A 57,671-nucleotide genomic window follows, 5' to 3' on the forward strand; every position below is an offset into this window, starting at 1 on the left:
TCTTTACAAGTAATTGTACTGCCACTTCTGGTAACAGTAGCCTGAACATAGTTTAATACATTACCTGTATCGTCTTTAATAAATCTAAATACTTCGGTATACGCTCCTGCAGCATTTTTTGAGTAAGTTGGTTCTATAAATGCAGCTCTGGCATCCACTATTTTGTATTTTTCTGGTCGCCAATCATTTCTTCCAGTTTCATTTAACAAACTGATATATTTAGCGCTTGCATACATTTCTCCCCAACCTTGTCCGCCAATATTTGCATACATGCCGCCAATGCCATAATAATGATCAAAACCAGAAAATTCAGTTGCCACACGTTTAATAGCAAAAATTGTTTCCTTGTTATTTTCAGGTGTAAAAGTGTTGTATTTCATGAAGTCAGCTCTTGGCAATAGACTAAATTTTGAGGATCCGGTAATCACTTTATTCGCATAATCTACCGCAAGTTGAGCAAAAGGCTGATTAGGGTTTTCGTAAGTTCCGCTCATGTACAAATAAACCCTCGAAAGCATAGCTTGTGCAGCTTCTTTAGAAGCAAAAGAAGCTCCTTTATTTGCGGTGATCATTTCTTCGGCCTTTTTTAAATCTGCAATCACTTGTTCGTAAGTTGCTTTAACTGTTGCTCTATCAGGTAAATTAGCATTGATTACATCATCAGGAGTGCCATTTACAATAGGTACGCCTAAATTAGTTTCTGGGCTTTGGTAATACGGACGCCCATAAGCACGAACCAAGTAAAAATACATCATGCCTCGTACGTAATAACATTCGCCAAGTTTACTATCCAATGCAGCATTTTTGCCTTGTGGTATCAACTTAATGATATTTGAAGCTTGAGCAATAGCCTTGTATCCACTGTCCCAAAATGTAGAAAGTCTACCGTTGTTTGGGGTTCTAGCAAAGGAAATGAACTCATAAAAAGCATCAGTAGAAGATCCTCTAATCATGATATTGTCTCCAGCATATTCGCCCAAACGGTGCATTGGATCAGACCAAGCCTTAAGCTGCGCATAAACACCATTTAATAAACCATCTATAGATTCTTCTGGATTTTGGTTAATTCTCTCAGATTCCATTGATCCGAAAGGAGCTCTATCAATCTCGCAAGATGATAATGCAATTGTAGCTATGATAATAGTTAATATCTTTTTCATTATTTATTTTCTTTAGAATGAAACATTAAGTCCTAACATAAATTTTCTGTTCATAGGATAAATAGATGGCCCTGTTGAGAATAAGATAGATTCTCCATTTGCAGGTAATTCTGGATCTACACCTGAATACTTTGTAATTACAAATAAATTCTCGCCAGCTACATAAACTCTTAAATTTCTAACTTTATATTTTTTCAAATCGATATTATAACCTAAAGCTAATGAGCGCATTCTAAAAAAGTCATTGTTCTCTATAAAACGTGATGAAGTGGAATTTCCCTTATCTTGGTTGTTATATCTTGCAACAGGGTGGGTTGCAATGTCGCCTGGTTTTTGCCATCTATTCCAATTATCCATTAATACCATTTGGTTTCTGTCGGTATAAGTTCCATCAGAATCGTATTCTTGACGAGAGTAATTATATACTCTACCGCCAATAGAATAACCAAAAACTGCATTCATATCTAGGTTTTTCCATCTTAGGGAAGTAGTAATACCACCGAATAAATCAGGAGAAGCTTTACCTAGTTTTTCTTGCGTAGCTTGTGCATAATTTGAAGTAGTTGTTCTTGCAGTTTCATTTCCGTTGGCATCTCTAGTTACCCTGTACCACAGTGGTAAGCCATTTTCTGGGTTAACGCCTGCCCATTCTGGTAAATAATAGGTGTCAACAGGTAAGCCAATTTGTAAGATGCGTTGAGCCGATCCTGCAATACCTAAACCATCACCAATAATGATAGGTTTAGCGGTGTAGGTACCATCAAGGTTTCTAGTTTTGTAAATATCAGTAAGCTTATTTACGTTAGTACCTAAATTCACATCTAAGCTCCATGTTAGGTTATCATTGCGGACAATATCACCTCCTAACGCAACTTCTAAACCTTTGTTTTGCATTTTACCAACATTTTGCCAAATACTTGTAACACCTGTTAAGCCAGAAATTGGTACATTGTATAAAATGTTATCCGTGTTTTTAATATAATAATCAATTGTTAATCTCAATCTATTGTTAAATGCAGCAACATCTAAACCTACCCCACTTGTATAAGTTTCTTCCCAGGTAAGGTCTTTATTGCCAATTTGACTAATTAAAAGACCTGGAATGCCGTTGTAACCTGCAGCTGGATTTACAGAATATAAATCGTATTGCGGATATAATGAACTTGGGCGGTTACCTACTGTACCATAAGAAGCACGAAGTTTTAAGTTATTGATCAAGTTTGTTTTAAACCAGCTTTCGCGATTGATATTCCATCCGCCACTAACAGAGAAGAAGTTACCGTATTTTTTACCAAAATTCGAAGCACCATCTCTACGGAAAGATACTTGTGCTAAATATTTGCCATCGTAAGCGTAATTAGAATTAACAAATAAAGATTGAACAGCCCATTCACTTATTCCTCCTCTGGTTCTTTCTGGTTTAGAAACCACATCTAGCACTTCAAAACCTGGCAATAAACCTGTTCCATATACATCTAATGTTTTGCCTACATAATCATTAAACTCATAAGCTGCTAAAGCATTTAAACTGTGTTTCCCCCAGTTATTGTTGTAACGCAACATTTGGTTGGTGTAGCGACGCGTGTACTCAGATCTATACTCCGTGATACGGCCATTTACGCTTTGTCCATCATTTGAGCGAGGATCTGTGTAACCACTAGCGCTGTAGGTATTGAATCTGTAGTTATTAACAGAAGAGAAAGTAAGATTTTTAGTGATATTGATATCAAAATCTAAATTACCCATTAACTCATAATTGTTGTTTTTTGACTTGTTCCACTGTAAGTCGTACAAATAATTTGTTGATACACTATTTACCCATGAGCTTGAACGATGCCCCACTAAGTTTCCATTTTCATCGAATGGACTATCCCAAGGAAGGTTCGAATACATCGAAGTTACCGAGTATTGACGATCGGCTACAGAACGACGAGAGCCTACAATAGCTGGCTTAACTGTTAACCAACTTAAAGGTTTGTAAGTAGTATTTAATCTAAAGTTATAACGTTCATAGTCGTATCCTTTAATTGCACCTGATTCGTCATAATAACCTACAGATAGAAAAGATTGCAATTTTTCAGTTCCTCCTTGTATAGAAACATTATGATTTTGGTTAAAGCCTTCTGTGGTAGCCAAATCCCACCAGCTAAAGTTACTGTTGCGCAACTCTGGTTTCCAACGTGGAAAACTGATGGTGTTTGCATTGGCAAAAGAGCTAAAATAATCATATAACTGTGCACCATCCATTACCTGCAAGTTACCATTGGTTAAAGTGGTAAAACCAGCTTTCGATGAAACATCGATTGTCATTTGTCCTGATTTGGCTCTTTTAGTAGTAGCGATGATAACTCCATTTGCACCTTGCGAGCCATAAATTGCAGTTGATGCCGCATCTTTTAATACCGTTAGGCTTTCGATATCATCAGGGTTTAAATCTCCAGGATTAGAACCAATAATTACCCCATCAATTACCCAAAGCGGACTAGTTGTTCCGCTTAAAGTAGCTTGTCCCCTAATAATTACCGCACCTGCAGCGCCTGGTCTTCCAGAACCTGGTGCAACAAATAAGCCTGGCGCTTTACCAGCTAACATGTTTTGCACATTTGGTGAGGTAACAGTGGTTAAGTCAGTACCTTTTATCGTACTTAAAGCACCCGTAAGGCTTTCTTTTTTCTGAACGCTGTAGCCTACAACTACTAGCTCATTTAATGACTCTACTGATTCGGCAAGTGCAATGCTACCTAAAGTAGATCCAGTTACAGTAACTTCTTTTGTGGTAAAACCAATTGAACTGATGATTAGAATGTCGCCTGTTTTTGCATCAATAGTAAATTTTCCTTCTGCATCAGTAGATGCAGCTTTAGTTGTGCCTTTAACTTTTACCACTGCACCTGGAATTAGACCACCCTTTTGATCTTGAATTGTACCAGAAATAGGATCCCAAAGAGGGGCGGTTGTTGTGGATGCTAATTTGTCATTAACATCATTTTTATTAAAAGAATAAATGTTTGCGTTTGCAAACGTTGGGATACATATAGTCAATAAAGAAATCATCTTTATTGTAGCCGAAAAGATGCTAAAAGGTTTTTTCCCTTCTATATGCAGTAGCTTAATGTTGTTTTTTTGGTTAATTTTTTTCATTTGGACTAAAAAATTAGATTTAAATAGTTGTTGGTAAAGCATTTAAATTGCCTTTTAGAATTGTTGGTTGTGCTGTAAAAGTTTAATTCATACATAAGTTATTTAGTATTTGGATTAAACTAATGTAGCCATAACCATAACAGAGTTTACCAGCTAACACTACGCAAACGTTTGTTAAATACGATTTAATTTTATCATAAATAACAAGGTTTAGGATAGATATAGACCTGAATTTTGAAGAAAATAAGGAGGGGAAGAATAGAAATACTTTTTTAAACTTTAATAGGTTCAATTACTAAGCGCAAACGTTTGATAATTGTTAACCCTATCTTAAGAAAATATTAAAAACTTGTTTTTATGTTAGCTTACAGCATTTTTGTTGTGAAATGTGTAATTATTATTTTTAGGTTTTAAGAAAGTAGAATGCATAAAAAAACGACCAAGTTTATTAAACATTGGTCGTTTTTAAAGAATTTTAATTTTTTTAATCTTGGAAAGACTCAATTAAAACAATCTTTACTCGAGTTCTTGATGTGGGTCTATCAGGAATGGCTTCTTGAAAATCGGATGATTGTATATCTATATCAATTCTACCTTGGCTCACTGAATAACTATAGGCTTGAACATCATAAACAAATGGCAATTGTTCGTAAAAATTTCCATCACCTCTAGAGATATAAACTAAAATTGCATCATTTTCGAAAGTTCTAGGGTCAATGCGACTTTCACTTAATGATGCAGTTAAAGTAAATCCATCGCTACTTGATTGCCATGCACTTGGCTCAATATATTTTATAATTGTGAGGTTGTTAGCACCATTTTGTACAATAGTGTCTTTTTTGCAAGACGCCAGACCTAGTGTGGCAATGCAAAGTAGGATTAAGGTTAGCTTTTTCATGTTTGTGTGTGTTTTGCAAATTGTAATGCAAAACTATTGCCAATATTTAATAAGCTAAAATTCAATATTGGTAAAACTACTTTGTCAATCTTTTTACAGATTAACAAAGTTTATTTTCTTTGGTCTTTCAGCTTTAGTCTTTTAGCTTTATTAAACCAAATATTCAAACAAAGTTTGATCCTGATTTAATTCAATAATTTCAAATTTAAATTCCTTCATCCTTTGCAATAAACTTGCATAATCATTCTTGTTGGTCAGCTCAATACCCACCAAAGCAGGACCATTTTCTTTGTTAGTCTTCTTGATAAATTCAAAACGCGTAATATCATCTTGCGGACCTAAAACTTCGTTTACAAATAACTTTAAAGCTCCCGGACGCTGAGGAAAGCGAACGATGAAATAATGTTTCAATCCCTCAAAAAGTAAAGATTTCTCTTTAATTTCTTGCATTCGCTCTATGTCGTTGTTCCCGCCACTAATCACGCAAACAATATTTTTACCTACAATTTGATCTTTTACTTGGTCTAACGCAGCAACAGATAAAGCACCAGCAGGTTCTACTACAATGGCATCTTCATTATAAAGCTTTAAAATAGTGGTGCAAATTTGCCCTTCAGGTATTAAATAAGTAGAGCTTAGTAGTTCCTTGCAATACTTGTAAGTAATCCAGCCCATTCTTTTTACAGCCGCACCATCTACAAATCGTTCAATATTTTCAACGGTAATTGGTCCGCCATTTTTTAACGCTTCGCTTAATGAGGGTGCACCCATTGGCTCAACACCAAAAATTTTAACCTCAGGTTTTACAGTTTGCAAATAGGCACTAACACCAGATGCCAAACCACCACCACCAACCGGTACAACAATAGCATCTAATTCAGGTAAATCCTGAAAAATTTCCATTGCAACGGTGGCCTGTCCTTCAATTATTTTTTCATCATCAAAAGGAGGGATAAATGTCGATGACTTTTCTTCGCAATAAACTAAAGCTTCTTTTAAGCAATCATCAAAGTTATCACCAACTAAAATAATTTCAATATTGTCGCCACCAAACATATTTACTTGTTTGATTTTTTGCTTTGGGGTAATTTCGGGCATAAAAATTACACCTTTAATATTTAATTTTTTGCAAGAAAATGCTACACCCTGAGCGTGATTACCAGCGCTTGCACATACAATCCCATTTTTTAAGGCAGATGGATCTAGCGTACTGATTTTATTATAAGCACCACGCAATTTATACGAACGTACAATTTGTAAATCTTCTCTTTTGAGATAAATATTGGCATTGTATTTTAACGACAATCCTTCATTATACTCTAACGGGGTGCGTTTTACAACCCCTTCTAAAGTTTTAAATGCGCCTTCAAAATCGAATGTATTTTTTATGGTATTGTTCATTTTCTTAGTTTCAAGTAGTTAGAATCAAGTATCGAGACTAGATTTTAATCATATTAATTTGAAAAGCAGGTTCCTGAGCTTTTCGGTTAGGGTTGTCCCGCCTGCCTGCCGGCAGGCAGGCTTTTCGTTTCAATCTTTTTGCGATTGTCAGTCTGAGCTTGTCGAAGACCTGCATCAAAAAGTATTTCCACTTCAATCGGGTTTAGAAAACTAAAGGCAGTGCAATAAAATAAAATCCTCCCCCTAACCCCCTCCAAAGGGGGACACCCCTCACAGTTTTTTATGCGTATCGCAATTTTTAATCTTTGCTATTTCTCCTTAACAAGTTGTTCGCTAGGGTTTAAACCACCAAACTTTGTTTTCCTCTCCTTTGGGGAGGAACGTGCAGGAAATTAGCCCAAGTAAAACCTTTCAAAAGGTGGGGCTTTACAAAAACTTATTAATCGCATCTAAATACGCATTTGCCGATGCTTTTACAATATCTGTACTAAAACCATACCCTTGATAAGATTTTCCTTCAAAACTTACACGCATATTTACCTTGCTCACGTCATCACTTCCGCCATGCATTGCTTGTATAGTAAATTCTTTAAGCTCAATGTTTTTTCCAATAACACTGGTTATAGCTTTTACAGTCGCGTTAACAGGTCCATTTCCGGTTGCCGTAGCTTCTTTTTCTTCGCCGTTGTATTGCAATTTTATATTAGCCGTCGGACTTTCATTATCGCCACAAATTACATGTAACAAGCTTAATTTGTAACCATTTTTGTAAGCACTTTCATCGCCATCACTCATTAAAAATAACAAATCATCATCAGAGATTTCTTTTTTCTCATCAGCCAAAACCAAAAAACGTTGGTAAACATCATCTAAGTTTAATTTCTCATTATCATAACCCAATCGCTCTAAGTGATGTTTTAAAGCGTGTCTTCCACTACGTGCGGTTAAAATAATGCCAGCTTCTATTAAACCCACATCTTCAGGGTTCATAATTTCGTAGTTTTCACGGTGTTTCAAAAATCCATCTTGGTGAATGCCAGAACTATGTGCAAATGCATTTTTACCAATAATCGCTTTGTTTGGCTGTACAGGCATCCGCATCATGCGGCTCACCATGTTGCTAATTTCCGTAAAATGTTTGCTATTGATGTTAGTGTGCAAATTTAAAGCTTTGTGCGTTTTTAAAATCATCGCCACTTCTTCTAAAGCTGTATTACCAGCTCTTTCGCCAATACCGTTTATGGTACATTCAATTTGGCGAGCACCATTTACAATTCCGGCTACAGTATTTGCGGTTGCTAAACCTAAATCGTTATGGCAATGCACAGAAATAATGGCTTGATCAATGTTTTTTACATTTTCTTTCAAGTATAAAATTTTCGCACCATATTGTTCTGGCAAACAATAACCGTTGGTATCTGGAATGTTTACTACCGTTGCGCCAGCTGCAATTACAGCTTCAACCATTTGCGCCAAAAACTCATTATCGGCCCTGCCAGCATCTTCTGCGTAAAACTCAATATCTTCTACAAATTTTTTGGCATACTTAACTGCATCAACAGCACGCTCTAAAATTTGCTCACGGGTACTATTAAATTTATACTTAATGTGCATATCAGAAGCACCAATACCAGTGTGGATACGAGGATGTTTCGCATATTTTAAAGCAGCAGCAGCCGAATCGATATCACCTTTGTTAGCTCTAGTTAATGCACAAATAATAGGGTTGGTAACCGCTTTTGATAGTTCTACTACGCTCTGAAAATCTCCCGGACTAGAAATAGGAAAACCGGCTTCAATTACATCTACGCCGAGTAATTCTAAGGCTTTTGCAATTTCTATCTTCTCTGGCGTAGACAATTGGCAACCAGGAACTTGCTCGCCATCGCGTAAAGTGGTATCAAAAACGAAAACTCTATTTGGATCGTGTAACATGCTTTTATGAATTAGTGGTAACGGTTTGTGTTAAAAATTTAATGACTAGTTTACCCATTTCTTGGGTGCCTAATACTTTGTATCTATTGGTGGTGGTGTCTGCAATGTCGTTGGTTCTAAAACCTTCTTTTAAAACTTTATCAACTGCATCAACCAATGTTTTTGCTTCTTCTTTAAGTCCGAAACTAATTTCGAGCATTAGCGCTGCAGATAGGATTGAAGCCAATGGATTTGCCAAATCTTTGCCCGTAATATCATGTGCAGATCCGTGAATTGGCTCGAAAAATCCAGTGCCATCACCTACAGAAGCAGAGGCTAACATCCCCATAGAACCTGCAATTTGCGAAGCTTCATCTGTTAAAATATCCCCAAATAAGTTCGCTGTTAAAACCACATCAAATTGTTTTGGGTCTTTAATCAGTTGCATGGCTGCATTGTCGATAAACATGTGCGAAGTTTCTACATCTGGGTATTGTTTCGCAATTTCTTGTACGGTTTCTCTCCATAAACGAGAGCTTTCCAATACATTTGCCTTATCAACCGAGCATAATTTACCTCTACGTTGACGAGCTGCGGCATAAGCCTTATGCGCAATTCTTTCAACTTCATATTTATGGTAAATCATCAAGTCTGAAGCTGTATTTCTATCCTCAGAACGTGTTTTCTCACCGAAATAAACATCGCCAGTTAATTCTCTAAAGAACAAAATATCAGTTCCTTTTAAAATGGTTGGTTTAATGCTCGATGCCTGTAAAAGTTCATCAAATAATAAAATAGGGCGGAGGTTAGCATACAAACCCAGTTCTTTTCTAATTTTTAATAAACCTTGTTCTGGTCTTACTTTTAACGAAGGGTCGTTATCATATTTAGCATGACCAATAGCGCCGAATAAAATAGCATCGCTTTTTCTCGCTTTTTCTAAAGTTTCATCAGGCAACGGTGTTCCTGTAACTTCAATTGCCGCATGGCCCATCAGTGCTTCATCAAAAGTAAATTCATGGCCAAAAATTTCGGCGATTTTCTCTAATGCTGCTTTCCCCCATTGGGTAACTTCTGGTCCAATTCCGTCTCCAGGAATAACTAAAATGTGCTTATTCATGCTAATTCTTTTTGTATGGTGTATGCTTTTGTATTTTCTATAGCTTCTCCTTGGCTCAAAACTAATTTGTGCGTAAGGCTTTTTGGTAATTGCGATTCAAAGTGGCCAACATAGATTACGGTCATGCCATTTGCGCATAACGCATCAACCAGTTGGTTAAAATGTTGTGTTTGTTGTTGGTCTAAACCTTGGCAAGGTTCATCTAAAATCAATAATTCAGGATTTTTAATAATAGTTCTAGCCAATAAAACCATTCTTTGTTTTCCCAACGGGAGATGATTTAATAACTCGTTTTTGCTTTCAGTTAAGGCGAAATATTCAATCAGTTCATCAACTTGAGCCGCTTTGCTGTAAGGTAATTGTTGAAACAAACCTACCGAATCATAAAAGCCAGAGGCGATGCTTTGCCAAACTGTAGCAGAGGCATCAAAATACCAGTGAAATTCTGGCGATATTAAACCGATGCGTTTTTTAATATCCCAAATGCTTTCTCCACTACCTCTCTTATTGCCAAAAAGATAAAGTTCGTTAGCATAAGATTGCGGATGATCACCATTAATTAAACTTAACAAAGTTGATTTGCCGGACCCGTTGTGGCCTTGTAACAACCATTTTTCGCCTGCTTTTACTTCCCAATTGATGTTTTTTAAAACTTGTTTTTCTCCATAGCTGATATTTACATCAACCATTTTGACAATATTTTGCGAAGAATATAAAGGGGATTGCTTTAAAAAATCAGGTATTTCTTTTAAACGATTTTCAGTATGGGATGAGCGTTCAAAAGAATCAACTGCAACCAATTTACCATCTTTTATTTCTGCAAAGCGATTAATGGATGTTGGTAATGCTGTATCGTTACAGATCAAAATCAATTGAACTCCAGCAGCTGCTGCTTTATCCAATAAAATATTTAGGCTTTTACGTGATGCCACATCTAAACCTGTATATGGTTGGTCTATAATTAGCAATTGCGGTTTTAACCACAATGCTTTTACCAATTGTAACTTTTTATGTTCTCCGCTTGATAATTCAATCAATTGCGAACTGGCAAAAGTTGAGAAGTTTAAAGCTTCTAAAATTGGTTCAACCTGATCTAGATGTAAGTTGTTTTCTTTGCCATAACTCACCAATTCTGCATGTACAGTTAAGGAATTTTTAGCCTGCTGACTGGTATACCTTTGCTGATAGTAAAAATTGGCAACGCCTTCTACATTTTTAAACTGATACCAACTTTCTACAAATAAAACTTCGGCAGGCAACTCGCTAGCTGTATTGAAGTTGATTTTTACATCTCCAATTGCGGTTTGCTTTCTTGCAATAATTTTAGCTAACGAAGTTTTTCCACTTCCACTAACACCACCCAATTGCCAGTTTTCACCATGTTGGATAGTCCAATTCAAATCCACTAACACCTGCTTTTGCTGGTATTTTAGGTTTAGGTTTTGAATGTTGACTAATGGTTGCATTTTTCTGTTTAAATTTTATGTTGTCGTCATTGCGAGGAACGAAGCAATCTTAAAGCGATGGGTTGAATAACCTAGCGATAGTTGTAGGATTGCTTCGTGCCTCGCAATGACTGGTGGGTTAGCTTTGGTATTTAAGCTTTGGTCTTTCAGCTTTTCTCAAATTCTTCAACCAATTCCTTTTGCGCTAAAATAAAATCGATATCATCATAACCATTTATTAAACAAGATTTTTTGTAAGCATTGATTTCAAAACTTTCAGCCCCACCTAAATCCTCCCCAGAAGGGAGGACTTGCCCCTCAATTTTGATAGTTTGATTTTCTAAATCAATTGTAATTTGTGTATTGTGGTCTTTTGCCACTGCTTCGAACATTTTAAACAAAAATTCATCACTTACTTGAACTGGTAAAAGTCCGTTGTTTAAGGCATTACCTTTAAAAATATCAGCAAAAAAACTACTTACTACGGCATCAAAACCAGCATCTTGTATAGCCCAAGCGGCGTGTTCTCTGCTACTGCCACAACCAAAGTTTTTACCAGCCAAAAGAATTTTTCCGCTATAAGTTTTATCATTTAAAACAAAATCTGGTTTTGGTTGGCGGTCTGCGTCATAACGCCAATCGCAAAATAAATTTTCGCCAAAACCCTCTCTTGTGGTTGCTTTTAAAAACCTAGCCGGAATAATCTGGTCTGTATCTATGTTTTCTATATTTAACGGCACAACAGCCGATGTTAATTTTGTGAATTTTTTCATTTCAAATAGTATCAAGTAGCGAGTATCAAGTATCAAGACTTGTATTCACGTTATTTTTGTACACTTTATTCTTTGGTCTTTCAGCTTTGGTCTTTCAGCTTTTCAAACCTTCCACCTTCAAACCTCAGCCTTCTATCTTTTATAGGCTTTAATTCTTAATCTTCTATAATCTGCGGTCCATTCGCCATTTCTTAAATAATTTGGTTTCAATATTTCTATAGCCAAACTTTTAATTGCCTCAGCTTCGTCTGCTGATAAGTTTTTAAAGACATGGGTTGCAAATTGATTGATCCATTTTAGCATCCCATCTTCGCCTATTAATTTTGTAGGTCTGTCGAATAACCAAGCTTGTTCAACTTCAAAACCTTGTTTTTCTAACAATGTGGTATATGTAGCCGCAGAAGGGAAAAACCAAAAATTAGTAGTTAATTTTTCTAGTAAACCTAAATTTTTAGCCGAAACTGTTAAAGCATCAGTAATGCTTTTTACATTTCCTTTTCCACCAAATTCAGCCACTAATCTTCCGTTAGGTTTTAAGCTATTGTAAACTCCTTTAAGTAAGGCTTCTTGGTCTTCAATCCAATGGAAAGTCGCATTGCTAAAAATTGCATCAAATAATTCTTTGTAAGGCAATTTTGTAGCATCAACCACTTCAAAACCTACGTTAAGGTAATTTGCTTTTGCTTCGGCAATCATTTCTGCCGATGCATCAACACCAAAAACTTCAGCGCCACTTTCTACAATTTGTGCAGCTAACTGTCCCGTACCACAGCCTAGATCTAAAATATCTTCGCCGGGTTTTGGAGCAAGCCATTGCACTACATCCATACCATAAGCAGATACAAAATGATGTTGTTTATCGTATAATTTACTATCCCAAAGTATTTCTGGCATTTCGTTTTTTTTTACTTTTTCACCACTTAAGAAACCAAAGGGCACCTAAGTTTTTGTTTTTTATTGTTTCTGCTTTTAAAACCACCCCGTCCCGATGAAAAATCGGTCCACCCCTCAAGAGGGGAATTGCAGGGCGCTTATTGTTGGTCGCTTTGGTCTTTGTTCCTTGGTTGGTGTCCTCACCAACCATTTGTTAATTCCTAGCACTTTAAGATTGCTTTCCCGAACAATCGGGACAGGCTGTACCTCGCAATGACGAATTACTAATGTGTTTACAATCTTTGTTCTTTTATCCTTGTTCCTCTAACAAGAACTCCCTCACATCTGTAATTTTTCCAGTTACCGCTGCTGCCGCCGCCGTTAACGGACTAGCCAACAAAGTCCTAGCATTTTGTCCTTGCCTGCCTTCGAAATTTCTGTTAGATGTAGAAACACAATACTTCCCTGCCGGGATTTTATCTTCATTCATCCCTAAACAAGCACTGCAACCAGGTTCACGTAATTGGAAACCAGCAGCTTCAAATATAATATCTAAGCCTTCATTTATGGCTTGTTGTTCAACTTGTTTAGATCCCGGAACTATCCAAGCAATTACGCTATCCGCTTTGCGTTTACCTTTAACAAAATCAGCTACTTCACGTAAATCTTCGATGCGGGAATTGGTACAACTTCCGATGAAAACGTAATCAACTGGCTTGCCGATTAACGATGCATCATCATCAAAACCCATATAATCCAATGCTTTTTGATAAGACAGTTGCTCTTTCTCTGGTTGCGCATTGGTAGCTGGAATGTTCTCTTGAATACCCATTCCCATACCCGGATTGGTTCCATAGGTAATCATTGGCGCAATTGCAGCCGCATCGAAAGTTAAAACGCTATCAAATTTTGCATCCACATCGCTGTATAGAGTTTTCCAATAAGCTAATGCTTTATCCCATTCGGCACCTGCTGGAGCAAATTCTCTTCCTTTAATGTAATCGAAAGTAGTCTGATCTGGAGCAATTAATCCGCCTCTGGCACCCATTTCAATGCTCATATTACAAATCGTCATACGGGCTTCCATACTTAAAGCCTCAATTGCCGAACCTGCATATTCAATAAAATAGCCTGTTCCGCCAGCGGCAGAAATCTGTGCAATAATGTATAAAATGATATCTTTTGCACCAACGCCTTTTCCTAACTCGCCGTTTACCTCAATTTTCATTGTTTTAGGTTTCTGTTGCAATAAACATTGCGTTGCAAAAACCTGCTCAACTTGAGAAGTGCCAATACCAAACGCAATTGCACCAAAAGCACCGTGAGTAGAGGTGTGGCTATCACCACAAACCATTGTTTTTCCCGGTAGGGTAATACCTAGTTCTGGGCCTATTACGTGAACAATCCCTTGAAAAGGATGTCCCAAGCCGTAAAGCTCAATCCCAAACTCTGCACAGTTTTTAGTCAACATATCTACCTGATAACGAGAAAGTTCTTCTTTAATCGGCTGTAACTGATTTAAAGTTGGTACGTTATGATCGGCAGTTGCCACCGTTTGTTTCGGTCGAAAAACAGGTAATCCTCTTTTGCGCATACCATCAAAGGCTTGCGGAGAAGTTACCTCGTGTATTAAGTGTGTATCAATGTATAAAATATCAGGAAATCCCTCTTCGCTTTTTACAACGTGAGCATCCCAAATTTTTTCTACTAATGTCCTCCCCATCCCATCCTTCCCCAAAGGGGAAGGGCTTGCGTGGCTTTCCGTTGATTGTGTTAACATTTTACCCCCCTATCCCCCTAAAGGGGGAATTTAAAGTTTATAATTATATTCTTTTCCGTCCAAAAGCCCCCTTTGGTGGTTTGGGGGATTTTTATGCTGTCTTAATCGCCTTCATTGCAGTCATCGCCTTGCGCAAAGTGGCACCAATTTGTTCAACTTGGTGTGTACGGATGGCTTCATTAACAGCAATCAAAGTTCTATTGTCAACTCCACCATCTTTACCTTCATTAAAGTTTTTACCCACTAAATCGGTGTCCACTTTTTTCATAAAATCAGCCAATAAAGGTTTACAAGCCTGATCAAATAAGTAACAACCATATTCTGCAGTATCAGAAATAACACGGTTCATTTCGAACAATTTTTTACGAGCAATGGTATTGGCAATTAAAGGAGTTTCGTGCAAGCTTTCGTAGTAAGCACTTTCTGGTTTAATACCAGCTTGTACCATTGTTTCAAAAGCTAACTCAACACCAGCACGTACAAAAGCAACCATTAAAGTGTAATTGTCGAAATACTCTTGCTCACCAATTTTAACATCGCCTGCTGGCGTTTTTTCGAAAGCAGTTTCGCCAGTTTCAGCTCTCCACGCTAATAGGTTTTTATCGCCATTAGCCCAATCTTCCATCATAATACGACTAAATTCGCCACTCATAATATCATCTTGGTGTTTTTGGAACAACGGACGCATAATATCTTTTAACTCTTCCGAAATTTCGAAAGCTTTGATTTTAGCAACATTACTTAAACGGTCCATCATTGCCGTAATTCCACCTTGTTTTAAGGCTTCGGTAATTACCTCAACACCATACTGAACCAATTTAGAGGCATAACCAGCATCAATCCCTTTTTCTACCATTTTATCGAAAGATAGGATAGAACCAGTTTGCAATAAACCACAAAGAATGGTTTGCTCGCCCATTAAATCAGATTTTACCTCGGCAACAAAAGAAGATTTTAATACACCAGCTTTGTGGCCGCCTGTACCAACTGCATAAGCTTTTGCCTGTGCCAACCCTTTTCCTTGTGGGTCATTTTCTGGGTGTACAGCAATTAAAGTTGGCACACCAAAACCTCTCACATATTCAGCTCTAACTTCGCTGCCCGGACATTTCGGCGCAACCATAATTACCGTTAAATCTTTACGAATTTGCGTACCTTCTTCTACAATGTTAAAACCGTGCGAGTAAGATAAAGTAGCTCCCTCTTTCATTAAAGGCATAATCGCACTAACTACAGCAGTATGTTGTTTATCTGGCGTTAAATTAATTACCACATCAGCAGTCGGAATTAATTCTTCATAAGTACCAACTTTGAAATTGTTTTCAGTCGCATTTTTCCAGCTATCTCTTTTGCCTTCAATTGCTTCAGCACGCAAAGTGTAGCTTACATCTAAACCACTATCTCTTAAGTTTAAACCTTGGTTTAAGCCCTGTGCGCCACAACCTACAATCACTAATTTTTTGCCTTTTAATGCGTTTACGCCGTCCAAAAATTCAGAACTGTCCATAAAGTCGCAAACACCTAATTGGTTTAATTTTTCTCTTAGAGGTAATGTGTTAAAATAATTTGCCATTGTTTTTTTATGTTATTTTGGTTGATTGATTTTCTATTTTTTCTTTTCGTTTGTCATCCTGATGTGTGCCGATTTTACATCGGTAGCTTGTCGAAGGATCTCTTTATTTTATTTTTATTCTTTGGTGTTTCTGCTTTAGTCTTTCAGCTTTCTCTTTTTAGAAAATGAGTGTCAGTAGTTCTTCGCTTTTTCAGTCCTGCTATTCGTTTCAAATTTTTTGGGCTTCGACTACGCTCAGCCTGACAAAAAAATTTTTCACTGCTATCAGGTTTAAATAACTGAGGTCTGTAGTTCTTAGGAAATCCTCCCCCTGACCCCCTCCAAAGGGGGACACCCCTCATAGTTTTTAAAGCATCTTCAAAAACCTTCCGCCTTCTACCTTCCAGCCCTCTACCTTATTTTACATTGTAAATATCTTATCTCCTTTTTCTAAAAACTCATTTTCTACTAGTTCATCTCCAGGTTCAAAAGCTTCAAACTCTTTTAGCTTATCGTGGAAACTAGCACTATCTTTAATAATTGCAACCCTTGCCGAACGTACAAATTCAATTAATTCATAAGGCTCTAGCGCTTTTACTAAAGCGTCGGTTTCTTCTCTGTGGCCAGTTACCGCAAAAACTGTATAATCTTTACGGATGACCACAGCACTTGCACCATATTGTCTGAGCAATCTTTCTACCGTTACTTTTTCTGTAATTTCTTCAGTTGGTACTTTGTAAAGTGCCAATTCTTGCCAAATAATCTCATCGTTGGTATTAAAATAAACTTTCAAAACTTCAACCTGTTTTTCAATTTGTCGAGCCAATTTCCGTACAACTTCATAACTTTCTGTAATTACAATGTTGAAACGATGTATGCCTTCAATTTCAGAAGGAGAAGTGTTTAAACTTTCGATATTGATCTTCCTTTTAGAGAAAATAATAGCAATACGGTTAAGCAAACCAATGCGGTTTTCTGCATAAACGATAATGTTGTATTCTTGCTTGCCCTCGTAATCGGCTTTCGCTGGCTGGTATTTTATAGTATCTTCAGTATTCATAATCAATTATATTACTCCCCTTTAGGGGTTGGGGGGTTATTTCAATCTAATTTCACTTACGCTACATCCCTGTGGCACCATCGGAAAAACGTTGTTTTCTCTGCCAACCATCACTTCCAATAGATATGAGCCTTCATGGTTAATCATCGTTTCTAAAGCTGTTCTCAGGTTTGCTCGTTCATTAACCATTTGTCCTTCTATATAATAAGCTTTAGCCAAAGCCACAAAATCAGGACTGGTAATGTTTACAAAAGAGTAGCGCTTTTCATGAAATAATTGTTGCCATTGGCGAACCATACCTAAGAAACGGTTGTTTAAAATCAAGATTTTTACGGCTGCTCCAAATTGCATAATGGTGCCTAATTCTTGTGGTGTCATTTGGAAACCGCCATCGCCAATAATGGCAATAACAGTTTTATTTGGAGCACCATATTTAGCGCCTATTGCTGCTGGTAAACCAAACCCCATCGTTCCTAATCCTCCAGAAGTTACATTGCTACGGGTGTTGTTAAATTTGGCATATCGGCAAGCTACCATTTGGTGCTGACCAACATCGGTTACAATAATCGCATCGCCATCACAAATTTCGTTGATGTTGCGTAATACTTCGCCCATGGTCATTTCATCACCATCTGGGTAAAGCTCTGGCGTTATTACCTGATCAATTTCTTGTTGATTGTAATCTCTAAATTTCGCTAACCAATCTTCATGTTTATTTTCATTAACCAAATTGGTTAATAAGGGTAGCGTTTCTTTACAATCGCCCCAAACACCCACTTCTGCCTTAACATTTTTATCAATTTCGGCTGGGTCAATATCTAAATGAATAACTTTTGCTTGTTTAGCATATTTATCTAAACGACCAGTTACACGATCATCGAAACGCATACCAATCGCAATCAAAACATCACATTCGTTAGTTAAAACATTTGGCCCATAATTGCCATGCATACCCAACATACCAACATTTAAAGGATGATCGGTAGGAATTGCACCTTCGCCCATAATTGTCCATGCTGCAGGAATGCCAGATTTTTCTATAAAAGCTTTAAATTCAGCTTCAGCACTACCTAAAATTACACCTTGACCAAATAAAACGAATGGTTTTTTTGCTTCATTAATTAAAACTGCTGCTTGCTCAATGTATTCGACCCTAACTTTTGGTTTTGGGCGATAAGAGCGAATATGGTTGCACTTTACATATTCAGGAAACTCTTCAATTTGTAATTGTGCATTTTTTGTAATATCAATTAAAACGGGCCCTGGTCGGCCACTTTTAGCAATGTAAAATGCTTTTGCCAACACTTCAGGTATTTCTTTAGCATCTGTAATTTGATAATTCCATTTGGTAACTGGTGTTGTAATGTTAATTACATCAGTTTCTTGGAAAGCATCAGTGCCTAACAAATGAGCAAAAACTTGTCCGGTGATACAAACTAATGGAGTACTGTCAATTTGTGCATCAGCCAAACCTGTTACTAAGTTGGTAGCTCCGGGTCCGCTGGTAGCAAAACAAACACCAACTTTACCACTGGTACGGGCAAAACCTTGTGCAGCATGTATACCACCTTGCTCATGGCGGACCAAAATATGCGTTAATTTATCTGCATAATCATAAAGCGCATCGTAAATTGGCATAATCGCTCCACCGGGATAACCGAAAATGGTATGTACACCTTCTTCAATTAAGCCATTAAGCAACATTTGCGAACCAGTTCCTTTAAAACCCCCAACCCCTTGAATGGGACTGGATTTAATTTCGTTTTGTTGTATTGTATCTTGCGCAGTTTCCATAATTATATTTTTGTGGTTCTGTTATTCTTTTATTTTAAACCCAATTCGCTCTCTGTCTTTCCATTTCAATTGGGCAATCTTTTCATCTAGCATATTGTCCATTGCATCGTAGAGTTCGTTTAGTTGAACATCATGCTCGCCAAGCCGCTCTTTAATTTCTAAGAGCTGCTCGTTTAAGTTATTTTGTTTGAGCAAGATTTTTCTTACGTCAACAAAAGCTCTCATTATGGCAATGTTCATATTAATTGCCTTTTCACTTCTTAAAACGCCACTAAGCATGGCTACACCTTGCTCTGTAAAGGCGTAGGGCGTGATGTTTGTATTTCTTTTATTCTGGCTGATGATCACAATTTCTGATAATAGATCAGGTGTTTCTTGGTATGCGGTCACAATTTGTGACCGCATACTTTCCCATTCATTTAAAGAAAGCCTAAACATAAAATCTTCTGGAAAACGCTCTATATTACGTTTTACCGCCTGGTTTAAAACCTTTGTCTCAACCTCATAAAGTATTGCTAAATCGAAATCTAACATTACTCTTTCACCCCGAATTTCGTAAATTCTACTTTGAATACTTTTGATAATTTGCATAGTAATTCATTTTAATATTTAGTTCATAGTCGGGATGACCATTTTTGCCATGGTTCGTGTCCCCACGAACCATAATTATTGCTTATATTTCATCAGTTACACAGCCACTTGCCGCGTCTGAAACCGTTTTAGCATATTTAAATAAAACACCTTTTGTAACTTTAAGTCCAGGCTGTATATGGTTTTTTCTTCGCTCTGCGATAATTTCTTCACTTACTTGTAAGCTGATAACGTTATTTACTGCATCAATTAATATGATATCATCATCTTTTACCAAGCCAATTAACCCGCCTTTGTAAGCTTCTGGTGTAATGTGCCCAACCACAAAACCGTGTGTGCCACCAGAAAAACGACCATCGGTAATTAACGCTATTGACTTGCCTAAACCAGCACCAACAATAAGCGAAGTGGGTTTTAACATTTCTGGCATACCTGGTGCACCCACAGGGCCTTCATTTTTAATTACTACAACATCGCCTGGTTTAATTCTTCCAGAAGAAATTCCCGCAACTAAATCCTTTTCACCATCAAATACACGAGCTGGCCCTTCAAATTTTTCACCTTCTTTACCAGAGATTTTCGCAACCGAACCTTTTTCGGCTAAGTTTCCATAAAGGATCTGTAAATGTCCAGTAGCCTTTAGTGGATCACTTAATTTATGAATGATTTTCTGATCGTAATCCATAATTGATTTAACATTAGCTAAGTTTTCAGCTACTGTTTTACCAGTAACAGTTAAACAATCGCCATGTAATAACCCTTCGTCTAACAAATATTTCATCACCGCTGGGATACCGCCATATTGATGTAAATCTTGCATCAAATATTTACCGCTTGGTTTAAAGTCGGCCAAAACAGGTGTAATATCACTCATGCGTTGAAAATCATCTTGTGTTATTTCTACCCCAATAGCTTTGCCCATTGCAATAAAATGTAAAACTGCATTGGTACTGCCACCTAAAATAATGATTGAGCGAATGGCATTTTCAAATGCTTTCCTCGTCATAATATCAGATGGTTTAATATCTTTTTCTAATAAAATTTTGATGTATTTACCTGCATCCAAACATTCTTGTTTTTTCTCCTCGCTAATCGCTGGGTTAGATGATGAATAAGGCAAACTCATTCCCAAAGCTTCGATAGCCGATGCCATTGTATTTGCGGTGTACATGCCACCACAAGCACCCGCACCCGGACAAGTATGTTTAATGATACCTTGATAATCTTCTTCAGATAAATTACCGCATATTTTTTGTCCTAAAGCTTCAAAAGCCGAAACAATATTTAATTCTTCTCCTTTATAATGTCCTGGAGCAATTGTGCCGCCGTAAACCATAATAGACGGACGGTCTAAACGAGCCATTGCCATTATCGCCCCTGGCATATTTTTGTCGCAACCTGGGATAGAAATTATGCCATCGTAGTATTGACCACCACAAATAGTTTCAATACTATCTGCAATTACATCTCTACTAACTAACGAATAGCGCATGCCATCTGTACCATTGCTCATGCCATCACTAACGCCAATGGTATTAAAAACCAAACCCACTAAATCATTTTTCCAAACACCAGCTTTAACATCTTTTGCTAAATCGTTAAGATGCATGTTGCAAGTATTGCCATCGTAACCCATACTGGCAATGCCTACTTGCGCTTTAGCCATATCGGCATCGGTTAAACCAATTCCGTAAAGCATAGCTTGCGCTGCAGGTTGTGTAGGGTCTTGTGTAAATGTTTTACTGTATTTATTAATTTCGTTCATGTTTTATGGTTGGAAGGTTGTAATGTTTAAAGGTTGTAATGTTATGTTCGCTGTTTTGATGCTTGATACTCGCTACTTGCTGCTATTGTCTCAAATCTCACATCTAACTTCTCACGTCTCTTAGATAATCACTTCATAATTCACTTTCTCTAGCACTAAATTTTTATAAGCTCTTTGGATCACATAACCGATACTATCACTCCAGCGTTGTCTGTAAACAGTATCATCAATAGTATGTATCCCAATCACTTCGGCAGCAGTACCACAAAAGAATGCGCTATCTGCATTTTTTAATTCTTCCACATTAATTTGTTTTTCAATTACTTCTACATCTAGCATTTTACAAAGTTCAATTACAGTTGCTCTAGTAATACCTGCTAAAATATTACCTAACGAGGGAGTATATAATTTGCCGCCTTTTTCGATAAATATATTTGCACCAGATCCTTCTGCTACATTTTCATTCATATCTAAAAGTAAAGCTTCGTCAAACCCTCTTTTTTTAGCATCGGTTGTAGCTAGAATTGAGTTTACATAATGGCCACTTATTTTTGCTTCAACAAAAGTTGATTTTGGATTTGGGCGTTGAAAAGGAGAGATGCAAACTTTCAATTGTTTATCACCCAAATAAGCTCCCCATTCCCAAGCGCATATCATAATATTTACTTTTTCTGGCGCAACTAAGGTCATTTGTGGTTCGCTGTAAACAATTGGGCGGATGTAAGCATCTTTTAAGTTGTTCTTTTCTAACAAACGATAGGTTTTTTTAATCAAATCCTTATTATCCCATGGATAAGGAATACCAACCAATTCGCAAGATTTTTTTAAGCGCTCAAAATGTTCCTTTATTTTAAAAATACGGGTTGCATTATGAGTTTTATAAGCCCTAATACCTTCAAACGCGGCTAAACCATAATGTAGAGATTGTCCGTACAAATCCGTTTTTGCTTCGGTTGCCTTTACAAAAGCACCGTTTAAATAAATTATCGTGTTCGAATTATAGTATTGCATTTCAATTTGTTTATTTAAAAAAAGCGTCCCGTTTGTATCGGGACGCTTTAGGTAGGTTGAGTATTAATTCATTTTATAGCGACCCTTGCTGCTTACCAAGTAGCAGAATAATGTTAGCAATAAGAATGACTAATAAAGTTGGTGCTAAAACCACTCTATTAGTGCTATCTAAACTAAAATTATTTGGGTTGTACATTGTCATTGTTTTATAAAAACCAATTTAGTTTTTAGTTCATAAACAACCAAGAGATATCTTAAAATAAATTAAAAAATATTATATTCTGAATTTTAAGCTTAATCAAAATATAATATTGATTAAGTTGGTTATTTCGATTTAAATCATTTAAAGCCGTAGACTAAATGCGAAAACGGTATTCGGTCTGTTTATTATGCTTGCATTGTAATTTGGTGTTTTTCTGCCTAAAATTGCAAAAATCTATAAAAAAATGATCAAGATTATATTTTTTTGAAGCGCAAATTCCTGAAATATTTAAGCGGTCTTTCCGCTTTACGTTTCAAGTTTTTCAATTTGGCTTCGGCACCAGCCACTGGAGGCAAGCCCTCAGCCTTACATTGAAAAAGCTTTTCACTTCAATCTGGGCTATAATTAACGGCTGTGCAGGTAAACCGTTCAAAGTTGCTAAAAATGGAGTGTTCTAAACCTGACATTCGCGAAAATCTCTCAAAACTTTGCCGATGCAATCGGTAATCAAAGTTTTGAGAATTGTAGCATTGGCAGGGCTTGCTTAAATAGGAGTACTGAATGGACTTTTCAAAAAATAGGTATAAAAAAACCGTCCAGGTTAATTCTGAACGGTTCTGTTATTTTTAGTGTTTATTACTCTGCTAAAAAAGGATAACGGTAATCTTTTGGTGGATCAAAGGTTTCTTTAATGGTGCGTGGAGAAACCCAACGTAATAAATTAATCATCGAGCCTGCTTTATCATTGGTACCGCTGCCTCTAGCACCGCCAAATGGCTGCTGCCCTACAACTGCTCCTGTACATTTATCGTTGATATAAAAGTTGCCAGCTGCGTTGCGTAATTTGTGAGTTGCTTTTTCTAAAGCGTATCTGTCTTGACCAATTACAGCGCCTGTTAAAGCGTAAATTGATGTGCTATCTATTATATCTAATGTTTTATCAAAATCTTTATCGTCATAAACAAATATGGTTAAAACAGGGCCAAACAATTCTTCGCACATGGTGGTATATTTTGGGTCATCAACCACTAAAACAGTAGGTTCAATAAAATAACCTTTGCTGTTATCATAATTTCCGCCAGCAATAATTTCTACACCTTTATCTTTTTTGGCAGCATCAATATATTTTGCTAAACTGTTAAAGGATTTTCCATCAATCACAGCATTAATAAAGTTGCTAAAATCTTCGGTACCGCCCATTTTAAATGTAGCTAAATCACGCAGCATCAATTTTTTAATTTCTGGCCAAACACTTTTTGCAATGTAAACTCTACTTGCAGCAGAACATTTTTGACCTTGATATTCGAAAGCCCCACGAATAATTGCTGTGCTAGAAACTTCTGGGTTTGCGGAGCCGTGTATTAAAATGAAATCTTTACCACCAGTTTCGCCAACTATGCGAGGATAGGTTTTGTATTTATGAATGTTGTTGCCAATGGTTTTCCAGATATCTTGAAAAACTCCGGTAGAACCTGTAAAGTGAATGCCTGCAAAATCTGGGTGAGCGAAAATTACATCACCAGCATCAGGGCCAGAAACATAAACCAAGTTAATTACGCCATCAGGTAATCCTGCTTCGCGGAAAATTTGCATTAATACATTGGCAGCATAAATTTGTGTGTTTGCTGGTTTCCAAACTACAACGTTGCCCATCATAGCAGCCGAAGTAGGTAAGTTACCTGCAATTGCCGTGAAATTAAATGGAGTTAAAGCGAATACAAAACCTTCTAATGGGCGTTGTTCTAATCTGTTCCAAGTTCCACGTGGCGATACAGGAGGCTGTTGTTTGTAAATTTCTGTCATGTAGCTTACGTTAAAACGCAAGAAATCTATCAATTCACAGGCTGCATCTATTTCTGCTTGGTAAGCATTTTTGCTTTGCCCAAGCATAGTTGCAGCATTTAATTTATAACGGTACGGACCAGCAATTAAATCGGCAGCTCTTAAAAAAATAGCAGCTCTATGTTCCCAAGCTAAGTTTTCCCAATCTGCTTTTGCAGCTAAAGCAGCATCAATAGCCATAGTTACATGGTTTTTACTTCCTTTGCTGTAATTAGCCAACAAATGTTGATGATCATGTGGAGGAGTTACTTTTCCTTTTTCTTCGGTAAAAACTTCTTCGCCACCAATGTACATTGGAATATCAATCACTTTTGAGCGACCATCAGCCAATGCTTCTTTTAATAATTCGCGTTCTTTGCTACCTGGTGCGTAACCTAAAATAGTTTCGTTAACAGGAGCTGGTACGTTAAAAAATCCTTTAAGCATAAATTAAATTCTTGTTTGTACAAAGATAGTTTTTTTGGGTTTAGACCATCTATTTTTATGTAAGATTTAAGGGATAGAAAACGATGAAGTTGTTGAAATAATTATTAAATTTGTTTTATGAGCATATTGGTTAACACACAAAATGAACAAGAAGAAAAGGTTTTATTAGCTTTTTTAGAAAGTTTGAAGTATGAATATCAAGCTAATGTGGATAACGATGAGCAGATCAGTGGCGTTTTTTTAGATCAATATAATAAAGATATTGATGCTGCTGATGCTGAAATTGAAAACGGTAATTTCGTTAGCCAAAGCGATGTAGAAATGCTTTTTGAGCAAAGGAGAAAATCTATTTAATGGAAATTAAATGGAGTAAGGGAGCGGTTAAACAATTACTTGATATCATTCAATTTTTAGAAGACAATGATTCTATTTTTACGCAGAAAAATTAGAAGTAAAAATTCTGTCAAAGATTAATAATTTGCCTCAAACAGTTTCTCTTTATCAAATTGATAGATTAAAAAAATCAAATGACGGAAGCTTTTTTGCTTTTGAGATTAATAGTTACAGGATTTCTTACCGATTACTAGAAAAAGAAATTAGAATTTTGAGGATTCGCCATGTTTATAGGCGTCCATTTCCTCGATAAATCCTACCTATCACTTCGCTCTTCCATATTCAAATCTGTATCAAACGGACTTTTAGTAAATGGATAAACGGATTGTTTAATAAATCCTTTTGGGTAAGCTGCCTCATGTACTCCGGTTCCGGCAGGCCATTTTTTTCCTGGCAAGTAATAGGTGCCAAAAATCATATCAATAAAAGGAAATATAGACGCAAAGTTATGCCCATAATATTTTGGATCTTCGCAATGGTGCCAATGATGGTATTGTGGTGTAGTAAAAATATATTTAATTGGTCCAAAGTTAATTCGGGTATTTGCATGAATTAAAACCGCATGGATGGCAATAAAAATGATATACACATTAAACACAGTTGATGAAAAACCTAAAATATAAAGCGGAATAAAAGTCATCGCTCTGGTAAAAAAGATATCAATAAAATGTGTTCTGCTGCCCGCAAGCCAATCCATGTTTTGGGTAGAATGATGTATTGAATGAAAACGCCATAAATAAACTCTGGTATGAAAAAAGCGATGCGCCCAGTATTGAAATAGATCTGTACTAAAAAATGCCAAAAATAGCGCAACAATAAATGGCAAACCTTGTATCCAAACATGTAGATTTTCTAAACCTACCCAGCCAAAAAATAAAACTGCTGGTTTTTGAGTAATAATGCCAAAAAACTGGATAAACAAATGGCTGATCACAAAATAAGTTAAATCGGTTCTCCATTCTTCATGAAATTTAGTTTGCGATTTGTTTTTAGGGAAGAATAACTCTAAAGGCACAAAAATGGCAACCATTAATAAAAGGTCTAAAATCATCCAATCTAAACCAAAATGCCAACTGCTTTTAGCCACATCTCTACCGTTTAAAGTTAATGCACCCAAAATAATTGCTACTCCAGTTATGGCTGTTCCAATTAAAGCAAACTTGACTTTTTTACTCAGTATTAGACTTAGCAAGGCGAAAAAGAAAGCTGCAATTACGCCAAAAATCATTAAGCCTTCGGCTATGCTTTTGGTATAAACTTCTCTAAACTCGGGTGTGGTTAACTGCTCTGGGTATCTGAAACAAAATACACTAAGTAAAACCAATACAGATAAAAAGATTGATATGTATCCGCTAATTTTTCCTTCGCCAATTTTTAAACGTTTATTTGGAGACATTTGGTTAAAATTTTTGTTCAATGGTAGTAAAATTTTAGCTTAACTCGATAAACTCAAACTAAATTTAACTAAGCGTTAGAATGATGTTCTTTAAACGCACTAAGTTTTAATTATTCGTTAAATGTGAAGGCTTAAAATCTTAATGTTGTTTGTTAAAATTATCCTTATTTTTGAAGGCTAACATGATTAATTTTTTACGCCTTTTTCTATTCCCTCTAGCTATAATTTATGGTTTTATTATCCTGTTAAGGAATAAACTATATGATTGGGGGATTTTTAAATCTACTAAGTTTGATTTGCCGGTTATTTGTATTGGGAACTTGGTGGTTGGTGGTGCAGGCAAAACACCCACAACAGAATATTTGGTTCGCTTGTTAAGCAATTATAAAGTTGCTATTTTAAGTAGGGGTTATGGTCGTAAAACAAAAGGTTTTTTACTGGCGGATGAAAATGCAACCGCAGAAAGTATTGGTGATGAACCAATGCAGTATTTTAAAAAGTTTAAAAATGTAACAGTGGCAGTTTGCGAAGATCGGGTTTTTGGCATCAATCAATTAAAATCAGGTCATGATGTGATTTTATTAGACGATGCTTATCAACACAGGGCTGTTAAAGCTGGCTTTAATTTGTTATTGTTTGATTATGAAAGTGTTAAAAAAGCTCAGTTTTTAATGCCCATGGGTAATTTAAGGGAACCTTGGCGAAATTACAATAGGGCAGAAGCTGTGTTGGTTACAAAAGCACCATTGCCTTTAAACATGGTTGACCAAATCGCTGTGCGAAAAAAAATTGATACAAGAATTGACCAAAGAATATCATTCTCTTCTATTAAATATGGTAATTTGGTAAACCTACATACTAAGGAGATTAAAGAGCTAACTAATGAAGAGCTTGTGTTTTTATTTACAGGTATTGCCAATCCGAAGCCACTTTTTACTCATTTAAAACAGTTTTCTAATTCAATTGAGCAATTTGAATATCCAGATCATCATAATTTTACTGAGGAAGATATCAATAAGTTAATTATTGCGTTTAACAATCATCCTGCTAAGAAAAAGATAATAATAACAACAGAAAAAGACAGCCAACGTTTATTAGGCAACAAGTTAACAGATTTACTGCTAAATTTGCCGATATACTATTTGCCAATTGAAATTGAATTGGCGCCAAAAGATAAATTTACCTTTGATAAAAATATATTAGACTATGTTGCAAGCGCTAAAAGAATCAGTTGAATACCTTAAGAAAAAAATAGGCAATTTTGAGCCAGAAGTTGGTATTGTTTTAGGTACGGGACTTGGTGGTTTAGTTAAAGAGATCGCAATTGAACATAGTATTATGTATTCAAGCATTCCTAATTTCCCAATCTCTACATTAGAATTTCATTCTGGGAAATTAATTTTTGGTACGCTTAAAGGTAAAAAAGTAGTAGCCATGCAAGGTCGTTTGCATTATTACGAGGGTTACTCGATGCAGCAAATCACTTTTCCGATTAGGGTTTTAAAGGCTTTAGGCATTAAACATTTATTTGTATCTAATGCTGCAGGTTCATTAAATGCTGAGTTTAAAAAGGGCGATTTAATGATTATAAGCGATCATATTAATTTACAGCCCGAAAGCCCGTTGCGTGGTTTAAACGATTCTGAATTAGGGCCTCGTTTTCCCGATATGAGCCAGCCCTACCAAAAAAGTTTAATTGAAGCAGGTTTACAAATAGCAAAATCAGAAAATATTACTTGTCATAAGGGTATTTATGTTGCCGTAACCGGACCAAATTTAGAGACAAAGGCAGAATATAAATATTTACGCATCATAGGCGGTGATGCCGTTGGTATGAGTACAGTGCCAGAAGTTATTGTTGCAAACCATATGGGCTTGCCTGTTTTTGCAATTTCGGTTTTAACAGATGAAGGTTTTCCTGAAGATTTGCAGCCATTTAACTTAGAAGAGATTTTAGCAACTGCTGCCATCGCAGAACCAAAAATGACCAGTATTTTAAGTCAGCTTATTTCAAGTTTATAATGCCAAAACTAATTGTATCCCTTCTTTTGTGTTGCCTGCTTTTTGGCTTAAATAATGCCTTTGCACAAGATTTAAAAACTGATGTAACCAAAAATAAAGAATTAGACTCATTAAGAAAGAAAGAAGAATCTGGATCGGATTCGGTTATTTTTAGTTCAAAATATGTGCGTTATACCACACATAAACTCACAAAAGATAGCATACAAACTTTACCAATTGATACTGGTTTAACAGGTATACAGAATTTTAGCGTAATAGCCCAGCCACGTACACCTACTGCAGGTACAGGTGTTTTGGGTTTAGCTGCAAGACCTTTGCTTTTCGAGCCAGTAAAAACCATTGGGTTTAATGCAGGTTTTCATGCATTAGATTATTATGTGCTAAACCACGAAGATGTTAAATTTTACCGTGCCCGCTCTCCGTATACAAACCTATATTATGTAAATGCTGGCGATAAAGAACAAATTCTTAAACTAACCCATTCGCAAAACATTACTAAAAATTGGAATGTTGGGGCCAATTTTAATCGAATTGGGGCAAATGGAGCATACACACGCCAACGCGGAGATGATTTAAACGCCGCAATTTTTACTTGGTATCAATCGCCAAATAAGCGTTACACTTTATGGCTCGATGGAGTTTTTAATACCATGAAAGCTCAAGAAAATGGATCGCCAGTTAATGATAGTATTTTTAATGCGAATGGAAGCTTACTTGTAGATAAACTTGCAGAACCAGTTCGGTTAAATACTTCCAACCAGCTTTGGCGTAAAAACTCGTGGATGTTGAAACAGAGTTATTTTGTGGGCAGAATTGATAGTACAGGGTTAACCTCGCAACAAAGCATTTTACCTACCAATAAAATTACCTATACTTTAGCTTATACCCGAAACGATTATTCATTTAAAAAGGACGAACCAGATACTTTTAATGTTTTGCCAAGAGGAATTGCGGATACGGTTTTTACCAACGATTCTACCAACGTTAGGCATGTAATGAACGAGTTTGTATATAGTTTTTTCCTGAGGGCAAAAGGCAATTCAATTATAAAAAACGAACTAAAAATAGATGCAGGAATTAGGCACGACTTCTATCAGTATGGCCAATATGGAATTTTAAGAGATACCACTAATTATTACTCCTACGAAACCTCTTTTCAAAACATTACACTTTTAGGTAATTTGGGTTATCGTTTTAGCAATAAAATTGATTTTAATTTAGATTTACAACAGATTTTTCAAGGCGAAAACACAGGCGATTTTTTATACGAAGCTAAAAGTAACCTGTTATTAAGCAAAAGCGTAGGCAGAATAGTGTTAGGGGCATACTTGCAAAACAAATCGCCCGAACAACTTTTTAATCGCTATTACGGCAATCATTACAGGTGGGATAATAGATTTGAAAGAACAAAAACAGCTAATTTATCTTTTAGCTTTTTAAACGATAAATATAATTTGGATGCAACAGCCTCTTACTATTTAATTACCAACCACCTATATTTTGCCGCCGATGGCACAAACAGTATTTTGCCCGCTCAAGAAACTGGCGATATCAGTTTGTTAAAAGTTAGCGTAGGTAAAAAGTTTAATTTTGGCTCGTGGCACATTGATGCTTTTGCTGTTTATCAAAAAACAGATAATGCAAATGTTTTAAGAATACCAGAAGTATATTCTTTTAATAGTGTGTATAAAGATCAAACATTTTTTAAAACCCTTAAAACACAAATAGGTTTCGATGTGAGGTATAATACGCCTTATATGGCTACAGCCTACTCTCCAGCTGCCAGTCAGTTTTACAATATCAACGAAAAATTAGATGCTAAACCCGTTGTAGATGTTTGGGTTAAAGCGGGTTTGCGTAGAGCAAACTTGTTTGTAAAGTACGAGTATTTAAATCAAGGCTTGTTCCAAAACGGTTATTATACAGTTAAACAATACCCAATGCCAGACCGACTTTTGCGTTTTGGTGTAAGTTGGAGTTTTTACGATTAGTAATTTAACTTTTTGAAAAGCAAATTAGTGACAAAATTAAGCTCGCTCGGGCTTTCGTTTCAATCTTTTTGTTTTTGAGCTTTGACAACTTTCTATATATCGTGCTATAAAAGTTGTCAAAGCTTAACAAAAAACAAAAAGGATTTACACTTCAATCCCGTTTATTTAACAAAAGCTTGTGCAGCTATTAAAGTTTCATTGCAAAACGCTTAACTAATTGAGAATAAAATACTGGCCAAAAGCTAAATTGAATATTCCCACTAAAAAAAGAGTTTAAAAACCTACAACTACGTTTTTTGAGGTTTCTTTTTAGCTGCCGGAAAAAGTACATTATTTAATATCAATCGGTAACCAGGAGAGTTAGGATGTAAACTCAAATCAGTTGGTGGGTCATTTACTTGATGCTGGTAATCTTCAGGATCATGGCCTCCATAAAAAGTAAACTGCCCTTTGCCAATTTCTCCATGTAAATATCTCACTTCAGCACCGCCTTTATTTTCGCCCAAAACAGTTACACTTGGTTTTACCAAGCTTTTTCTAAAAGCGGTGGTTTGTCCCATAAAACCTTTAATTACCTTATCATGGTTTTGTGTAAGCATAGTTGGTACTAAATCCCATTTGGCAGAAAAATCAAATAGTGTAAAATAATCATTAGAAGCAATAAAACTTCTCGTTTGAGTAACATCAATGTCCGAAAATTCGTAATTATTTGGGTTCATGTCTATTCTAAAATCTTTAAAAGCTACTGCTTTTTCATAATCAATTTTAGCTTGAGCATTGGCGTCTGTGCCATCACCATCAAACATATTTTCGGCAATATCAACGCCTTCTGCAGCAAGTGCAATGTCAAAACTATCTGTTCCAGAACACATCGCAAATAAAAATCCTCCGCCTGCACAAAACTCTTTAATGCGTTTGGCTACTGCGAGTTTCATTTCACTTACCTTTTTAAATCCGTTCCGCTTTGCGGCTTCTTCTTGGTATTTTACATCTTCGCGGTACCAAGTGGCATTTCTAAAAGATGCCCAAAACCTACCATATTGCCCCGTAAAATCTTCGTGGTGCAAGTGTAACCAATCGTATTTGGTGAGTTTGTCCTTTAAAACATCATCATCATAAATCAGTTCATAAGGTATTTCGGCATAAGTTAAAACTAGGGTTACAGCATCATCCCATGGTAGTTTACTTTTTGGCGAGTAAACCGCAATTTTTGGTGTTTTCTCTAGCTTCACCATTTCCATGTTTACCGATGGGTCATTAATTTCATTTAAAATTATATTCACTCGTCCATCGGCAATCACTTCGTATGAAACACCCCGAATTTTGCATTCATCCTCCACTAATTTATTGTACTTTACTAAAAAACTTCCGCCTCGGTAATTCAAAAGCCAATCTACTTCTGCTTGTTTTGCAATGCTCCAATAAGCAATTCCGTAAGCTTTTAGGTGGTTTTTCTGGCCTTCATCCATATAAATTAATATTGATGATGCTTTTACAACAGCAGATAAAAATACGAGTACAAAAAAGAATATATATTTTTTAGAAATCATAATTGATAGCCCAACACGAATGTATATTTTTTGAAACCGAATACGAAATTTATTATCTTTAATAAACGCCAAAAAATCGCTTTTCATATTTATAAAGAGCTAAGATTTATGAGGTATTATTATAGCTAGTTGGTAGATTTTGTTAAATTTGCCTTTTACAAATTTATTTTAAGTTAATTTAGCTAAAGTTATAGTTATAAAACTTTTGATAATTTTTATTAAAGATTAAATTTCTAACGAAAAAACACAATGAGTAAAGCAATAATAAAGACAGAAAAAGGCGAAATGACTGTAGAGTTTTATGATAATGACGCTCCCAAAGCAGTTGCCAATTTTAAAAAGTTAGCAAGCGAAGGCTTTTATGATGGAATTAGATTTCACCGTGTGATACCTAATTTTATGGTTCAAGGTGGTTGCCCAAATTCTAAAGATGGCGCAAGCGGTATGCCAGGTACTGGTGGCCCGGGTTATAAAATTGATTGTGAAACAAGTGGTGCCAACCAATACCATGATCGTGGTGTATTATCAATGGCGCATGCAGGTAAAAACACCGGTGGATCACAATTTTTTATCTGTCACAGTAGAGCAAATACTGCACATTTAGATGGTGTGCATACAGTTTTTGGTAAAGTAGTAGAAAATGTAGACATTGTTGACGACATTAGACAAGGTGATCAAATTTTATCAATCGAGGTTTTAGAAGAAAACGCGTAAAGCGAATAGCGTTTAGCGTCTTGTACGCCTAACGCAAATCGCCCTGCGCTTAACAAAAAATATATGAATTTAAGAGGAATTGTTGCCGTTTCTGGCAGACCAGGGTTATTTAAATTAGTAGGACAGAACAAATCTGGTTATGTACTTGAAAGTTTAGACGAACAAAAATTGAAAATTGTAGCCAACATTGCTAACACAAAATTAGCTTCATTAGAAGATATTACTGTTTATGGCGAAGATGAAGAGTTGAAATTGATTGATGTTTTAGCTAACATTGATGCTAAAAAAGCAACTGCACCAGATGCTAAGGCTGATGGAACTACTTTGAAGAATTTCTTCCTAGAAGTTGCTCCAGGACATGATCAAGAAAAAGTTTATACTTCAGATATGAAGAAAATTTTAACTTGGTATCATATCATAAAAGATATGCCTTTGTTTACTGAAGCTGCTCCAGGTACAGAGGTTGAAGGTGCAAAAGCTGATGACAAAGCAGATTTAAAAGCTAAAGCAGCTACACCAAAAGCAAAACCAACTAATGCAAAAGCGCCAACGGCTAAATCAGCACCTGCTAAAAAAGCAAGTATGACTAGCAAAAAAGGTGTTTAATATATGTTTTTAAACTTTTTAATAAAAGCACTAACCGTGAGGTTGGTGCTTTTTGTTTGAATTATTAGAAGAAAATAGATAGCAGAATTACAATAATAATGCAAGCTATTATTGCAATATTAAAATATTTTCTTTCTCGTGAGGTATCAGTTCTAAACTTATATTTTCTCTTATAGTCTCCTGGTAGCATAATTTCTCCTTTTTGTTTAATGATGTTGGAAAGTGAAAATTTCCATACTGATATTATTTTAACACATTATTTACGATTTCTGTTTTAAATTAGATTTATGCATGATGATAAGGCTCATTTTTTAAAATTGTAAATGCTCGATATAATTGTTCTACAAAAAATAGCCTCACCATTTGATGAGAAAATGTCATGTCTGAAAGTGAAACGCTAGTGTTTGAACGCTTATAAATCGTTTCATCAAAGCCGTAAGGACCACCGATTATAAAAACTAAATTTTGTACACTACCAATCATTTGTTTATTTAGGTATGCAGAAAAAGATATAGAGCTATGCTTTTTTCCTTTTTCATCTAACAATACCACCACATCTGTGGGATTAATTTGTTTACTGATTAATTCTGCTTCTTTTGTTTTCTGTTGAGCTTCAGACAGGCTTTTGGTATTTTTAATATCAGGAATAATAACAATGTTAAAGTTGATATAGTGTTTTAATCTCGAAAGATATTTTTCAATTCCTTCAATCAGATATTTGTCTTCGGTTTTACCTACAGCTATTAGTGTTATTCTCAAAACAGTTGATTTAGATTTTTTAAAATTACCTAATTAAGGTTAATGATCCAGTATATTTAACATCCTGATTGTAGATGTTTTTCCCAAAAATAACATAATAATAAGTGCTAACTGGTACATCTTGATTTTTGTGTTTCCCATTCCAATTGTTAAATATGTTTGAGGTTTGAAACACATTTTCGCCCAGTCTATTATATATGAATAACTCATATTTTTTTAAATTTAGCACAGTTACCACAAATTCGTCGTTTATACCATCCTGATTTGGAGAAAATGTGTTTGGGATAAAAAGAGCGGCATCTAAAATAATCAAATCTCCAACTTGTACGGAGTTTGAGCAACCTTCATCAGCAAATGCGGTAAGTTTTACTTTAAAAGTGCCACTGGTTTTATAAATGTGAGTTGGATTAGCCTCTGTTGAGGTATTTCCATCGCCAAATTCCCATAAATAAGTATCTGCATCTTTTGAGTTGTTCTTAAAAAATAGAGGTAATGGTGTAGTAAATTTAGAGTTAAATAATGGGTCTGTACCAAAAGCAGCAACTGGAATTTTGGCTATCGGTGGAATAATAATTTCAGCCACATCACTTACACAAGCACCAATTTTAATTAAAACTTGGTATTTTCCTGCAACATTAAAATCATTAACAGGGATTTCAATGGCTGCTGTATTTGCTTTAAAGTTATTTGGCCCTATCCATTCATAAGTTACACCTTCTACCTCTTCCACAGCAAATTTCATCGTATCGCCTAAGCAAAATTTGGGTTGATTTGCCGTAATTATTGGTGTTGCTGGTTTTAATTGGACATTAATTGCTTTAGAAAGGGTAGATGTACATCCATTTGGTGAGCTAACAGTAAGGGTAATTGTTTTTAATCCATTCGTGCTAAAAGTAACTCGTTTGTCGCCATTGGCATCAGTAGTTTCTAGGCCACCATCAAAATCCCAAGTAAAGCTAGTATAGTTTAATGATTTATTGATGAAAACGTAATTCTGGTTAGGTAAGCATTGATTATAAATGCTAATATCAAAAAAGGCTTCTGACCTAGTATCAATTAAGGGGATATTTAATGTTGTTAGCTCACTCGTGCAATCGCCAACTTTGGTGTATACCGTATAATCACCAGAGTTTTCAGGTCCCGTTATTCTAATTTCAGGATTTTGCTCAGCAGAGGTAAATCCGTTAGGGCCAGTCCAAAAATAGCTGCCTAAATTTACAGTTGGGGTGCTTAACTTTAAAACATCATCGTAACAAAGTTTAATTGAAGAGGGCGATATAATCGGTTTAGTTGGTTTTGTGGCTACAAAAAAGGTTTGCGTACTTACCACATTACAACCTTTTGTTCCGGTTGCTTCTAAAACAACAGTTTTATCTCCAGAAGTGGTATAAGTAACTGTATATGGTCCAGGTCCGGTTGCGGTAGCAATACTTGCACCTTCTCCAAAAGTCCATTTTAATGCAGTTGCATTGGTTGCTAAACTTGTAAAAGTATAACTTTGTGTAGGTGTGCAAGCATCATTTCTATCTACTTTTATTTCAGAAGTTGGCCCAATAAACTCCGTATCACCTCCAAATTCTAGGCTAAAACCATTATTTCCTCCAGTAAAATTATCAACTAATAAAGCATAAGTGTGTCCTGCAACCATGTCAACAAATCTTACTAATCCATTTTTATTTGGTCCACAACCTAAGCTCTCATTTAGGTCAGTTTCAGTCATACTCAGTCCTGTGATGTAGTATGGAGTTTCGCTAGGAGGGCATTGAACTCCGCTGCCTGCTGCACATCTTATAGCAGTTGCTGCACTTATATTTGCACAAGTTCCCCCAGCTCCTAAATCATATAAAACCCAATCTATATCATTAGTAGTAACAGTTGGCGTAATTAAAAATGTAAAAGCTCCACTTTTAGCTGCGGTCCACATATACCAAGCCGCATTATTTTCGCTTTGCAAGCAAGTGCCAGCAATTTCTCTGTTGTTTGTGCCTGCACCAGTTACATTCAATTGCGTAAATTTATCCATTCCGCATAAAATAGATACCGTTCCACAATCTTGACCGGGTTGTAATGGGGGAAAATAATTATCTACACAAAGTTTAAAAGTGCCTTCATTATTGTTAGCCGCACTTACCCTAATATAATAAACTTGACCTACGGTTAATCCACCTTTGTTAATGCTAGTTACATTACTAGAAGAAACCATAACGTTTGAAAGCTCTACAAAACCTCCAAGTAAAGGATCATTAGTGTAAATAGATACCAAAGGATTGAGCATTGTATTTAAACTAGCCCCATCTACTCGGCCATTTACTGTTATCGCTACATCAAATTTTGTGGCAGTAAATTTAAACCACACATCTTTGCCAATGGCACCATTCCAATTTAAAGGTACGCCAGTGGTACTGGTGGTGGCTTCAATATTACCATAAGCTTGGTCTGTAGAACAACTGCCATCGGTTGCTGAAATATTGATGGCATTAACTAACTCATCATTTGTTGGGGTAGCCTTATGCGCATTAGCTTTAAAAACCACTAATAAAAAGAAGAGAGTTAACAAGCGCATCATGTAGTAAAAATATAAAAAATCATCAATGCTTTACTAAATCAAATAATTAATGTTAAGTTAATGGTAATTTGTAATCTTCGCTAAATTTATTTCACAAATGCTTAACGCTAAAGATTTTGGTAGTGATTTTTTATGGGGGATAGCCGTTGCTGCAACTCAAATAGAGGGTGCAGCAGATAGTTATGGTAAAGGTTTATCTATTTGGGATACATTTTCTAAACGGAACGGAAAAATTAAAAAAGGAGCCAATCCGAAAATTGCATGTGATTTTTATCATCATTATCAATCAGATATCGCATTAGTAAAAACACTAGGATTTAAAGTTTTTAGATTTTCCATTTCATGGGCTCGAGTTTTACCTTTTGGTAGGGGAGAAATTAATCAAGAAGGATTAGATTTTTATCACAGGGTGATAGATGAATGTTTAAAAAATGATTTAATCCCATATATTACGTTGTACCATTGGGATTTACCCGAAGAATTATCAAAAAATGGCGGATGGACATCTTATAGTATCAATACTGATTTTAATGAGTTTGTATCGCTTTGCGCTAAAACTTACGGTAATAAAGTAAAAAATTGGATTGTTATTAATGAACCTTTCGGGTTTACCTCTTTAGGTTATATGTTGGGTATTCATGCACCAGGCGAAACAGGATTGGCTAATTTTTTTGATGCTGCACTACATACTGCTATAGCACAAGCCGATGGTGGCAGGATTTTGAGAGCTGAAGTGCAAAATGCCAAAATAGGCACCACTTTTTCATGTTCAGAAATTATTCCTTATACACAAAGTGATGCTGATTTATTGGCTGCTAATAGAGTAGATTGCTTAATGAACAGGTTTTTTGTAGAGCCAGCCTTAGGTATGGGTTTTCCTACGGCAAATTGGGATGTGCTTGAAAAATTTGCCATCAGCCATTCTACTTGGCGCCATCAAGAAAGAATGACTTTAGATTTTGATTACATCGGGTTGCAAAATTATTTTCCGTTAACCGTAAAATTTAATGCATTTATACCTGTAATACAAGCTTGGGAAGTAAAAGCCAAAAGTCGTAAAAAACCACATACCAAAATGGGTTGGGAAATTAATGCAGATAGTTTTTACAATATTATTAAACAATTTGCAGCTTATCCGAATATCAAAGAATTGATGATTACCGAAAATGGCGCAGCTTTTAATGACAAATTAATTGATGGAAAGGTAAATGACAATGAGCGTATTGCTTACTTCGAAATTTATTTATCAGCTATGCTAAAAGCAAAAAACGAAGGTGTAAATATTACTGGTTACATGGCTTGGACTTTAATGGATAATTTTGAATGGGCAGAAGGTTATGAAGCGAGGTTTGGTTTGGTGTATAACGATTTTAAAACTCAACAAAGAACGATAAAGAAATCTGGTTATTGGTGGCAAGAGTTTTTAAAAGAAATTTAATAGGTTAGCTTTGCCTTCTTAAAAGTTAAAGATGCAACCAAGTCAAAATCAAGTAATAGAAAAATATAGCAAAGCGATAATAGAAACTTCTCAAAAAATCGCTTCACTTAAAACCAAAATAGATCGATTTTCTTTTTTGAGAGTAGCGCTGTTGCTCATAGAAATTTTATTATTTGTGCTTTTTGTAAGTTCAGAAAATGAAACATTAATTTGGGTTTTTGGTGTTTTGATATTAGTTCCGATAGCTGTTTTTGTAGTGGTTGTTAAAAAACAAAGCCGTTTAAGCAAAGCTGAAAATTATTTTAAAGATCTTTTATGGGTTTACCAAAACGAAGTAAACGTAATTACTTTACAAGAAAATGGGTACGATAACGGAACCAGTTTTGAAGATGAAAACCATCCGTACCTTTCAGATCTGGATATTTTCGGAAAATCATCATTATATGCGTTGATTAATAGATGCAGTACCAAAATAGGAGTTAACTTATTAGCGGCACAACTTGCGCTACCCAATGTAAAAATAAAAATAGATCAGCGACAGAAAGCGGTACAAGAGTTAACAGAAAATATTGATGGAACTTTTGAGTTTAGAGCAATTTTAAAAGGAAATGATGTTAATGGAATCGATCAACTTAAACAAAAGTTAAAAGATAAATTAGGCAAGCAGCTTGAATTTATGAATAAACCGGTTTTAAAAGTTTACATTAAAATATTACCGTTTGTAATGCCAATATTTATTACTGCAGGGATTATTGCTGGAGGCAAGTTGTGGGGTATTTTGATTTTAATTTTACTAATCCATGCTGGCTTAACTTTTTTCTTGATGAAACACATCAACGAAGTTTACTATGGTTTTGGTGGCAGTGCTACTTTGTTGGCAGATTATGCAGCTGCCATTAAATGGACTGAAGAGCGCAATTGGAAAAGTGAATACATTAAAAATCTCTTTACCTCTGATAAAAAAGTGAGTAGCGAAATTAAAAAACTTTCGAAAATTATACAGGCATTTGATGCGAGGTTAAATTTATTGGTTGGTGGTTTGTTAAATTTTACGCTGTTGTGGGATTTAAGGTGTTGTGCAAAACTGGCTGAATGGCATCAAACTTCTTCCTCAAATGTGGCTGATGGGTTGGAAAGAATAAGCTATTTTGAAGAGTTAATTTCTGTAGCAACAGTAAGTTATAACAATCCTAACTGGGTTTTTCCTATTATAACAAATGATTTTTGTTTAGTTTCTCAAGATGTAGGACATCCGTTAATTCCTAGGCAAAAATGTGTTGCTAATGATTTTTCTCTTGATGCTAAACCTACGGTTGATATTGTAACTGGCTCTAATATGGCGGGTAAAAGTACGTTTTTACGCACATTGGGTATCAACATGATTATGGCTTATGCTGGAGTGCCAGTTTGTGCAAAATCGATGAAAATATCCATATTTAACATTCTTACTTATATGCGAATAAAAGATTCGCTTAACGAAAGTACCTCAACATTTAAGGCAGAACTTAACCGCTTAAAAATGATCCTCGAAAAGGTGCAAATCAATAATCACCCCTTAGTTTTAATTGATGAAATGTTAAGAGGTACAAATAGCAAGGATAAATTTTTGGGCTCGAAGGTTTTTATAGAAAAATTAATTCGTGTAAAAACGCCTACTTTGTTTGCTACGCATGATTTACAATTGTCTGAATTGCAAACCATGCATACAGAAGCTGTTCGAAATTACCATTTTGATATTCAAATTAATAACGGAGAAATGGAATTTGATTATAAAATTAAAAATGGACCTTGTGATAAATTTAATGCCGCAATTTTGCTTAAACAAATTGGTTTAAGTATAGATAATTAGTGCAACTTTGTAATATGGATGATAAAATAGTAGTTTATAAAACTTTCGAAAACCCAATGGAAGCCAATGTGGTAATGTTAAGATTAAAAGATGCTGGTTTCAATTGTTTCTTAACTGGTGAAAATGCAGCTTTGGTTTATCCGGTTTTTAATACTTCAATTAGCGGAATACAATTGCATGTTTTTGAAAATGAGGTTGAGGCAATTGATAAACTTTTAGCCGAGGAACCATTTATTGGAGAAGAATAGTTTTATTCCAACATAGATTTACTTAAGTTCTAAACCTGATAGCAGCGAAAATCCTTTTTTGATTGTCATCCTGAGCGAAGTCGAAGGAAATCAAAAAAGATTGTAGCGGATAGCAGGGCTTTCATTGCCGAAGAACTACTGCTATTGGTTTTCATAAAAAAATCCCGTTCTGATTTTACTCAAAACGGGATTTTTTACGTTAGAAATCCAATCTTTCAGACTTCTAGTCTAAAAACTTTCGGACTTATTATAATCCAGCTGCTTTTAAAGCTGCTTCTTTTCTAATGATATTTAATGCACCACCAGCCTTAAACCACTCAATTTGCTGAGCGTTGTAGCTATGGTTAACGGTAATTACATCTTTAGTTCCATCTGCGTGATGTAAATCCATTTGTAACGGAACATCAGGAGCAAACGTTTTTAAACCATGAATATCGATGATATCATCTTCTTGAATTTTATCATAATCATTCTTGTCAGCAAAAGTTAAGCCCAACATACCTTGTTTTTTAAGGTTAGTTTCGTGTATACGAGCAAAAGATTTTACCAATACTGCACGTACACCTAAATGACGAGGCTCCATAGCTGCATGTTCACGAGAAGAACCTTCACCATAGTTTTCATCACCAACTACAATAGATCCTAAACCTTCAGCTTTATAATCACGTTGCGTTGCTGGTACAGGGCCATATTCGCCAGTTAAAGCATTTTTAACATTGTCAGTTTTATCATTGAAGTAGTTAACTGCACCAATTAACATATTATTAGAAATGTTATCTAAGTGACCACGGAATTTTAACCAAGGGCCAGCCATAGAAATATGGTCGGTTGTACATTTACCTTTAGCTTTAATTAACAATTTTAAGCCTTTTAAGTCAGTACCTTCCCAAGCTGCAAACGGATCTAACAATTGCAAACGGTGAGAAGTTGGCGAAACCAAAACTTCTACTCCAGAACCATCTTCGGCTGGTGCTTGGTAACCTGCATCTTCTACAGCATAACCGTTAACAGGTAATTCATCGCCAACTGGCGGATCTAATTTTACCTGTTCGCCTTTATCATTTGTTAAGGTATCCGTTAGTGGATTAAAACCTAAATCGCCTGCAATTGCAATAGCTGCTACAATTTCTGGCGATGTTACAAATGCAAATGTATTTGGGTTACCATCAGCACGCTTAGCAAAGTTTCTGTTAAATGAATGTACAATGGTATTTTTCTCTGCCTTCTCTGCACCAGTTCTGTCCCACATACCAATACATGGTCCGCAAGCATTGGTAAAAATAGTTGCATTTAAATCTTCAAATGTTCCTAATAAACCATCTCGGTCTGCAGTATAACGCACTTGCTCAGAACCTGGATTAATACCAAACTCAGCTTTAATGCCTAAACCTTTATCAATTGCTTGTTTGGCGATAGAAGCCGCACGAGATAAATCTTCGTAAGATGAGTTGGTACAAGAACCGATTAAGCCCCATTCTACTTTCATTGGCCAACCATTTGCAGCCGCAACCTCTTTCATTTGAGAAATAGGAGTAGCCAAATCTGGTGTAAACGGACCATTTAAATATGGTTCTAATTCATCCAAATTTATTTCAATTAATTGATCAAAATATTGTTCTGGATTTGCATAAACTTCATCATCACCAGTTAAATGTCCTTTTATTGCATTAGCTGCATCAGCAACATCTGCTCTATTGGTAGCACGTAAATAACGTTCCATGCTCTCATCGTAACCAAATGTTGATGTTGTTGCACCAATTTCAGCACCCATGTTACAGATAGTGCCTTTGCCAGTACAGCTTAGGTTAATCGCACCATCGCCAAAATATTCTACAATTGCACCAGTACCACCTTTTACAGTTAAAATACCAGCAACTTTTAAAATTACATCTTTAGCCGATGTCCAGCCGTTTAATTTACCAGTTAGCTTTACACCAATTAATTTTGGGAATTTTAGCTCCCAAGGTAAACCAGCCATTACATCGCAAGCATCAGCACCGCCAACACCAATTGCAACCATACCTAAACCACCTGCATTTACAGTATGGCTATCAGTACCAATCATCATTCCACCCGGAAAAGCATAATTTTCTAATACCACTTGGTGAATAATACCTGCACCTGGTTTCCAAAAACCAATACCATATTTATCAGAAACTGAAGCTAAAAAGTCAAAAACTTCTTTACTTTCTGTATTAGCATGAGGTAAATCTATTTCTGCGCCAAGTTTAGCAGTAATTAAGTGATCGCAATGTACGGTAGAAGGCACTGCAACTTGTGGTCTGCCAGCTTGCATAAATTGTAAAAGTGCCATTTGAGCTGTTGCATCTTGCATAGCAACTCTATCTGGTGCAAAATCTACATAGTCTGTTCCGCGTTTAAATGCAGTTTTTGCATTTCCGTCCCAAAGGTGAGTATATAATATTTTCTCTGAAAGTGTTAAAGGTCTGCCAACAACTTTGCGAGCCGCATCTACACGGGTGCTAAAGTTTTCGTAAACCTTTTTAATCATTTCTATATCAAAAGCCATTGATGATATTGGTTTAAATGGTAATCTATTCGTCTAATTGGTAGCGAATTTACAAAAAAAATAGGCTTAACGCTATCATCTCTATTTCATAATATTATTTAGGATAATTCTAAATAAGTTAAATAGTCTATAAAGAAAGCAAGAAGTTCATTTTTCTATTTAGAAAAGCAGTTTCAGTAATAAAAATTAACGCAAGCCGGGCTTTTGCTTCAATCTTTTTGGCTTTTTTTAAAACTTACGAAGTATCTTATATTTTTGTTAGAAGACTTCGTAAGTTTTAAGCCAAAAAGTATTTTCGCGTCAATCCCGTTTAGGTAACAAAAACTAATGCTACTATTTAGGGTTGCAGAAACGCAAAGGAATATTTACTAATTCAATTACTTTTTCTCTAAGTTCTTGATTTCCTTTTTGCTCATTTCTTTCTGAACAATTTCTGGTGTAATTACCGAGGTATAATATTTTTGATTAGTCAAAATGCCGTTTAAATTTTCTTCGGTACAAAAGTAAGGCGTAATAAATCCGTATAAGCTTTTAGAATCCTTGCTTTTTTTGTTGGCTTCAAAATCTACCGATTTTAAATAGGTTAGCATTAATGAGATACCATATCTTTCGTTAGTTATGCTATTAATGCCTAACGCTGTTTCTGGAAAAACAGTTTGCCCTTCTTTAACGAATATGCCTTTTTTAAATCCTTTATAGGTTGCCAAAGAACCGTCCGCGTGTTCTATAATTACCGAATTAACTTTGCTTGTATAGGTAACATCTTTATTATCTTCATCATATAAATCAGAAACGCTAACTACCATTCCTTTTCTTATGGCGGTAACTGTATCTGCTTTTTCTGTATAAAATCGATAAGCTTTCCAGTCTTCTGGAGTTGTTGAGCCAAAATAAGTAGCGTTAAAAAAGCTAGATTCTACCGCTCTTACTTTTTTGCCTTTTGTGTAAGGTAGAGCATATAAGAATAGTGCACTGTATTTTGGTTTTAATTCACCTCTTATATAAGTATAACTATATCCATAACCAATTCCTTTGGTTTTATCTATTGGATTTAATGTTAAAAAATTATCGTTCAGGTATTTTACTCTAAAAATTGAATTACCAAGGCTAGCTACATTGTTAAGGTCTTTAAAATTCATTACAATAGTATAAGTGCCTGGCGAACGCTTTTCGGCGGTAAAGCTTACACTTTTATCACCATTGGTTTTGGTAATTATTTGTAATTCTTTTTCTTGGGCATTTGCTGTTGTAAGTATACAAAATAGGCAAATACAGAATAGCTTAAATGAGAGCGTAGCTTTTTTCATAAAATGATGTGTTTATAGCAACTAAGTTAAAATTTTATTGCGAATTAGCTTATCACTATAAAATTTTTAATCCCAATTTTTCTGTTCAATATCGCACAGTATTGTTCGTAACTGAACATTTTAAATGTCAAAAATTAATTAGTGTATTGATATTTAGTGTTTTATAGATGTGCTTATGTTTGGCATTAACTTAGCACATTTGCAAATGTTAAAGTGTGCCAAATTGGTAACCTTTATCCCTTAAGTACTGGATAGTTTTAGGTAATGCATATTGTAAGCGATCAAAAGCTTTTAAACTGTCGTGAAAAACAATGATAGAACCATTTTCTGTATTCTTGATCACGTTTTTATAGCACTTTTCTAAACTAAGGTTAGCATCAAAATCACCGCTTAACACATCCCACATTACAATTTGCAGTTTTGGGTTTGCAGTTTGTGAATTGTTAACCGAAAACTGAGAACTGAAAACTGAGTTAAGCTTTTTGATTTGGCTTTTTTTTATCCTCCCGTAAGGTGGACGAAAAAGGTTGCTTTGAGTAAGCTCTTGGCATTTTAAAGTGTTTGTAAGATAGGTTTTATCATCAGTTTTCCATCCTTTTAGGTGGTTAAATGTATGATTACCTACAGCGTGACCTTCTGCTTTTAGGCGTTCAAATGTTTCAGGATGTTTAATGATGTTATCGCCAATACAAAAAAAAGTAGCCTTAATGCCAAAGCTTTTTAAAGTATTTAAAACAAAATCTGTAACATTGGGTATGGGTCCATCGTCAAAGGTTAAATAAACAATTTTTTCAGAGCGAGGCATATTCCAAACTAATTCAGAATAATACCATTTGAGAAAAAGTGGAGATTTAACCAAGTACATCACCAAAAGTAATATTTAGGTTGCACTTACAAAATTTAAAAAACCAATTAATTGTTTATTTATATTATTGCGAAACAAATTATGATGAACCATAAGCTCCATCTGAAGATCAGAGAAAACAAAAACAAACAGATGATACACGCTACCAAAAACAGCTTATTGACCAAGCTTTCCTTAGTATTTACCTTAATTTTTGTTGCTTTTACTGCACAAAAATCTACCGCACAAGAGGTTATTACTATACAACAAGCAGTAGAAAATACCTTAAAAAATAACTTGCAAATTAAGCAAGCCCAATTTAGTGCAGCAATAAGCGATGAGAATTTAACTCAATCTAAAAATGCTTTATACCCTACAGTAAATGGTAATGCAAATGTTAACAAAAACTTTGGTAGAAGTATTGATCCATCAACAAACACCTTTATTAGTCAGCAATTTACGGGTGCAAGTGGTAATTTAAGTGCAGGTGTAGATTTGTTTCAAGGGTTTCAGAAAATGAACCAAATTAAGCAAAACAGAATTTTGTTAGATGCAGATAAAACCAATGTAGAAAAAGTAAAAAATGATTTAATTCTTCAAGTAGTTACTGCTTACATGCAAATACTTTTTAATAGAGATTTATTAAAAGCATCTAAACAACAATTAGAAGTTGCCAAACAAACTTTAAATAGAGAGCAAGCATTATTAGATGCTGGTACTAAAACTATTGCTGATATTTCACAAGCTAAATCTCAAGTTGCAACTTCAGAATTGGATGTAACTAATGCTCAAAATAACCTATCAATTTCTTATTTAACTTTAAATCAATTGATGGAGATGCCTCCGCAAAACACTTTTGAAGTGCAAGCCCCAATGGTTACAGAAAGTGCTAACATAGGTGATGAAAATACCATTGCTGAGGTTTATAACAATGCTTTAAATACTTTTCCTGATGTAAAATTAGCTGCATTAAGAACAGCAGCAGCAGAAAAAGAAATTGCAATTGCAAAAGGTGCTTATACGCCGCGATTATCATTAAATGCTGGTTTAGGTTCAAATTATTCTAGTGGTAGACAGTCAGTAACTGATATTAATAATGGTTTTAGGCAAGATACCATTGGTAGAGTTGGCAGCACAAACCAAGCTGTGGTTAGAGATGTACCTGATATTATAAGAACTCTAGCCAACCAACAATTTTTCTCACAAATTAGAGATAACTTCAATCAGTCTGTTGGTATTAATTTATCAATACCTATTTTTAATGGTTATGCAGTGAGATCAAATGTAAGAAGAGCTAAGTTGCAATACCAGAACACACAAGTGCAAGAGCAATTGACTAAAAATAATTTAAATAGAGTAATTTCGCAGGCAGTTGTAGATTTAAAGGCAGCACAAGGTAGGTATCAATCTACTACAAATGTTTTTAATGCACAAAAAGATGCTTTTTATGCGGTAGAGCAACGTTACGAACAAGGTTTAGTAAATTCATTGGATTTTAGCACTTCTCAAACCAATAGAAATAGAGCAGAAATTGACATGATACAAGCTAAATACGATTTAATTTTTAGAGCTAAAGTAATCGATTACTATTTAGGTAAACAAATTACTTTTTAAGGTAGAAGATAGTGATGTTTAAGGATTGGTATCCAAAACATTTCAACTTTACAACATTTTAACGTTACAACATTTATACAAAACACTATAATATATTATGAAACTTAAACACATTTTAATTGGCGTAGGCGTACTATTGGTACTTTTAGTTGGTGCAAAATTTGCTGGACTGATTGGTGGTGAGCAAACAGAAAAAGTTACAATAGAAAAAGCTGGCGACAAAAAAGTTGTAGAAACGGTAACTGCAAGTGGTAAAATCCAACCAGAAACTGAAGTTAAATTAAGTTCAGAAGTATCTGGCGAGGTAACCGAACTTTTGGTTAAAGAAGGTGATTTGGTTAAAAAAGGCCAATTGTTGTGTAAAGTTCGTCCTGATATTTTACAGTCTGGTTATGAAAGAGCTGTGGCTTCATACAATTCGCAAAAAGCAACTGTTGCATCATCTCAACAACAATTGATACAAAATCAAGCAAACTTTGCAAATTCAGAAGCAACTTATAAACGTAATGTAGAGCTTTACAATAAAAAAGTAATTTCTGCCTCAGAGTTTGATGCGGCAAAAGCTGCCTATTTAAGTGCTAAAGCAAATTTGGCTAGTGCAAAAGAAAATGTAACAGGTGCTAAATTTGGTTTAGAACAATCTGGCGCAAACGTAAAAGAAGCTGGTGCAAACTTAGCTCGTACAACAATCTATTCTCCAGTTGATGGTGTTGTTTCGAAATTATCAATCGAATTAGGCGATCGTATTTTAGGAACATCGCAAATGGCTGGTACAGAAATTATGCGTATTTCTAACTTAACCTCTATGGAAGTTAACGTTGATGTAAATGAAAATGATATTAACCGCGTTAATGTTGGCGATAGTGCATCAATTGAAGTAGATGCTTTTGCAGACAAAAAATTTAAAGGTATTGTTACCGAAATTGCAAGTTCATCAACTAGTGTAGGTACTGCTTCTACATCGGTAGATCAGGTTACTAACTTCTCTGTAAAAATAAGAATACTTGCAGAATCGTATAGCTCAGTAAAAGGTGGTGCTAAAGATTTACCTTCTCCATTTAGACCAGGTTTATCTGCAACTGTAGACATTGAAAGCGAATCAGAAACATCATTATCAGTACCAATTCAAGCTGTTTTTACTGATGATGGAACAAAATCTACTGACGCTAAATCAACCGCACCAACGGATCAAAATCAGGATAAGCAAAAAGTTAAGTTAAACGACAAAAAAGTAAAGCAATTTGTTTATTTATATGACGATAAAGCTTTAACAGTTAAAAAAGCAGAAGTAACAACAGGTATTCAAGATGATCAGTATATCATTGTAAAATCGGGATTAAAAGCAGGGCAGAAAATTGTAAGTGGCCCATATTCAGCAATTCAGAATAAATTAAAAGATGGGATGAAGGTAGAAGAGACTACTAAAGAAAACCTATTTACAACTGATAAGAAAAAGTAATTTCCCAAAACACTATAATTAAATTTTTTTAATGCAATTTTGAAAGGTTTAATTAAGGCAAACATGTCTTAGTTAAACCTTTTATATTTAAGATGGTTTTTTAGATTTTAAACTGTCATTAACTAAAGTATATGATACCAAAAATTGCGATGATTGGAGGTGGCAGTTGGGCCACAGCAATTATAAAAATGTTAACAGATAATTTAACCGAAAAAGAAATTTTTTGGTGGATGAGAAATGAAGAAGCAATTGATCATATCAAGGCATTTAAGCACAATCCTAATTATTTAAGCTCTGTTGAAATTAAAGTTCCAGCAAACCACATTTCCTCTAACATTGCTGAAATTGTTAAACAAGCAGAATACATCGTTTTAAATGTGCCAGCTGCTTTTTTAAAAAACACCTTAAAAGATATCAATGCTGATGATTTAAAAGGAAAGAAAATCATCTCAGCAATTAAAGGGATAGTGCCCGAAGAGAACTTAATTATTGGCGAATATATCAATCAAAAATTTAACATTCCGCTGAGCGATATTTTAGTAATTAGTGGACCTTGCCATGCAGAAGAAGTTGCCTTAGAAAAACTATCCTATTTAACAATTGCTTGTATGGACGTAAGTTTGGCTTCAGATTTTGCTGGCTTTTTAGGTACAAGATATATTAAAACCAATGTTTCTGATGATATTTTCGGTACTGAATATGCTGCGGTTTTAAAAAATATTTATGCCGTAGCTAGTGGCATTTGTCATGGTGTGGGCTATGGAGATAATTTTCAAGCGGTACTTATTTCTAATGCGATAAGAGAAATTAAAAACTTTGTAGATGCCGTACATCCAATTGATAGAGATATCAATGAATCGGCTTATTTAGGCGATTTAATGGTAACTGCTTACTCTCAATTTAGCCGTAACCGAACTTTTGGCAACATGATAGGCAAGGGTTATACCGTTAAATCGGCTCAATTAGAAATGAATATGATTGCCGAAGGTTATTATGCAGTAAATTGTATGGATTTTATCAATCAGAAATATCAAGTAGACATGCCTATAAGTAAGGCTGTTTATAATATTTTATACAAAAATTCTTCGCCAATTTTAGAGATGAAGATGCTTACAGAAAAGCTAAATTAATTATGCCGCTTTTTAATACCGGAGAAAACACCCTGCATTATTACGAATATGGTAGTGGAACACAACTCTTGTTAGCTTTTCATGGGTTTGGTATGCGTGGCACGCAGTTTAAAGTCTTTGAGGAATCTTTAGGTAAAAAGTATAAAATTATCAGCTTTGATTTATTTTTTCACGGCGAAACTCAGATAAATGATCATTCAGTTGATGCGGTTAGAAAAGGTTTACAATCGAAATTATTTGCGCAACAAATCAGCAAGTTTTTAGCGGTTAATTACCCTGATGTTGCAAAAGTTTCTTTGCTTGCCTATAGCATTGGCACCAGAATGGCATTATGTTTAATTGAAAGTATCCCTGAAAAATTAGCGCAAATTTATTTGATAGCACCAGATGGCATTGAGCCTAACAAATTGTTAAAATTAGGTGGGTCAAATTTCATCATCAATAGGTTTTTTTATAAATTAGTTTATAGTCCTAAAACAGTATTTTTTTTGCTAAATACCTTACTTAAGCTTAGTTATATTGATGATTCAATTTATCGTATTTTAAAAGCAGAATTTGGTACAACCGAAACACGGTTGGCTTGCTACAATACCATCACATATTATGCACAATTGTCTTTCGATCGAAAAGTGATTGCTAATCACATCAATAAGCATAATTTAAACTGCCATTTGTATTTTGGCAAAAAAGATAAATTGTTTCCAAGTAGTATTGGAGAGCGTTTTGGTAAGCTTTTAAATGAGCCTAATTTGCATATTTTTGATGAAGGACACGAATTGGTAAACGCAACAATGAATAGTTATTTGGCAAATCAACTTAAAAAAAATGATAATTAAAGATAAACCGATCAAATTTATTCAATGGCTCATGTTAGCTGCAGAGAAATTCATTTTATCTAAATTTTCTAAAATTATATTTATAGATCAGCCAAAAGTAAATCAGGATGTTGCAACCTTGCTTTTAATGAACCATTTTAGTTTTAACGATGGGCCAATGATGCACTATTTATGCAGAAAAGTGCTTAAAAAGGAATTTAAGGTAATGGTTTTAGAAGAGCAGATGTTACTTTTTAAACCGCTAAAATACATTGGTTGCTTTTCCGTAAATAAAAAATCTAGAACATTAGTAGAGTCGTTAGATTATGCCGCATCGTTATTAAGTGAGCCAAAAAACATGTTGGGCATTTTTCCGCAGGGCGGAGTTTTTTCATCGCACTTAGAGAAAATTCATTTTGAGCAAGGCTTAGATCGGATATTGAAAAAGAATAAACATGAAATACAAGTTGTTTTTGCGGTTATGCTCCTCGATTTTTTAGCCGATTTTAAGCCTAAAGCATATATTTATTTTATGGAGTATGTAGGAGAGCAAAATCCGGAAGAAATGGAAGTAGCTTACAACCAATTTTATACCATTTGTAAACAAAAACAAAAGGCTTTGTATAATCCTCCGGCACATGTTTTACATTGATTTTTAGAAGCGCAATTGTAACGCTTTTATCAATGTTAGTCCCTCTTTTTGTTCCAATCTTTTTTGTTTCCTTCTATACCAGTCACGGCGGGCAAGCGCTTAGGATTGACAACAAAAAAGTATTTCCACTTCAATAGGGGCTATTAATTTAGGCATGTGCAAGTAAGTCCTACATAGTACCAAAAACCCAGCGTTTTATAACCCGATAGGAGTCGGCATGTAGTCCCGACCTTTAGGTTGGGACGAAATAAAACATAGAGCGGGACTTTCGCAACTTATTGTTTAGTGTAATTGCTTTTCTATCAGATTTTAAAACAATATTTTATTACAATTTGTTGTTATCAAAAATCTAACATTATGAAAACGAAAAAAATTTTAATAGGCAGTTTAGCTGCTATGGCAATGGTTGCTTCGGTAACTTTTACATCAAATGCACAAGAGAAAAAAACAGAAGCTGGTAAAGTAATACAAAAAACAGGTAAAACTGTAGAAAAAGGCGCTAAAAGCGTAGGTAATAAAACGGCAGAAGTTGCGGTTAAAGGAGGTGCTAAAGTAGCAGATCAGACCTTTAAAGGCAGAATGGCACCAGATGGCTCAAACGTTTATATTGATGGTAAAAACAATAAATATTACATCAATAGCAAAGGAGCTAAAGTTTATTTAAAAGCTAGTCAGATTAGAATTAGACCTGCTGGGAAGTAGTTTATAGACCGTCATTCCGAACGAGTTTTTCACGAGGAGGAATCTCTGAATTACTTGTAGAAGTTTGGCCAGAGCAGTGATTGTTGGAAACAGATATCTCCTCGCTGCGCTACGTTCGATATGACGTTAAAACAACAAAGCCTCGACAATTTGTCGAGGCTTTGTTGTTATTGTGTATGTTAACTGAAAACCGTTAACTGAAAACTGCTAATTAAGATCTACGTCTTCTTTCGCCGCTACCAGCACCGCCTTCACGTCTTCCGCTTCCGCCAGTGTTGCCACCTTTATCTTCACGTGAGCGACCAGAGAAATCTCTGAAACCACCACCAGTGCTACCACCGCCGCTGTTTCCGCCTTCACGTCTTCCGCTTCCGCCGCCGCTGCTTCTTCTTTCTCCACCGCCACTTCTGCCGCCGCCGAAACCACCGCCTCCGCTTCTTCTTTCTCCACCACCGTAGCCACCGCCACCACTTCTTCTCTCACCACCACCACGTCTTTCTCCACCTTCACTACGGCCACCAACTGGTGCATCACCGCTTTTTTCAATTCTCACATCGCGATTGTTGAATTTAATATCTTTAAAGTTGGTGAATAAGGCATCAACTGCATCATTTTCTACTTCAATAAAAGAGAAAACACCTTTTAAATCTATTTTACCAACAGATTTACCGCTAATTTTGCCATTGTTACAAACAAAACCTAATAAATCACCTCTGGTAAATTCATCTACCGAACCTACGTTAATAAATAAGCGAGTGTAGTTGCTATTGTCAAAGTTTCTAGCGCCACGTTCTCCGCGTTCGCCACGTTCTCCACGCTCACCTCTATCACCACGATCGTCTGCACTAACATTTAAATCTGGTGCTTTAGAATAGTAATCTAAGAAACGATTAAACTCTAATGAAGCAAACTTTTTAATGATATCTTCTTTGCTTAATTCAGCAAATTCATCCATAATACGCGGAATATACTGGTCAATTTGCTCAGTATTTACTTCCACATTGTGCACTTTATGAATTAATGAGAACAATTGTTTTTCGCAAACATCAAAACCTGTAGGCAATTCTGCTTTTGTAAATTGTTTACCAATAATTCTTTCAATCTGGCGGATTTTGCCAGTTTCTTTTGAGTTAATGATACAAATAGAAATACCAGTTTTACCAGCTCTACCAGTACGGCCCGAACGGTGGGTATAACTTTCAATTTCATCAGGTAAAGAAAAGTTAATTACGTGGGTTACACCACTAACATCGATACCACGAGCAGCAACATCTGTAGCAATTAACAATTGCATGTTACGATCACGGAAACGTTGCATTACCTTATCACGTTGTTGTTGAGATAAATCTCCGTGTAACGAATCTGCATTGTAACCATCTTTAATCAAGTGCTCAGCAACGTCTTGTGTATCCATTTTGGTTTTACAGAAAACTACTGCAAAAATTTCTGGATTAAAATCTACAATACGTTTTAAAGCAGCATATTTATCACGAGCTTTAACGATATAATATTCGTGCTCGATGTTTACATTACCTGCATTTTTAGTGCCCATGGTTAATTCTACAGGGTTTTCCATGTAGTTTTTAGCAATGCGACGAACCTCAGGAGGCATAGTTGCAGAGAATAACCATGTTTTTTTATCGTCTGGTGTAGTCGATAAAATGTCGTTAATGTCTTCTTGGAAGCCCATGTTTAACATTTCATCTGCCTCATCCAATACTACATATTTAACGCTAGAAAAATCGATGGCTTTACGGCCAATAATATCTAACATACGGCCGGGCGTGGCCACTACAATTTGTACGCCATTGCGTATTTCGCGTAGTTGTTGCATAATGTTAGCGCCACCGTATACGGCAACCACGTGTGCATTTTGCGTGTTTTTAGAGAAATTCTTGATGTCGTTAGTAATCTGTAGACAAAGCTCACGCGTAGGGCACAAAATTAGTGCTTGCGGTTTATTGCTTTTAAAGTCTATTAATTCTAACAGCGGCAAACCAAATGCGGCTGTTTTTCCTGTTCCTGTTTGGGCCAAACCAACAAAGTCGTTACTACCTTCTAACAGTACAGGAATAGATTGCTCCTGAATAGGCGTAGGATTTTCGAATCCTAGCTCTTTTACGGCATTAACAACGTCATCACTTATCCCCAATTTACTAAATGGGTTTATCATTATAACATTTTTTAATTAAGCCGCAAAGGTACGGTTAATAATCGGTAATTCACAGTGCGATATTTAAATAGTTGGAAGCTTAATAAATTGGAAATTAACTAATTAGCGATCAGTTTGTTGTTTGTATAGGTTGTAAAAGGTTTTTGAAGCGCAATTTCTGTGCATCTAGCTTCTAGAAGTCCCGCTTTTGCTACAATCTTTTTGTGATCTTATTCCGTCATTTCGATCCGCCACGGCGGAGAGAAATCTGAAGTGTAGTAGCGTTTAACTTTCAGATTTCTTCCCGATTTATCGGGATTCCTCCTTCGAAATGATGCAACAAAAAGTATTTTCGCTCAATCGGGGGCTAGATAACTCAAGGCAGTAACTTTTTTTAATGTTTGCTTAGCATGACCCTTACAATATTTATAATGCGTGAATTATTTCGTTTTACAATACCTAATCAATTTGGCGATGGGAAAAATTGAAGACTTACGAAGTTTAAAAAACTTCGTAAGTCTAAAAATATTAAAGTATATGTAAAAGGATCAGTTTTAAACTTTGTCAATCTTAATGGCAGATGTAGATTAAGATTGACAAAGTGAGCGTTTACATTTTACCCAACTCTCAAAATTTTCTCCATCTTTTTGCCTTTGGCCAATTCATCAACCAATTTATCTAAATACCTTACTTGTTTGGTTAATGGATATTCAATTTCTTCGATGCGGTAACCACAAATTACACCAGTAATTAAATTGGCATTTGGGTGCAAATTAGCTTGCTCAAAAAAGTCTTTAAAGGTGGTTTTTTCATTGATGAACTTTTGCAGTTCTTCTTCATTATATCCAGTTAGCCAAATAATTACCTCATGTAATTCTGCTATTGTTTTGCCCTTCTTCTCTACTTTGGTTACGTAATGTGGGTAAACCGAAGTAAAAGTCATTTTGGCTATTTTTTCGTTATGTTCAGGTGTTACGTTCATACAATTCGCTCTAATTTACCTTTTCGTTTTACAATGTTTTTATAATCCCATTGAATGGTTTTTGACTTTTGTAGCCAGCGGGTTAAATCTTGTAAATCAATTTCGGTTATTTCATTATAAAAAAGTGCAGCATCTTTAAATTTAGCTCCTTTTATATTTAAAGCTTCTTCTTCAAAATCTGCACCGCTCCAAAACATCAACCTAATTCCTTTTTTCTCTTTACTGTAACCCACAATTGGGTTGCCGGCCAAAAACCAAACCGGGTGTGCGTGCCAAATTTTACTTTCAGCTTCGGTTAATTCATTGTCAATTGTATTGGCTAATAAATCGCAAATGGCTTGGTCTGTTTGGCTTTGATTGTTGTAGTAAGCTATATCTAAATTCATGCTAACTAAATTACAAATTTAATTAGCAAATTTATAGGCCATTAAGCATGTGCGCTAAAATCGGTTCGCACTTTTCTTTACAGCAAGCATAAAATTCTTTGTGTTTCCAGGTTGCAGATTTTGGCGACAAGCCCCACCAGAACTCCGATAATGCTAAAGGTTTAAGTTGATGAAGGAAAGCATATTGTAAAAGTTTTGGTCCGGCACACTCACCTGCACCTGCCGGAGGGTTTTTGTAACCAGCATCCCTAAAGAGTTCAATTAAACTCTTGGTTTCTCCAGCTTGATTTAAAAAATGGTATTGATTAAATATTTTATTTTGCAAAGCGATAGAATGTGATTTACGTTTTACTTTCAATGCTTCAATTTGCGTTGCATTGGCTCTTTTATCAACATCCAACAATCTTTTAATTTCTTTGTTCATTAAAGTTAACTCCTTCATGCCAATATTTAAAAAACCATTTTCAGTTAATAAATCAAATACTGGCGGTACAAATTTATCATGCTGGTTGGCGCCTGCTAATTTGCCAGAAAATGCAGCTAAATATCCAATTTCATTTTGTTGATTTTGAACCACTAAAACGCCAAACATTTTGCCAATTATCATTCCAGCGCTTTCATTATCCAAGCCAAAATTATGTTGCCATTCTTTTTGGGTTAAAATGTGGTTTTGCAATTCTTCAGCGGCTATTACACAAAGTGGATGAGGTTTGGTATTTTCGATTAAAGAAAATTTATTGGGTACTAAACTTACATCAAACTCTTTTTTAAAATAAATAAATAGAGCTGGTGGATTATATGAGTTCACAGTGTTTTATCTAGGTGATTGTAAGCCTGCTTGTTTAAAGATCGCTAGTAGATCATCACCGATGGGCAATGATTTTAAGGGAGGAACATTTGAGCCTCCAGTATTACCTACAGGAACTTTCCCAACAAAAGATTTAACACCACCCACCAACAACCTAGGTATTTGACCAATGATTTCGCGATAGCTTTTGATTTTAATACCAAACAGCAACATTTTCCAATGTGCATAACTATGTTCAATAGGGTATGCCTGTCCAATAACATGAGCTCTTTCTAAATGACGCCAAGCCTTCTGTAAATTGCCTAATTTAAAGCTTAATTGATAAGCATCAATTTCTATTTGGTAAAACTTCTTCAGCGATGTTGGTATAAATGTATTCATAGAAATTTTCTAAACCCTTAAACAACCTCTAAAAGCTCTCGCTCCATAATATGATTCTGCACCATTGTGGTAAACGAAAACTGTACCATAGCGGTAATCGCAAAATAAAGCGCCACCTAGTTTTCTTATTTCATCAGGTGTTTTAATCCAGCTTGAGGTTTTGGTGTCGAATTTACCAAACTGCTGCAGATAGCGGTATTGCTCTTCATTTAAAACTTCAATACCCATTTCGCTAGCCAAATTTATGGCACTGTTTGCAGGTTTGTGTTCTTTCCTTGCAGCTAAAGCTTCGGCATCATAACATAAACTTCTTCGACCTTTTGGAGTTTCGGCGGCACAATCAAAAAAGAGATATGCTCCAGTTTTTTCATCTAAACCAACAACATCGGGTTCACCACCTGTTTCTTCCATGCTATCGAGTATCCAAAGCTTATCCGCATTTGCGACTAAATTCGCTTGTATATCTTCCCAAACCAAGTCTACATGTCTGTTCATATTCTTTTCGAAACGAGCTTTGAGTGTTGCCAACAATTGTTGACTTTGCTCTGAAGAAAGGATATTGTTTTTCATAAAAAGTCTAATAAAATTACCTCAATCTATCAGCAGAACGGATTAGTTTTTCATCATGATTAATGCCTCTTAAGGCTAAAATACAAAAGAAAATAGCAATTGCAGGGGCAAACATACCCACATTATAATTGGCTACTTCTAAGCCGCCTGGTATTTTTTTAGCGTAAACACTGCACCAAAATGACAAGCCAATAATTAGCACAACATTAGCCATAATTACTCTTTTTTGAGCGGTTCTGTTTTTAAAATTAAAAATATTTGCAAGGCTCATTAACGCTACAGCTATTGTAGCAATCATTAACGGTAAATAAGCTTCAAGTTGTTTAAATTCTCCACTAGCTTTTTGATATAAACCCGTTGCTAAAACTTGATACTCATCACTTCCCACAGTTGTAGTAACCATCGGGAAAATTAATAAACTGCTTACTGTAAGTGCGGCTAATAAAAGCCATATTGTTTGTATTCTTTGTATCATAACTAAATATTTTAAGCAAACTTAATAAAAGATTTAAGGACTTGTAAAGTTGGACGATTGAAATTTGAAATGTTACATCAATCTGCTACTTTAAACTTGTCAACATTCAAACATTCTAAGTAGTTTTGTAAAATTGAATAAGCAGAGATATTTTATAGAACTTAGTTATAACGGTACAAATTTTCATGGTTGGCAAACCCAACCTAACGGGATAACTGTGCAGGAGTGTTTAGATAAAGCTTTAACTACTTACTTTAGACAAGATATTGTTACACTTGGTTGTGGTAGAACCGATGCTGGTGTGCATGCAACGCAGTTTTTTGCTCATTTTGATGTGTGGATTTTACCAGCAGGAGAGGTTGTAAATGCTTTAACTGGCATTAACTCCTTATTGCCTTATGATATTGCTGTTAAACGAATTTTTAAGGTCAAAGACGATGCCCATGCCCGTTTTGATGCAACCTCTCGTATGTACAATTATCATATTCATTTTGCAAAAGATCCATTTAAGTTAGATCGATCGTGGTTGTATAAAGGCAATTTAGATATTGTGAAAATGAACGAAGCAGCTCAGGTTTTACTGA

47 protein-coding genes (2 of these 47 cut by a window edge) are annotated in these 57,671 nt (G+C 35.5%); 16 read left to right on the top strand and 31 right to left on the bottom strand.

What is annotated here, in order from left to right; translation table 11 throughout:
- The 17 genes from FA045_RS15950 to pruA form a co-directional block, all read right to left on the bottom strand.
- Window positions 1-1,160, bottom strand: the 5' portion of a protein-coding gene (locus FA045_RS15950; RefSeq protein WP_136878082.1) for a RagB/SusD family nutrient uptake outer membrane protein. The gene continues 553 nt to the left of window position 1, outside the view; the window shows 1,160 of its 1,713 coding nt (coding positions 1-1,160); the start codon lies at window positions 1,158-1,160; the stop codon falls past the left edge of the window.
- A 12-nt stretch (window positions 1,161-1,172) separates the two neighbouring features.
- On the bottom strand, window positions 1,173-4,301 hold the full coding sequence (locus tag FA045_RS15955; protein WP_205943176.1) for a SusC/RagA family TonB-linked outer membrane protein: 3,129 nt from the start codon (window positions 4,299-4,301) through the stop codon (window positions 1,173-1,175).
- Window positions 4,302-4,785: 484 nt separating this feature from the next.
- Window positions 4,786-5,199, bottom strand: coding sequence for a hypothetical protein (locus FA045_RS15960; protein ID WP_136878083.1), 414 nt, complete (start codon window positions 5,197-5,199; stop codon window positions 4,786-4,788).
- A gap of 150 nt (window positions 5,200-5,349) precedes the next feature.
- Window positions 5,350-6,600, bottom strand: coding sequence for a threonine ammonia-lyase IlvA (gene ilvA, locus FA045_RS15965; protein ID WP_136878084.1), 1,251 nt, complete (start codon window positions 6,598-6,600; stop codon window positions 5,350-5,352).
- A 426-nt stretch (window positions 6,601-7,026) separates the two neighbouring features.
- On the bottom strand, window positions 7,027-8,535 hold the full coding sequence (locus tag FA045_RS15970) for a 2-isopropylmalate synthase (RefSeq protein WP_136878085.1): 1,509 nt from the start codon (window positions 8,533-8,535) through the stop codon (window positions 7,027-7,029).
- Window positions 8,536-8,539: 4 nt separating this feature from the next.
- Entirely contained in the window at window positions 8,540-9,634 is a 1,095-nt protein-coding gene (leuB, locus tag FA045_RS15975) for a 3-isopropylmalate dehydrogenase (protein WP_136878086.1), read from the bottom strand.
- On the bottom strand, window positions 9,631-11,100 hold the full coding sequence (locus FA045_RS15980; RefSeq protein WP_136878087.1) for an ATP-binding cassette domain-containing protein: 1,470 nt from the start codon (window positions 11,098-11,100) through the stop codon (window positions 9,631-9,633). The genes leuB and FA045_RS15980 overlap by 4 nt, the downstream gene beginning before the upstream one ends.
- Window positions 11,101-11,246: 146 nt before the next feature.
- Window positions 11,247-11,852 carry a 3-isopropylmalate dehydratase small subunit gene (gene leuD / locus FA045_RS15985; protein ID WP_136878088.1) on the bottom strand — a complete coding sequence of 202 codons (606 nt, stop codon included), beginning with the start codon at window positions 11,850-11,852 and terminating at the stop codon, window positions 11,247-11,249.
- Window positions 11,853-11,984: 132 nt separating this feature from the next.
- Window positions 11,985-12,746 (bottom strand): class I SAM-dependent methyltransferase, encoded by a 762-nt coding sequence (locus tag FA045_RS15990; RefSeq protein ID WP_136878089.1) that lies wholly within the window; start codon window positions 12,744-12,746, stop codon window positions 11,985-11,987.
- Window positions 12,747-13,035: 289 nt separating this feature from the next.
- Complete coding sequence (gene leuC / locus FA045_RS15995; RefSeq protein ID WP_136878090.1) at window positions 13,036-14,448, bottom strand: 3-isopropylmalate dehydratase large subunit; 1,413 nt, start codon at window positions 14,446-14,448, stop codon at window positions 13,036-13,038.
- Between the two features lie 148 nt (window positions 14,449-14,596).
- Window positions 14,597-16,078 carry a ketol-acid reductoisomerase gene (gene ilvC / locus FA045_RS16000; RefSeq protein WP_136878091.1) on the bottom strand — a complete coding sequence of 494 codons (1,482 nt, stop codon included), beginning with the start codon at window positions 16,076-16,078 and terminating at the stop codon, window positions 14,597-14,599.
- 400 nt (window positions 16,079-16,478) lie between these two features.
- Window positions 16,479-17,117 carry an acetolactate synthase small subunit gene (ilvN, locus tag FA045_RS16005; protein WP_136878092.1) on the bottom strand — a complete coding sequence of 213 codons (639 nt, stop codon included), beginning with the start codon at window positions 17,115-17,117 and terminating at the stop codon, window positions 16,479-16,481.
- A gap of 36 nt (window positions 17,118-17,153) precedes the next feature.
- A complete protein-coding gene (gene ilvB, locus FA045_RS16010) occupies window positions 17,154-18,911 on the bottom strand; it encodes a biosynthetic-type acetolactate synthase large subunit (RefSeq protein ID WP_136878093.1) in 1,758 nt (585 codons plus the stop codon).
- A gap of 21 nt (window positions 18,912-18,932) precedes the next feature.
- A complete protein-coding gene (locus FA045_RS16015; RefSeq protein ID WP_136878094.1) occupies window positions 18,933-19,502 on the bottom strand; it encodes an ORF6N domain-containing protein in 570 nt (189 codons plus the stop codon).
- A gap of 82 nt (window positions 19,503-19,584) precedes the next feature.
- Window positions 19,585-21,267, bottom strand: coding sequence for a dihydroxy-acid dehydratase (gene ilvD, locus FA045_RS16020; RefSeq protein ID WP_136878095.1), 1,683 nt, complete (start codon window positions 21,265-21,267; stop codon window positions 19,585-19,587).
- A gap of 120 nt (window positions 21,268-21,387) precedes the next feature.
- Complete coding sequence (locus tag FA045_RS16025; protein ID WP_136878096.1) at window positions 21,388-22,278, bottom strand: branched-chain amino acid transaminase; 891 nt, start codon at window positions 22,276-22,278, stop codon at window positions 21,388-21,390.
- A gap of 838 nt (window positions 22,279-23,116) precedes the next feature.
- On the bottom strand, window positions 23,117-24,748 hold the full coding sequence (pruA, locus tag FA045_RS16030; RefSeq protein WP_136878097.1) for an L-glutamate gamma-semialdehyde dehydrogenase: 1,632 nt from the start codon (window positions 24,746-24,748) through the stop codon (window positions 23,117-23,119).
- Between the two features lie 117 nt (window positions 24,749-24,865).
- Here pruA and FA045_RS16035 point away from each other — a divergent pair, with 117 nt between their 5' ends.
- Window positions 24,866-25,102, top strand: coding sequence for a hypothetical protein (locus tag FA045_RS16035; protein ID WP_136878098.1), 237 nt, complete (start codon window positions 24,866-24,868; stop codon window positions 25,100-25,102).
- Window positions 25,103-25,397: 295 nt separating this feature from the next.
- Here FA045_RS16035 and FA045_RS16040 read toward each other — a convergent pair whose 3' ends face one another.
- Window positions 25,398-26,537 (bottom strand): sterol desaturase family protein, encoded by a 1,140-nt coding sequence (locus FA045_RS16040; protein WP_136878099.1) that lies wholly within the window; start codon window positions 26,535-26,537, stop codon window positions 25,398-25,400.
- A 182-nt stretch (window positions 26,538-26,719) separates the two neighbouring features.
- Between FA045_RS16040 and lpxK the strand changes: the two genes are divergently transcribed.
- From lpxK to FA045_RS16055, 3 genes are read left to right on the top strand one after another with little or no spacing between them, the layout of a single operon-like run.
- On the top strand, window positions 26,720-27,772 hold the full coding sequence (lpxK, locus tag FA045_RS16045; protein ID WP_136878100.1) for a tetraacyldisaccharide 4'-kinase: 1,053 nt from the start codon (window positions 26,720-26,722) through the stop codon (window positions 27,770-27,772).
- Window positions 27,744-28,559 (top strand): purine-nucleoside phosphorylase, encoded by an 816-nt coding sequence (locus FA045_RS16050; RefSeq protein WP_136878101.1) that lies wholly within the window; start codon window positions 27,744-27,746, stop codon window positions 28,557-28,559. Before lpxK ends, FA045_RS16050 begins: the two co-directional genes overlap by 29 nt.
- Window positions 28,559-30,550 carry a putative porin gene (locus FA045_RS16055; protein ID WP_136878102.1) on the top strand — a complete coding sequence of 664 codons (1,992 nt, stop codon included), beginning with the start codon at window positions 28,559-28,561 and terminating at the stop codon, window positions 30,548-30,550. Before FA045_RS16050 ends, FA045_RS16055 begins: the two co-directional genes overlap by 1 nt.
- Window positions 30,551-30,837: 287 nt before the next feature.
- On the opposite strand, the gene FA045_RS16060 is transcribed toward FA045_RS16055, so the two are convergent.
- A complete protein-coding gene (locus tag FA045_RS16060) occupies window positions 30,838-32,019 on the bottom strand; it encodes an asparagine synthetase B (RefSeq protein WP_136878131.1) in 1,182 nt (393 codons plus the stop codon).
- Between the two features lie 330 nt (window positions 32,020-32,349).
- Between FA045_RS16060 and FA045_RS16065 the strand changes: the two genes are divergently transcribed.
- Window positions 32,350-32,814, top strand: a complete 465-nt coding sequence (locus FA045_RS16065; protein WP_136878103.1) for a peptidylprolyl isomerase — start codon at window positions 32,350-32,352, stop codon at window positions 32,812-32,814.
- Window positions 32,815-32,877: 63 nt separating this feature from the next.
- On the top strand, window positions 32,878-33,420 hold the full coding sequence (locus tag FA045_RS16070; protein WP_136878104.1) for a DUF5606 family protein: 543 nt from the start codon (window positions 32,878-32,880) through the stop codon (window positions 33,418-33,420).
- 285 nt (window positions 33,421-33,705) lie between these two features.
- Here the strand turns inward: FA045_RS16070 and rlmH are convergent, their stop codons facing one another.
- Window positions 33,706-34,179 carry a 23S rRNA (pseudouridine(1915)-N(3))-methyltransferase RlmH gene (gene rlmH / locus FA045_RS16075; protein ID WP_136878105.1) on the bottom strand — a complete coding sequence of 158 codons (474 nt, stop codon included), beginning with the start codon at window positions 34,177-34,179 and terminating at the stop codon, window positions 33,706-33,708.
- 25 nt (window positions 34,180-34,204) lie between these two features.
- Window positions 34,205-36,745: a PKD domain-containing protein gene (locus FA045_RS19160; protein ID WP_136878106.1), complete on the bottom strand. Its 2,541-nt coding sequence runs from the start codon at window positions 36,743-36,745 to the stop codon at window positions 34,205-34,207.
- A 97-nt stretch (window positions 36,746-36,842) separates the two neighbouring features.
- Here FA045_RS19160 and FA045_RS16085 point away from each other — a divergent pair, with 97 nt between their 5' ends.
- Genes FA045_RS16085 through FA045_RS16095 form a run of 3 tightly spaced genes read left to right on the top strand, consistent with a single transcriptional unit; the run spans window position 36,843 to window position 40,280 of the window.
- Entirely contained in the window at window positions 36,843-38,183 is a 1,341-nt protein-coding gene (locus tag FA045_RS16085; protein ID WP_136878107.1) for a GH1 family beta-glucosidase, read from the top strand.
- Window positions 38,184-38,214: 31 nt separating this feature from the next.
- Window positions 38,215-40,032 (top strand): MutS-related protein, encoded by a 1,818-nt coding sequence (locus FA045_RS16090; RefSeq protein WP_136878108.1) that lies wholly within the window; start codon window positions 38,215-38,217, stop codon window positions 40,030-40,032.
- A gap of 14 nt (window positions 40,033-40,046) precedes the next feature.
- Complete coding sequence (locus FA045_RS16095) at window positions 40,047-40,280, top strand: putative signal transducing protein (RefSeq protein WP_136878109.1); 234 nt, start codon at window positions 40,047-40,049, stop codon at window positions 40,278-40,280.
- Window positions 40,281-40,527: 247 nt separating this feature from the next.
- On the opposite strand, the gene FA045_RS16100 is transcribed toward FA045_RS16095, so the two are convergent.
- From FA045_RS16100 to FA045_RS16110, 3 genes are all read right to left on the bottom strand, one after another.
- Window positions 40,528-42,810, bottom strand: a complete 2,283-nt coding sequence (locus FA045_RS16100) for an aconitate hydratase (RefSeq protein ID WP_136878110.1) — start codon at window positions 42,808-42,810, stop codon at window positions 40,528-40,530.
- Between the two features lie 377 nt (window positions 42,811-43,187).
- On the bottom strand, window positions 43,188-44,117 hold the full coding sequence (locus FA045_RS16105) for a M23 family metallopeptidase (RefSeq protein WP_136878111.1): 930 nt from the start codon (window positions 44,115-44,117) through the stop codon (window positions 43,188-43,190).
- A gap of 208 nt (window positions 44,118-44,325) precedes the next feature.
- Complete coding sequence (locus tag FA045_RS16110; protein ID WP_136878112.1) at window positions 44,326-44,982, bottom strand: polysaccharide deacetylase family protein; 657 nt, start codon at window positions 44,980-44,982, stop codon at window positions 44,326-44,328.
- Between the two features lie 132 nt (window positions 44,983-45,114).
- Here FA045_RS16110 and FA045_RS16115 point away from each other — a divergent pair, with 132 nt between their 5' ends.
- The 6 genes from FA045_RS16115 to FA045_RS16140 all read left to right on the top strand — a co-directional run bounded on the left by FA045_RS16115 (window position 45,115) and on the right by FA045_RS16140 (window position 51,333).
- Window positions 45,115-46,575 (top strand): TolC family protein, encoded by a 1,461-nt coding sequence (locus FA045_RS16115; RefSeq protein WP_136878113.1) that lies wholly within the window; start codon window positions 45,115-45,117, stop codon window positions 46,573-46,575.
- A 97-nt stretch (window positions 46,576-46,672) separates the two neighbouring features.
- Window positions 46,673-48,034: an efflux RND transporter periplasmic adaptor subunit gene (locus FA045_RS16120; protein WP_136878114.1), complete on the top strand. Its 1,362-nt coding sequence runs from the start codon at window positions 46,673-46,675 to the stop codon at window positions 48,032-48,034.
- A 131-nt stretch (window positions 48,035-48,165) separates the two neighbouring features.
- Window positions 48,166-49,164, top strand: a complete 999-nt coding sequence (locus FA045_RS16125; RefSeq protein ID WP_225871364.1) for an NAD(P)H-dependent glycerol-3-phosphate dehydrogenase — start codon at window positions 48,166-48,168, stop codon at window positions 49,162-49,164.
- Window positions 49,165-49,166: 2 nt separating this feature from the next.
- Window positions 49,167-50,000 (top strand): alpha/beta hydrolase, encoded by an 834-nt coding sequence (locus tag FA045_RS16130; protein ID WP_136878115.1) that lies wholly within the window; start codon window positions 49,167-49,169, stop codon window positions 49,998-50,000.
- A complete protein-coding gene (locus tag FA045_RS16135; protein ID WP_136878116.1) occupies window positions 49,990-50,631 on the top strand; it encodes a 1-acyl-sn-glycerol-3-phosphate acyltransferase in 642 nt (213 codons plus the stop codon). Before FA045_RS16130 ends, FA045_RS16135 begins: the two co-directional genes overlap by 11 nt.
- 357 nt (window positions 50,632-50,988) lie before the next feature.
- Complete coding sequence (locus FA045_RS16140; RefSeq protein WP_136878117.1) at window positions 50,989-51,333, top strand: hypothetical protein; 345 nt, start codon at window positions 50,989-50,991, stop codon at window positions 51,331-51,333.
- 211 nt (window positions 51,334-51,544) lie between these two features.
- Here FA045_RS16140 and FA045_RS16145 read toward each other — a convergent pair whose 3' ends face one another.
- The 7 genes from FA045_RS16145 to FA045_RS16175 all read right to left on the bottom strand — a co-directional run bounded on the left by FA045_RS16145 (window position 51,545) and on the right by FA045_RS16175 (window position 57,087).
- Window positions 51,545-53,506 carry a DEAD/DEAH box helicase gene (locus tag FA045_RS16145; protein ID WP_205943177.1) on the bottom strand — a complete coding sequence of 654 codons (1,962 nt, stop codon included), beginning with the start codon at window positions 53,504-53,506 and terminating at the stop codon, window positions 51,545-51,547.
- Window positions 53,507-54,101: 595 nt separating this feature from the next.
- A complete protein-coding gene (locus FA045_RS16150; RefSeq protein WP_136878118.1) occupies window positions 54,102-54,467 on the bottom strand; it encodes a DUF2200 domain-containing protein in 366 nt (121 codons plus the stop codon).
- Window positions 54,464-54,853 carry a DUF1801 domain-containing protein gene (locus FA045_RS16155; protein WP_136878119.1) on the bottom strand — a complete coding sequence of 130 codons (390 nt, stop codon included), beginning with the start codon at window positions 54,851-54,853 and terminating at the stop codon, window positions 54,464-54,466. Before FA045_RS16155 ends, FA045_RS16150 begins: the two co-directional genes overlap by 4 nt.
- 31 nt (window positions 54,854-54,884) lie before the next feature.
- Window positions 54,885-55,661: a hypothetical protein gene (locus FA045_RS16160; RefSeq protein WP_205943178.1), complete on the bottom strand. Its 777-nt coding sequence runs from the start codon at window positions 55,659-55,661 to the stop codon at window positions 54,885-54,887.
- Window positions 55,662-55,667: 6 nt separating this feature from the next.
- Window positions 55,668-56,042: a DUF3703 domain-containing protein gene (locus tag FA045_RS16165; protein WP_205943179.1), complete on the bottom strand. Its 375-nt coding sequence runs from the start codon at window positions 56,040-56,042 to the stop codon at window positions 55,668-55,670.
- A gap of 9 nt (window positions 56,043-56,051) precedes the next feature.
- Window positions 56,052-56,612, bottom strand: a complete 561-nt coding sequence (locus tag FA045_RS16170) for a DUF4256 domain-containing protein (RefSeq protein ID WP_136878121.1) — start codon at window positions 56,610-56,612, stop codon at window positions 56,052-56,054.
- A gap of 16 nt (window positions 56,613-56,628) precedes the next feature.
- Entirely contained in the window at window positions 56,629-57,087 is a 459-nt protein-coding gene (locus FA045_RS16175; protein ID WP_136878122.1) for a DUF4293 domain-containing protein, read from the bottom strand.
- A gap of 133 nt (window positions 57,088-57,220) precedes the next feature.
- Between FA045_RS16175 and truA the strand changes: the two genes are divergently transcribed.
- Window positions 57,221-57,671 carry the 5' portion of a tRNA pseudouridine(38-40) synthase TruA gene (gene truA / locus FA045_RS16180; RefSeq protein WP_136878123.1) on the top strand. Its footprint extends 305 nt past the window's final position, so 451 of the gene's 756 nt are visible here — the first part of the coding sequence; the start codon lies at window positions 57,221-57,223; its stop codon lies off the right edge, out of view.

This window comes from Pedobacter cryotolerans (assembly GCF_005116475.1).
In the GTDB taxonomy this organism is placed as follows: domain Bacteria; phylum Bacteroidota; class Bacteroidia; order Sphingobacteriales; family Sphingobacteriaceae; genus Pedobacter; species Pedobacter cryotolerans.

Bases quoted from the DNA above. Each gene is read 5' to 3' on its own strand.
- FA045_RS15955 (WP_205943176.1), bottom strand. From the start codon at position 4,301: ATGAAAAAAATTAACCAAAAAAACAACATTAAGCTACTGCATATAGAA.
- FA045_RS15960 (WP_136878083.1), bottom strand. From the start codon at position 5,199: ATGAAAAAGCTAACCTTAATCCTACTTTGCATTGCCACACTAGGTCTG.
- ilvA (WP_136878084.1), bottom strand. From the start codon at position 6,600: ATGAACAATACCATAAAAAATACATTCGATTTTGAAGGCGCATTTAAA.
- FA045_RS15970 (WP_136878085.1), bottom strand. From the start codon at position 8,535: ATGTTACACGATCCAAATAGAGTTTTCGTTTTTGATACCACTTTACGC.
- leuB (WP_136878086.1), bottom strand. From the start codon at position 9,634: ATGAATAAGCACATTTTAGTTATTCCTGGAGACGGAATTGGACCAGAA.
- FA045_RS15980 (WP_136878087.1), bottom strand. From the start codon at position 11,100: ATGCAACCATTAGTCAACATTCAAAACCTAAACCTAAAATACCAGCAA.
- leuD (WP_136878088.1), bottom strand. From the start codon at position 11,852: ATGAAAAAATTCACAAAATTAACATCGGCTGTTGTGCCGTTAAATATA.
- FA045_RS15990 (WP_136878089.1), bottom strand. From the start codon at position 12,746: ATGCCAGAAATACTTTGGGATAGTAAATTATACGATAAACAACATCAT.
- leuC (WP_136878090.1), bottom strand. From the start codon at position 14,448: ATGGGGAGGACATTAGTAGAAAAAATTTGGGATGCTCACGTTGTAAAA.
- ilvC (WP_136878091.1), bottom strand. From the start codon at position 16,078: ATGGCAAATTATTTTAACACATTACCTCTAAGAGAAAAATTAAACCAA.
- ilvN (WP_136878092.1), bottom strand. From the start codon at position 17,117: ATGAATACTGAAGATACTATAAAATACCAGCCAGCGAAAGCCGATTAC.
- ilvB (WP_136878093.1), bottom strand. From the start codon at position 18,911: ATGGAAACTGCGCAAGATACAATACAACAAAACGAAATTAAATCCAGT.
- FA045_RS16015 (WP_136878094.1), bottom strand. From the start codon at position 19,502: ATGCAAATTATCAAAAGTATTCAAAGTAGAATTTACGAAATTCGGGGT.
- ilvD (WP_136878095.1), bottom strand. From the start codon at position 21,267: ATGAACGAAATTAATAAATACAGTAAAACATTTACACAAGACCCTACA.
- FA045_RS16025 (WP_136878096.1), bottom strand. From the start codon at position 22,278: ATGCAATACTATAATTCGAACACGATAATTTATTTAAACGGTGCTTTT.
- pruA (WP_136878097.1), bottom strand. From the start codon at position 24,748: ATGCTTAAAGGATTTTTTAACGTACCAGCTCCTGTTAACGAAACTATT.
- FA045_RS16035 (WP_136878098.1), top strand. From the start codon at position 24,866: ATGAGCATATTGGTTAACACACAAAATGAACAAGAAGAAAAGGTTTTA.
- FA045_RS16040 (WP_136878099.1), bottom strand. From the start codon at position 26,537: ATGTCTCCAAATAAACGTTTAAAAATTGGCGAAGGAAAAATTAGCGGA.
- lpxK (WP_136878100.1), top strand. From the start codon at position 26,720: ATGATTAATTTTTTACGCCTTTTTCTATTCCCTCTAGCTATAATTTAT.
- FA045_RS16050 (WP_136878101.1), top strand. From the start codon at position 27,744: ATGTTGCAAGCGCTAAAAGAATCAGTTGAATACCTTAAGAAAAAAATA.
- FA045_RS16055 (WP_136878102.1), top strand. From the start codon at position 28,559: ATGCCAAAACTAATTGTATCCCTTCTTTTGTGTTGCCTGCTTTTTGGC.
- FA045_RS16060 (WP_136878131.1), bottom strand. From the start codon at position 32,019: ATGGATGAAGGCCAGAAAAACCACCTAAAAGCTTACGGAATTGCTTAT.
- FA045_RS16065 (WP_136878103.1), top strand. From the start codon at position 32,350: ATGAGTAAAGCAATAATAAAGACAGAAAAAGGCGAAATGACTGTAGAG.
- FA045_RS16070 (WP_136878104.1), top strand. From the start codon at position 32,878: ATGAATTTAAGAGGAATTGTTGCCGTTTCTGGCAGACCAGGGTTATTT.
- FA045_RS19160 (WP_136878106.1), bottom strand. From the start codon at position 36,745: ATGATGCGCTTGTTAACTCTCTTCTTTTTATTAGTGGTTTTTAAAGCT.
- FA045_RS16085 (WP_136878107.1), top strand. From the start codon at position 36,843: ATGCTTAACGCTAAAGATTTTGGTAGTGATTTTTTATGGGGGATAGCC.
- FA045_RS16090 (WP_136878108.1), top strand. From the start codon at position 38,215: ATGCAACCAAGTCAAAATCAAGTAATAGAAAAATATAGCAAAGCGATA.
- FA045_RS16095 (WP_136878109.1), top strand. From the start codon at position 40,047: ATGGATGATAAAATAGTAGTTTATAAAACTTTCGAAAACCCAATGGAA.
- FA045_RS16100 (WP_136878110.1), bottom strand. From the start codon at position 42,810: ATGGCTTTTGATATAGAAATGATTAAAAAGGTTTACGAAAACTTTAGC.
- FA045_RS16105 (WP_136878111.1), bottom strand. From the start codon at position 44,117: ATGAAAAAAGCTACGCTCTCATTTAAGCTATTCTGTATTTGCCTATTT.
- FA045_RS16110 (WP_136878112.1), bottom strand. From the start codon at position 44,982: ATGTACTTGGTTAAATCTCCACTTTTTCTCAAATGGTATTATTCTGAA.
- FA045_RS16115 (WP_136878113.1), top strand. From the start codon at position 45,115: ATGATACACGCTACCAAAAACAGCTTATTGACCAAGCTTTCCTTAGTA.
- FA045_RS16120 (WP_136878114.1), top strand. From the start codon at position 46,673: ATGAAACTTAAACACATTTTAATTGGCGTAGGCGTACTATTGGTACTT.
- FA045_RS16125 (WP_225871364.1), top strand. From the start codon at position 48,166: ATGATACCAAAAATTGCGATGATTGGAGGTGGCAGTTGGGCCACAGCA.
- FA045_RS16130 (WP_136878115.1), top strand. From the start codon at position 49,167: ATGCCGCTTTTTAATACCGGAGAAAACACCCTGCATTATTACGAATAT.
- FA045_RS16135 (WP_136878116.1), top strand. From the start codon at position 49,990: ATGATAATTAAAGATAAACCGATCAAATTTATTCAATGGCTCATGTTA.
- FA045_RS16140 (WP_136878117.1), top strand. From the start codon at position 50,989: ATGAAAACGAAAAAAATTTTAATAGGCAGTTTAGCTGCTATGGCAATG.
- FA045_RS16145 (WP_205943177.1), bottom strand. From the start codon at position 53,506: ATGATAAACCCATTTAGTAAATTGGGGATAAGTGATGACGTTGTTAAT.
- FA045_RS16150 (WP_136878118.1), bottom strand. From the start codon at position 54,467: ATGAACGTAACACCTGAACATAACGAAAAAATAGCCAAAATGACTTTT.
- FA045_RS16155 (WP_136878119.1), bottom strand. From the start codon at position 54,853: ATGAATTTAGATATAGCTTACTACAACAATCAAAGCCAAACAGACCAA.
- FA045_RS16165 (WP_205943179.1), bottom strand. From the start codon at position 56,042: ATGAATACATTTATACCAACATCGCTGAAGAAGTTTTACCAAATAGAA.
- FA045_RS16170 (WP_136878121.1), bottom strand. From the start codon at position 56,612: ATGAAAAACAATATCCTTTCTTCAGAGCAAAGTCAACAATTGTTGGCA.
- FA045_RS16175 (WP_136878122.1), bottom strand. From the start codon at position 57,087: ATGATACAAAGAATACAAACAATATGGCTTTTATTAGCCGCACTTACA.